Here is a 54,743-nt window from a genome sequence, read left to right as displayed (position 1 = left end):
AGTTGGCCTTCGGAGCTGACCGGGAGCATCCGCGCCTCGTTGTACGACGCGGTCACCTCTCCCTGATAGTGGAATCCGGTCTTGTGTTTGATGCGCAGGCGCTTCACGAGTTCTCACTCACCCAACTCGGTTCGGCGTTCTTCGGAAAGTAGCGTTCGCGGATCGCTTCGGACGCGGCGCTCGTGGCGAGCTGCACGTTGTCCATGTGGGTCGGGAGGTCGTCGAGGATGTCGGCGATCGGCCGGAACTCGAGGTCGCTGCGGATCTGGCCGAGCCGGCGGAGGGCGTGATCGGAGGTGCCGACACGGTCGGTGCGTGGCTCGATGTCGCGCATGCACATCTCCGCGCGGCGCACCGAGAAGAGGATGGAGCGCGGAAACAGCCTGTCGAGCAGGAGGAACTCGGCGGCGTTGCGCGCGCTCGGCATGCCGCGGTAGGTGCGGAGGTAGGGCTCGTATGCCCCGCACGACCTCAGGATGGTCGTCCACGACGGCCCACTCGCCTCGGTGAGCGACCTCGTCGAAAGCAAGCGCGCGGTCATGTCGGCACGCTCGATGCTGCGCCCGAGGGTGAAGAACTGCCACGCCTCGTCGCGGCTCGTCGCCGACTCGATGATGCCCACGGCGAGCGCGGATCGCTCGCGCACCCAGCCGAAGAACTCGTGCACCTTGTCGCCCGCGACCTTGCGCGGCATGCGTGCCCTCGTGGTGTTGAGGCACTCCCACAGCTCGCTCGACACGATCTCGCGAGCCCGGCGGGCGTTCTCGCGCGCGGCGCCGAGGGAGTAGGCGATCGAGGCGGGCTCGGCACGGTCGACCGCGAGGATGTCGAGCACGTCGCTGCGACTGAGCTCGCGGTCTTCGGGGATGGCGCTTCCCATGACGCTCAAGAGCGAGCGGCACGCGATGTCCTCCTCGATCCACGGGTCTTCGAGCAGCAACTGCAGGTGCACGTCGAGGATGCGCGCCGTGCCGTCGCTGCGCTCGATGTAGCGGCCGATCCAGAAGAGCGACTCGGCGATACGGCTCAGCATGCGGGCGCCTCCGTCTCGGTATCGGTATCGGTATCGGTATCGGTCGTCGAGCGTGTCGGAACGGCGTCGCGGCCCTGCTGCTGCTGCTCCTGCTGACCGTGGTCTTGCGGGTGATCGTGGGCGTGCTGGTCGGGGGCGCGACCCTCGGCCTCGGCGAGCATCTCGGGTGTGATGACCGTGATCGACTCGGTCGGTGCGGCCTGGTCGGCGACGAGACCCTGGATGCTGTGCCTCGACACCTGCAGCGGCGTCGTTCCGACCACCCAGGTGTCTTTCGAACCGCCACCCTGGCTGCTGTTGACGACGAGTTGACCCTCGGGAAGCGCAACACGGGTGAGGCCGCCGGGGAGCACCCAGACATCCGTTCCGTCGTTGACGGCGAAGGGGCGCAAGTCGGCGTGACGCGGGCGGAGACCGTCGTCGACGAGGGTGGGGATCGTCGAGAGCTGCACGACGGGCTGCGCGATCCAGCCGCGCGGGTCGGCGAGCAAGCGCGAGCGCAGAGCCTCGAGTTCGCCCTTCGACGCGTCGGGGCCGACGACGAGACCTTTGCCGCCCGAGCCGTCGACGGGCTTGACCACGAGTTCGTCGAGTCGATCGAGCACCTCCTCGAGGGCCCCCGGGTCTTCGAGCCTCCACGTGTCGACGTTCGGAAGGATCGCCTTCTCCGACAGGTAGTACTCGATGAGGTCGGGCAGGTAGGTGTAGACGAGCTTGTCGTCGGCGACGCCGTTGCCGACCGCGTTCGCGATCGTGACGTTGCCGAGCCTCGCGGCGAGCATGAGTCCGGGCGAGCCGAGCATCGAGTCCGCGCGGAACTGCAGAGGATCGAGGAACTCGTCGTCGACCCTGCGGTAGATCACGTCGACGCGGGTCGGGCCCGAGGTCGTGCGCATCCACACCCGGCCACCGGAGCAGAACAGGTCGCGGCCCTCGACGAGCTCGACCCCCATGAGGCGGGCGAGCAGCGTGTGCTCGAAGTACGCCGAGTTGTAGACGCCGGGCGTGAGCACGACGATCGTCGGGTCGTCGATACCGGGAGGCGCGCTCGCCCGCAGCGCGTGCAGGAGCTTGTGCGGGTAATCGCCGACGGGCCTCACGCGCATGCTCACGAAGAGCTCGGGGAGGGTCTGCGCCATGACGCGACGATTGGAGATGACGTAGCTCACGCCCGAGGGCACGCGCACGTTGTCTTCGAGCACGCGCCATCCGCCGGTCTCGTCACGGATGAGGTCGATCCCCGAGACGTGGATGCGCACGCCGTTCGCGGGGTCGATGCCCGCGGCCTGCCGGTGGAAGTGGCTCGACGAACTGATGAGCGCCGCCGGGATGACGCCGTCGCGCACGGCGTTCTGCGGCCCGTAGATGTCGGCGAGAAAAGCCTCGAGCGCCCGCACGCGTTGCTTCACGCCCGCCTCGACATCCAACCACTCGGCCTGGTCGATCACGCGCGGAACGGCGTCGAGGGGGAACGGCCTCTCCTCGCCCGCGAAGTCGAACGTGACCCCCTGGGCGAGATACGAGCTCGCGAGGGCGTCGGTGCGACCCCGCAGCTCGTCTTGAGTCATCTGGCTCAGAGCCGCATGGATCTCGCGATACGGGGCCCGCGTCGAGCTCGGCGTCGCGAACATCTCGTCGAACGGTGCCGCCCCCGCGCGAGGACGGGTGCGTGCGGCAACATCCGTGTAGCCGTCGAAAAGGTCTCCCATTCGGCCACTCTATTCGGGCGGATGTTGCGGCGGTGTTTCCGCGAAACGCCGCGGGGGCGGCATCCGCTCTCGCTCGCGCTCTACGGAACGACGACGATTTTTCCGCGCAGGTGCCCCGTTTCGAGGCGACGATAAGCCTCGGCGGCGTGCTCGAGGTCGAAGCGGGCTTCGATGGGGATGCGCACGGTTCCGTCGGCGACGGCGTGTGCGACGGCGGCGAGCACCTCGATGTCGGCGGCCCCGCCCGAGCCCCCACCCACCGTGCCGACACCGTAGGTCTGCGCGGCGGAGTGGCTCGCGATGCTGTTGATCCGGCCGGCCGGAACCCCGAGCGCGATCGCCGCCTCGACCGTCTCGTCGCCGCTGTTGTCGAGCACGGCCGTGAGCCCCCCGGGAGCGGCGGCACGGATGCGCTCGACCTGCCCCTCCCCGTAGAGCACGGGGATGACGCCGAGCCCCCGCAGGAAGTCGTGGTTCGACTCGCCCGCCGTGCCGATGACGGTCGCCCCCGTCGCGCGCACGAGCTGCGCGGCGATGACACCGACCCCGCCGGCGGCCGCACTCACGAGCACGGTGTCGGCCGGGGTGAGACCGAGAGACGCGACGCTCTTCCACGCCGTGCGGCCCGCGATGTCGAGCGAACCGGCCTCCTCGAACGAGAGCTCGACGGGTTTGCGCGCGATCGCGTCTGCGGCGATCACGACGACGTCGGCGAGAGCCCGGTGCCGGGCGCCGCCGAGCACGTCATCGCCGACAGCCCACTCGGTGACGCCCGCGCCGACCTCGTCGACCGTTCCCGCGAAGTCGTTGCCCGTGCCGCCGGGGAGCGGCGGCCCCCACGGCAACAGCCCCGCGCGGATCTTGCCGTCGACGGGATTGAGACCCGCCGCACGCACGGCGACGCGCACCTCACCGGGGCCCGCATGCGGCTCGGGGACGTCGACGAGCTCCAACACCTCGGGGCCACCGTTGACCGCGTATTGCACGAATCTGGACATCTGAACTCCTTCACACCGTGGGGTCGGCCTGCCGCGGGCCGCCTGGCCGTCTGGCTGTCGGGCCGTCGGGCTGTGCGAAGCCCGCCGATCGCATGCCCTCATTCTGCGGGGAAGCCCTCGGAATCGCCCCACAGACCGCGGCAGCTCTGGTCAGACCGACCACTCGAGTCGTTCGAAGTCGAGCGACGCGACGGTCACCCGCTGTCCGTTGCCTGCCTCGCCCCCCACGGTGATCGTCACGGGCGTCGAGCGAAGGTTCGCGAGCATCAGGACGCGGCGGTCGTCGACGACGGCCCCGAGCGCCCACACCTCCAGAGGCGCCGCGACAGCCTCGAGGAGAGGCAGTCCGGCGATCTCGTGCAGCGCGGCGACGGCGCGCTCGACCGGCACCCCGCGGATGCCGCGAGGGCCGTCGATCTCGAAGTAGGCGAGAGACGCGACTCCCGGGCGGGCGAGCGCGGCGGCACTCGCGACCACCCATGCCGCGAGGGCCGGAGACGCCTGCCGAGGATCCGTGGCCTCGGGCAGCAACGCCGCGCCGTAGCCCGCGGCGCCGTTGTCTTCTGCGCCGTGTTTTTCCGAGCCGTATTCTTCCGAGCCGGGGCCGGTCGTGTCCGGCGCCGACGTCGCAACGGCGTTGAACCGCGGGCGGAGCGTGATCGGACCCACGTGCACCGGGAGCCCCACGGCGATGCGCGTGGCATTCTCGACGACCTCGCGCTGCACGGCGATGGACTCGACGAGCTGCGCCCGCTCGACCGCGTGCATCTGCGGTGTGATGCTGAACGACACCGCCTCGACGCCCTCGACGACGCCCGCCGACCTGTTGAGCTCCGTGAAATGGCCGCGGGTGCCCCCGACGATGTCGGGGCGCCACGACCTCTCGCGCAGATGAGCGGCGAGCGCCGACACGATCTCGGCGTCGGCGACATGCCCGTGTTCGGCGAAGGCCCCGATGCGCACGACCCGCTCGAGCGAGAGCACGGCCACGACGTCATCGAGTATCGGCGCGAGGGTGTGGGTGTCACGCACGCCGACGATGCGCACATCGAGCGGGAGCGCTCCGGCCTCGCGAGACGCGGCCACGAGCGCCTCGCGCCACGGGGTCGCGACATCGAGCTCGACGAGCACAGCGGAGGCGGGAATCACGGGCGCATGCGCAACCGCAGGCGAGTCACGTCGCACGATCGGCGGGCCCGTCGTCGCTCCGAGAACGAGGTGGGGCACGCGTCGAGCCGCCTCAGCGACATCGACGGCGTGAGCGACATCGACGGCGTGAGCGCCACGCTCCTCATGCCGATGCGGTGCGGCATCCTGCTGGATGCCGTCCACCGCGGTGATGCGCGCGGTCAGAGTGACGGTCTGCGCGATGATCTCGCCCCGGGAGACGGTCACCGGGAAGGGCTCGGCGAGGGGTGTTCCGTAGGTCTTGAACGAGGCATCCGTCCAGTTCCTCTGGTCTTCCATCTCGAAGATCTCGCCGTCGAACCGCAGCGAGCACTCGAGGCCCCCGGTGTGCCAGCCGAGCCCGACGATGTCGACCGCCGGCTGGTGCGGGCTGATGCGATCCGGAAAGCTCGAGACGGAGGTCGTCGACGGTGTCGTGACGACGAGCTCGGTGCCCGCGACCGTCGGCGGGTGCAGCACGACGAGCCCGATCCGATTGCGCTCGAACTCGGCCTGCGCCTCGAGAGACAGGGCCACGGTCAGGGTCTGCTCGAGCGTGTCCGTTCGTGCGCCGGTGACGGCGAGCCGTCCGGTGAGCTCGAGTCCGTGGCCGCTCATCCGCACGTCGAGGTCGAGGCCGTCAGTCCGAGCAGACGTCGCGGTCACCGAGGTCGCGACCGTGTTCCAGTCTCGATCGCGCGCGACGGCCCGGATCGAGCGCAGCACCGTCCTCCCGGCGAACCGGATGTCTGCGAACTCGTCTCCCCTCGTCTCGATGGTCCAGTCGCCGAGCCTCAGGGTCTCCGGGCGGGGCTCGGCCGATGCCCACCGTCGTTCGGCGACCCGCCACGCGGCGGTCACGGCGGCGTCGGTATCCGCGTCGGTATCCGCATCGGCGTCGGCCTCGACGTCGGTATCGGGCGAGCCGGGCACCGGAGGTTTCCCGAGAGGCGTCACGGTCAGAGAGTGGTCATGCCGCCGTCGACGGCGACGAGGGTTCCGGTCGCGAACGCGCTCTCGTCGCTCGCGAAGAAGACCACGATGCCCTCGATGTCGCCCGGTGATCCGGCTCGCCCCATGGGGATGCGCGAGATGATCGCGGCGCGCGATTCGGGGTCGGACGTGATGGCGCTCACGAGGGGTGTCTCCGTATAGGCCGGCACGACCGTGTTCACGCGGATACCTTCCTTCACGTAGGCGGCGGCGACGGTGCGACCGAGCCCGTGTATCGCCGCCTTCGACGTGCTGTAGGCCGTGAACTCCGCCCCCTCGCCGCGGATTCCCGTCGGACTCCCCGTGAGGATGATCGAGCCGCCACCGTTCGGCAGCATCGCTCGCACCGCGTGTTTGAGTGTCAGGAATGTGCCGGTGAGGTTGACGTCGATCGTGCGCTGCCAGGAGTCGAGGTCGAGATCGGCCACCTTCGCGTCGCGGCCGAACAGTTGCACGCCCGCGTTCGCCACGACGACGTCGGGAACCCAACCGTCGTCGACGAGCGACGTGAACGCCGCGGTGACGCTCGCCTCGTCGGAGATGTCCATGAGCATTCCGCGGGCCGCAACGATTGCGCCCGCGGAGACGATCTCGTGTGCCGCAGCGACCGCGCCTGCTTCGTCACGATCGGCGAGGATCACGCGCGCCCCTTCGGAGGCGAGCCGCGCCGCGATACCGCGACCGATCCCTGCGGCCGCGCCCGTGACGAGCGCTGTCTTTCCCTCGAGACGTTCTGACATGGGGCTCCTCGTCGAGTGTCGTGTCCGTGCCCGCCAGCTATGAACCGGTTGACCAATCAGACACTAGTGGGGAGATCACCGTGCGCCAAGCCCCGGGAGACCTCAGCCTCGCGCGGGGCGAGTCGAATCCCTCACGACGAGGGAGGGCGTGAGGATGCGGCCCTCTTGCGCGTCACCCGTCTCGAGCCGGCGCACGAGCAGCTCGAGGGCGGTTTCGCCGAGGGTCTCGAACTCCATCCGCATCGTCGTGAGGCGGGGCCAGAAGTACTCCGCTTCGGGCATGTCGTCGATGCCCACGATGGAGAAGTCGGTCGGCGCCACTCGGCCGCGATCGGCCATCACTCGCAGGAACCCGAGCGCGAGCTCATCGTTGGCGGCGACGACCGCGTCGAACGAGTCGATCTCCACCCGGCGGGCGGCGTCGGCGCCCGAGGCGGCCGTCCAGTCGGCGCAGTCGTACCGCGCGGGCGCGGGAAGCGCCGCCGCGGCCATGACGTCGTCGAAACCGTGCAGACGCTCGACAGCCTCGTGATACCGCAGAGGTCCGACGAGATGGATGATGCGTCGATGCCCCTGCTCCACGAGATGACGCGTGGCTCCCGCGGCGGCGGCATACGAATCGATGGTCGCGAACCCCGCCGTCTCGGCGGAACGGGAGAGCGAGATGGCGGGAACCGCCTTCGCCGCACGTTCGAGATGCTTGACGATGCCGATGAACGGCGTCGCGACGATGATGCCGTCGACGCGGAACGAGACGAAGTTGTCGAGAGCCCGCTCGACGTCGAGTCGTCCGTCGACCGACTCCACGTCGACATCCAGTTGCGCGATGATCGTCGACAGTCCCGCTTCTTTCGCCACCCTGCTCAAGCCGGTCATGATCGACGTGTTGCCGAAATTGAACGGCCCCATGGCGAGAACGCCCACGGTGTGCGACCGCTGCGCGCGCATACTCCGCGCGATGCGGTTGTGCCGGTAGCCGAGAGACTCGATCGCCTCTTCGATGCGACCTCTCGTGGCGTTGCCGACGTAGCCACCGGTGAAGTACCGCGAGACGGTTTGAGCGGAGACACCCGCTTCGGCGCCGACGTCGGCCATCGTCGGCCACGAGCGCGCGGGTCGTTCGTGAGCCTCCGACATGGTGTGACCTCCACGGCGAGCGTACTTGAGCGGGCCCGAACGCTCCGATGGAGGCCCGGAAAACTCGACGCGAAAAAAACCGGTTGACTTATTGACCTCCAAATGTGTTATCGATAACGTACTCGCAATCGACCGATCGACAGCCCTCCGGCTCCTCTCGATCGTCGACACCCAGCACCGACGATGACGTCCACCTCTGAGGCGTCCCACCGAAAGGACGCAAAGATGCGTGCACGATCGATACCCCTCGCGATGCTCACCGGCGCCGCACTCGTTGCGACCCTCGGGGCGTGTTCGAGTTCAGGCGACTCCGGCGACGGCTCGACGACCATCACGTGGTTCAAGCTGACCGAGACGGCCGAGAGCGCGAGCGCGGCCCTCGACACGGTCATCGCCGACTTCGAAGAAGCGAACCCCGACATCACCGTCGATGTCGAGGAGCGCGCGACCGACGCCCACAAGGATTCGTTGCGCACGACGCTCGGCACCTCGGGCGCCCCCGACATCTTCTTCTCCTGGGCCGGCCCCGGACTCGGCGGCGAATTCATCGACGCGGGGGCGAGCATGAATCTCGAGGAGTACTACGCCGAATACGGCTGGGAAGATCGCTTCAGCGACGCGGCGATGGAGACCGTGACCCAGTACGGCGGATACGACGGCGTTCCGTACACGCAGCGCGGCGAAGCGGTGTTCTACAACAAGGAGCTCTTCGCCGAAGCGGGAATCGACGAGGCCCCCACGACGTACGACGAACTCGTCGACGCCGCGGCCGCCCTCTCCGACGCCGGCATCACCCCCATCCAGTTCGGGGGAACGGTGAACTGGCACCTCATGCGACTGCTCGACAGCCTGCTCGAGACCGAGTGCGGCGCCGACGGATATCAGGCGCTCGTCACGACCGAAGCGAGTTGGGCAGACGAGCAGTGCGTCACCGACACCTTCACCGAGTTCGCAACCTGGAGCGAGGACTACGTCAACCCGGGATTCGCGTCGATCAACAACGACGAGGCGAGTGCGCTCTTCTTCTCAGGAGAGGCCGCGATGGCTCTCGAGGGCGACTGGTTCAACCAGGTCATCCGCGACGCCGGGATGGACGAAGACACCGTAGGACTGTTCCCCTTCCCCACCGGAACCGGGCGCCTCTACGGCTTCAACGAGAACAACTACATCTCGGCCAACAGCGAGAATGCGGATGCCGCGGCCCGCTTCCTCGACTACCTCACGTCTGAAGACGCCCAAGCGACCATCATCGAGGCGTTCGGCAGCCAGTCCGTCAACGTCGACGTCACCCCGGAGGGCGACTTGAGCGAGCTCGATCAGGCCTGGGGTCCGATCTTCGCCGACGCGACCGGGGTCTACATGAACAACGACCAGAACCTGACCCTGTCTCAGACGACGGAGTACTGGCGCATCCAGAACCTCGTCGCCACGGGCGAACTGGACCCTGCCGACGCGGGCGCGCAGTTCCAGCAGTTCATCGACCAGCAGTGAGACCGAGCGTGCGGGGCGTCGATGGTCGCCCCGCACGCTCCCCCCAACCCTCTCGAAAGAGGTCATCATGACGACCGCCACACGCTCGCGCCGCACAGAAACCCCGACCCCGCGTCCGGGAGCGACCGCGACGCGAGCGCGCCGCATCGGGCGCAGCGGCTTCATCGCCGCACTGCCGTTCCTCGCTCCCGCCCTCGCGGCCTACGTCGTCTTCGTCGTCGGCCCGATGATCGAGTCCGTCCGCCTCAGCTTCTTCGAGTGGTCGGGTTTTCAGGGTGCGCCGCAGGAGTTCGTCGGCCTGCAGAACTACGTCCGCATCTTCACGAGGGACCCGGTCTTCTACACGGCACTGAGCAACTCGATCATCTGGGTCGTACTCTCGCTCATCATCCCCGTGGGCCTCGGCCTCGTGATGGCTCTCGCCCTCAACCGACCGCTGTTCGGCCGCAACGCGTTCCGCTCGCTCTTCTACATCCCCGGCGTGCTCGCCCCCATTGCGATCGCCAACATGTGGCGCTGGATGTACAACCCGAACTACGGCGTCGGAGCGAGCCTCGCCGAGGTCTTCGGTCTTCCGTGGCTCGCCGAGATCCAGTGGCTCGGCGATCAGAACCTCGCGCTCTATTCGATCTTCGCGGCGTTCGTCTGGCAGATCGCGGGCACCAACATGGTGCTCTTCCTCGCCGGACTCCAGTCCGTGTCACCCGAACACGTCGAGGCGGCGAAACTCGACGGCGCGGGGCCCTGGCAGATCCTCGTCAACGTCACGCTGCCCGCTCTCCGCCCCACGACCGTCATCGTGGTCGTGCTGACCATCATCAACTCGATCAAGGTCTTCGATCTCATCGTCGGCATGACGGGTGGTGGGCCTGCCCAGCAGACCCAGGTGCTCGCGCTGTGGTCGTACTCGCAGTCCTTCCTCAACAACGAGTACGGCCCCGGCAACGCCATCGCGACCGTCCTGCTCATCGTGACCCTCATCATCGTCGTCCCGTACATGGTCTGGACGGCCCGCCAGGAGAAGAACTCATGAGCCTCTCGACCGTTCCCCCCGCGACACCCGACACCCTCGCCCTCGCGAAAGCCCGCCGGCGCCGACCCCGACAGACCCGCGACTACGTGCTCGGCGGGCTGTGGATCGCTCTCCTCGTCTCCGTGGTGATCTGGGTCGTGCCGATCGTGTTCATGCTGTTCACGTCGCTCAAGAGCGAGGCCGACATCTTCGGGACTCCCGCGTTCGTGCCACCGTGGTCCCCGGAGTGGGGCAACTACACCGAAGCGCTCGAGCGAGGCAACCTGCTGGTCGCCGGCGGCAACAGCCTCATCATCGCCATCATCAAGGTCCCCGTCGGCCTGTTCATCTCGGCTGCCGCCGCATTCGCTCTCGCCCGGTTGCGCTTCAAACGCCAGCGACTGCTCATGGGTGTCATAGCCATGGGCGCGATGGTTCCCATCCAGGTCGCGATCGCCCCGCTCTTCCAAGTGATCTCGAGCCTCGACCTTCTGAGCACCCACGTCGGCGTGATCCTGCCCTACATCGCGTTCGGGTTGCCGTACCAGACCTTCATCCTCTACGGCTTCTTCCGCGCCATCCCCGAGGAGATCGACGAGAGCGCGAGGCTCGACGGTGCGAGCAACTGGCGACTGTTCTGGCAGATCATCCTGCCACTGTCGAAGCCGGCACTCGCGGCGCTCTTCATCCTCGACTTCGTGAGCACCTGGAACGAGTACTCCATCGCTCTCGCGCTGCTCCAGAGCCAGGACTCCTGGACCATCCCGCTCGCGATCCAGGGATTCCAATCGCAGTTCACGAGCTCCTACGGTCCGCTCAACGCCTTCACGATCATGTCCGTCCTCCCCGTGCTGATCGTCTACCTCATGTTCCAGCGCTATTTCGTCGAGGGCGCCTTCGCGGGCGCCGTGAAAGGCTGATGATGACCATCGCCGCGACCCCGCCCGTCTTCGATCGCTCGACCCCCCTCTTCGAAGTGCTGCGCACCCCCGAGGGTCACGCGGTCGTCAGCCGGTATCTGCCGGAACTCGTCGGCTCCTCGGTGCTTCACACCCTCCACGGGTATCCGATCGGACTCGTGGTCGACACCGAATCGCGGTTCGACGACGACCCCGCCGCTCGAGACGCCCTCCTCTCGGAGATCGCGCGCATCGCGCCGGCAGTGGCCGGCCACTCGCAGGTGAACCCTCCACGATCTCCCTCGCTCGACTACGAGGACGAGTCGGTCCCGACCGGGTCTGCCGCCGTCTCGACCCCGCGGACGACGACCCTCTATCGCCGCTTCGAGCTCGAGCTGAGCGGGCCCCGGCACGGCAACCCCTTCGTCGACGTGTCACTGCACGCCACCGTCGAGGGGCCGGACGGCGCGCACCGCGTTCCGGGCTTCTACGACGGCGACGGCACCTACCGCGTGCGCTACCTCCCCCTCGCCGAAGGCGACCACACGCTCGTGACCGAGAGCAACGCGAGGTCCCTCGACGGCATCGTCGTGCGGTTCTCCGTCGGCGGCGCTCTGCAGAACGACCACGGGCCCGTCAGGGTGGCGAACACGTTCCACTTCGCCCACGCCGACGGCACGAGACACGTCCCCCTGGGAACGACGTCGTACGCGTGGACTCATCAACCCGAGAGCGTGCAGGCGACCACTCTCGCGACCCTCGCCGCAGCTCCGTTCACCAAGATCCGGATGGGGCTGTTTCCGAAGTCGTACCTCTTCAACGAGAACGACCCCGAGATCTACCCGTTCGAGCGGCTCGACGACGGCTCGTTCGATCTCGAACGGCCCGACGTCGAATACTGGGCTCGGCTCGACTCGCGCATCGATGAGCTCGACGACCTCGGAATCCAAGCCGACCTCATCCTGTTCCACGCCTACGACCGCTGGGGGTTCTCGACCATGCCCGCTGCGGCAGACGACCGCTACGTGCGATACGCCGTGGCCAGGCTCGCGGCCCACGCGAACGTCTGGTGGTCGCTCGCCAACGAGTACGACCTCCTCTTCGAGAAGAGCGAGTCGGATTGGGAACGCTTCGCCGGCATCATCGGAGAGGACGATCCGACCGGGCACCTCCTCAGCATCCACAACTGCCGCGCGTTCTACGACTACTCGCGCGACTGGGTGACCCACGCGAGCATCCAGCGACAAGACCTCTACAAGACCTCCGAGATGGTCACCGACTGGCGCGCGGCGTGGGGCAAACCCGTCGTCGTCGACGAGTGCGTCTACGAGGGCAACATCGATCAGGGGTGGGGCAACATCTCCGGTCAGGAACTCACCCGGCGCTTCTGGGAGGGGGCGCTGCGCGGAGGCTACGTCGGGCACGGCGAGACGTACGCGCACCACGACGATCGACTGTGGTGGTCGAAAGGGGGGACTCTGCACGGATCGAGTCCCGAGCGCATCGCCTTCCTCGCCGGCATCATCGCCGAGGGGCCCGCGGCGGGCCTCGAACCCATCCCGCTCGATTGGGATGCGGTGAGGGCCGGTGTCGAGGGGGCGTACTACCTGTACTACTTCGGCTTCGGGCGCCCGACCTACCGCCGATTCCTCCTGGACCCGGCCGCGGAATACACGATCGACGTCATCGACACCTGGAACATGACCGTCGAACGCCTCGACGGCACCTACCGCGGTCGATTCAGGATCGACCTCCCCGGGCGGGAGTTCATCGCCGTTCGACTCATCGCCGTGTGAGGCCGGCGGGCGAGAGCTACGGGTGAGCGCCGCGGGCTGACGGGGCGGACCTCGCGGTCGGCTGCTCGCGAGCACCGAGGCAGAATCGAGGGGTGAGTGCCGCCGCCGACTTCATCGTCTCGAGGCTCGAGGCCGAGAGCGATCCCTACCGCGCCGAGGCAGAGGCGCAACGACTCGGGGGCGGGCTCCTCGTGCTCGGGGCGTCGGTGGGGGCCGTGCGCGGCACGGTGCGCGACGCGCTCCACAAGTTCGCCCCGCTCGGCCGGGACGACATCGCCTCGCTCGCGTCCGAACTGTGGGCCGGGATCGTGTTCGAGCACCGCCTCGCCGCCGTCGTTCTGCTGCAGACCCGCGTGACCGAGCTCGACAACAGCGATCTCACGAGAATCGAGGGTTTCGTGAGATCCGGCCGGCACGCGGCGCTCGTCGAGCCGCTCTGTCGCGACGTCGTGGGGCCCCTCGTGCGAGCACTCGACGGCGGTGGCCGAGCGAAAGCGGAGACGACGATCGAACGCTGGGCGCACGAACCCGATGCGTGGGTGCGCCGAGCCGCGTCGCTCATCGCCGACCACGTCGTCGCAGCCGGGGCGGATGGCGGCGCGACCGGCGGCGTGGAACCCTGGGGGCGGCGGGTGCGTGCGGCGGTCGCCGCGGCATCCGACGGCCGGCGATGATCGCGTCAGGTGAGCGCGACCGGCGGCACGTGGGCCAGGCAGACTGGAGCCATGGAATTCGCTACCTTCGTCGAGCCCCAGCAGGGCGCCACCTACACCGAGCTTCTCGCATTCGCGCGCGCCACGGAGAGCGCCGGTTTCGACGCGTTCTTCCGCTCGGACCACTACCTCAAGATGGGCGACCGTGACGGCCTCCCCGGCCCCACCGACGCCTGGACGACCCTCGCCGGTCTCGCCCGCGAGACCTCCACGATCCGCCTCGGCACTCTCGTGTCGTCGGCGACGTTCCGCCACCCGTCGATCCTCGCCATCCAGGTCGCCCAGGTCGACGAGATGTCGGGCGGGCGAGTGGAGCTCGGGCTCGGCACCGGGTGGTACCGCGAGGAGCACGAGGCCTACGGCATCCCGTTTCCAGAGAAGCGCTTCGGTCCGTTCGAGGAGCAGCTCGAGATCATCACGGGACTGTGGTCGACACCCCTCGGCGAGACCTACTCGTTCGACGGGAAGCACTACACACTCGTCGACTCGCCCGCCCTGCCCAAGCCCGTGCAGTCGCGTGTGCCCGTCATCGTGGGCGGTGGCGGCGCCAAGCGCACTCCCGCGATCGCCGCGAGATTCGCGACCGAGTTCAACATCGGCTTCGTGACCGAGGCCGTCGTCGCCGAGAAGTTCGCCGGAGTGAGGGATGCCGCGGCGAGCGCCGGGCGCACCGAACCGTTGACGCTCTCGGTCGCCCTCCCCACGCTCGTCGGTCGCGACGACGCCGAATTCGCGCGGCGCGCTGCTGCGACGGGCCGCGACGTGACCGAGTTCCGCGGAAGCGGCGAGAACTTCGCGGGCTCCCCCGCCGAAGTCGCCGACAAGGTGGCCCGCCTGCGCGAACTCGGCGCCGACCGCGTCTACTTCCAGCTCAACGACATGCGCGACCTCGACCACATCGAGCTCATCGCGAGCGAGGTGCTGCCGCAGCTGCGCTGAAGGGCGGGGCGCTGCTCGCGAGCGCCCCGGGTCTCTCAGTCGAGCGCGGTCGGGTCGTCCGAACCCTGCAGCAGTGCGCGAGCGGCCATACCGATGATGGCGGCGTAGGTGGGATAGGCGAACTTGACCTTGGCGAGAGTCGCGACATCCACACCCGCCGCCATCGCCGTCGTCACCGACTGGATGACCTCCACGGCCGTCTCGCCGACAGCGTGCGCCCCGAGGATCAGTTCGCGGCGCCGGTCGGCGATGAGCAGCAGGAACCCCGCCTCGCGGTCGTCGATCACCGCACGGTCGAGGTCGGCGTAGTCGATGCGTGAGGTCACGCACTGCTCGTCGCGCTCGCGCGCTTGCTCCTCAGTGAAACCGACGCCCGCGTAGTCGGGGTCGGTGAACCCTCCCGCGGGCAACAAGTGGTGGGGAGTGCGGCGGTTCGACCCGAGCACGGCGTTCTCGGCAGCAGCCTCGCCCTCGAACTGCGCGGCCTGCACGAGCATGTCGCGGCCCGTCGTGTCGCCGACCGCGAAGATGTGCGACACCCCGGTGCGAAAATGCTCGTCGACCGGAATGGACGCGCGCTCCCTCTCGACCCCGGCACTCTCGAGGCCGAGGTCGTCGATGTCGGCCGGCCACCCCGTCGCCATCACGACGACGTCGAAACTGCTCGACTGGGGGGCGTCGTCGTCGCGCCACAGGAGCGTGATCGAGCCGTCGGATGCGCGCGACAACCCGCTCACCGTGTCGATGCCGGTGTGCACACGCACGCCCCGCGCGCGGAACGAGGCGGTGACCGTTTCGGAGATCGCCGCGTCGGACGCCATGAGGATGCGCGGCGCGACATCGAGGAGGGTGACCTCGGAGCCGAACGCGTCGAAGACGGTCACGAGCTGCGCGCCCGTGTTGCCCGCACCGATGATGGCGATGCGCTTCGGCAGCTCCGCGAGACGGAGCACGTCTTCGGGAACCGTCGCGAGCTCGTTCCCGGGCACCGGCAACCGCTTGGAGTGCCCGCCGACACACACGATGATCGACTCGCCGCGCAGAGCGCGACCGCTCTCGAGCTCGAGGGTGTGCGCGCCGGTGAACTTCGCGCGCCCCTCGAGGATGAGGGTCACCCCCGCGTCGTCGAACCTCTCGGCCTCGCGCTTGATGGACCTCACGAGGTCGACGCGTTCCTCGACCCGCGCGACCGTCGTGGGCCAGTCGATCGTCGGAGCACTCACCTCGATGCCGTAGGAGTGCGCCGCGTGCACCTCGCGCATGAGCCGCGCCGCCTTCGCCAACACGCGCGTGGGCACGCATCCGGTGTTGACGCACGTGCCGCCGAGGCGATCGGCCTCGACCACCGCGACGTTCGCTCCGAGCTCGGCCGCCCTCAGCGCCGCCGCGGTTCCGGCCGGACCGGCACCGATCACGATGACGTCGAAGCTGTCGCCCGCCGCCGGCTCGCAGGTCGAGTCGCGGTCGCGGCTCTCGGGGCTTCCGGGGCTTCCGGGGCCGGGCGTCGTGTCGGTGGTGCGGTCATCGGCGGTGCGGTCGGTGTCGGCCATGTCGTGCTCCAAAGTCGAGAAGGTACTCCGACTGTGCCATGCCACCGTGTGATGTCGCCGGGACAACGCGCGTGACCTCCGCCGCGGCGGCGCCCGCATCCGCTACCCAAATCGGCACCCGCCGTGCATATCCGGCCAGCGGCTGCCGAAAGGGCCAGCGGATGCCGCGCGGCACACGCCGCGACCCACCGCGACTCGAGCCACGGCGGCCCTCCTCGACCCCGGGTCCGAACCCGGGTCCGCACGAATCCGCCGCGCAAATCGGCACCCGCCGCGCATATCCGGCCGGCGGATGCCGAAACGGCCCGCGGATGACGCGGGGCAAGCGTCGACGCCGATGCCACCACGCGCACCCACCACGCGAACTCAGCGCGCGGCGAGCCACCCCTTCGCGGCCTCGAGGTCGGCGGCGGCGATACCGTGCCCTCCGCCGCGACGCGCGACCGTGACATCCGCTCCCCGCTCGCGCAACACCTCGACGAGGCGGTCGTTGCTCGCGAGGGGGGCCATCGGGTCGGCCGTGCCGTTGAGCAGCACGATCTCGGTCGAGCCGAGGTCGGTCGTGAGCTCCCGGTCGTCGAGCGGAAACATGCCCGAGAAGGCGACGACCCGATCGAGGGTGTCCGGATGCAGCAGGGCAACCGCGAGGGCGATGTTGGCGCCGTTCGACAGCCCGATCGCGATCACGCGCCGCCCCTCGAGGCCGTAGTGCTCGATCGCGGCGGCGAGGAACCCTCTGAGCTCGCCGCTGCGCTCCACCACATCCTCGACATCGAAGACACCTTCGGAGAGCCGACGGAACCAGCGGTTCATGCCGTTTTCGCTCACGCGTCCGCGCGGCGACAGCACGGCCGCGTGGGGGTCGAGCATGCCCGCGAGCTGCGCGATGTCGTTCTCGTCGCTGCCGGTTCCGTGCAGGGTCAGCAGCACGGGATGATCGGTCGAGCCCTCACGGTAGAGGTGCGGCCACGCGGCGAGAGTCTCTTCGGCGCTCACGACGCGCTCGCAACGGCCGGGTTGTTCTCTTCGGGCACGTGGATCTTCGCGACCGCGTGCTCGATGGCTTCGCGCGAGGGCTCGAGCCACGGCGGGAGCTTGAGGGCGCGCCCGAGTTCGAGCAGCGGCTCGTCGATGTCGAAGCCGGGGGTGTCGGTCGCGATCTCGAAGAGCACGCCTCCGGGCTCCCGGAAGTAGATCGACGTGAAGTACTGCCGGTCGAGGATCGCGGTCACGGCGAAGCCGCGTTCCACGAGCTCGCGGCGCCAGGCATCCTGCGTCTGCTGGTCGGGCACGCGGAAGGCGATGTGGTGCACCGTGCCACCGGCGCCGAGGCCCGTCGGTCCGTTCGGCGAGGCGACCACGTCGACGATGTTGCCCGGCGCGCCGTCGCCGGCTCCGACGCGGATGCGGTCGGGCGTCTCGCTCATGACGTGCATGCCGAGGTCGTCGGTGAGCACCTCGACGGTCTGGGCGGGGTCAGCGACGGTGAGCACCGAGGAGTGCTGCCCGCGCACGGCGTACTGAGCCGGAACGGATGCCGAGTCCCACGGGTTGCGGGGGTCGGTGACCGATGACGCCACGAGGTCGATCTGCAGGCCGTCGGGGTCGCGCAGCGAGAGGCGTTCCTCGTCGGATGTCGTCGACGTGATGCGCGAGTCGACGCCGAGGGCACCGAAGTGCTCGCTCCACCACCCGAGGCTGCCCGCGGGCACGGAGAATGCCGTGGTCGTGGACTGCCCGGTTCCGACGCGCCCGCTCGCGATGCCGCGCCACGGGAAGAAGGTGAGGAGCGAGCCCGGCGTTCCCGCGTCGTCACCGTAGTAGAGGTGATACGTGCCGGGGTCGTCGAAGTTGACGGTCTTCTTGACGAGCCTCAGGCCCAGTCCGGTGATGTAGAAATCGATGTTGCGCTGCGGGTCTCCCGCGATGGCGGTGACGTGGTGCAGTCCGGCTGTCTCGACGGTCATTCTCCGACCCTTCTTCGTGTGGTGTCTCATGCTCGCACTCCGAGCGACATCCATGCAAACGCATGCACTCGCGACGGTATTCCCGGAGGTATTCCGAATGTCACCGGCCTCCGCTACTGTCCGGCCATGGCGTTCATCGAAGCTCAGCAGCTCGTCAAGACCTACACGCCCAAGGGCGCCCCGATCGTGCGCGCCCTCGACGGCCTCGACCTTTCCGTGAAGCAGGGCACGGTGCAGGCCCTCCTCGGCCCGAACGGTGCCGGAAAGACCACGACGGTCAAGGTGCTCACGACCCTCATCACGCCCGACTCGGGCACGGCGACGATCGACGGCATCGATGTCGCGCGCGACGGACACCGCATCCGACCGATCATCGGGGTCTCGGGCCAATACGCGGCCGTCGACGAGAACCTCACGGGCTTCGAGAACCTCGACATGGTCGGCAGGCTCTACCACCTCGGCGCGCGGCAGTCGCGGGCCCGAGCGAAAGAACTCATCGAACTGTTCGACCTCACCGAGGCCCAGAACCGACCCGTCAAAGGCTTCTCCGGCGGGATGCGGCGCAGAATCGACCTCGCGGGCGCCCTCGTCACCCGCCCCCGAGTGCTCTTCCTCGACGAACCCACGACCGGACTCGACCCGCGCAGTCGGCTCGGCATGTGGGACATCATCACGTCGCTCGTCGGCGAGGGCACGACCGTGCTGCTCACGACGCAATACCTCGAAGAGGCCGATCAGCTCGCCGACAACATCTCGGTCATCAACGGGGGCACCGTCATCGCCGAGGGCACGTCCGACCAGCTGAAGGCCTCCATCGGTGGGCAACGCGTCGAGCTCAACCTCGTGTCGAGCGACGACAGAGACGCGACCCGGGAGGTGCTGCGGCGCTTCGGCACATCCGACCCGGCGACGTCGAACGACGATCGCACCCTGACCGTCACGGTCGACGACGGTCCGAGCGCACTGCAGGCGATCCTCGGCGAACTCGGGGCACGAGGAGTGCGCCTCTACGACGCGGGAATGCGGCGCCCCACTCTCGACGACGTCTTCCTCAGGCTCACCGGGCGCTCGGCGAGCGACGACGACGCGACCGACGCCGATACATCGACCGAGAGGCGGGAGGCATCATGACTCGAACCGAAACGACGACCCCGTCGGCGCGGTCGGCCGGCGCGACGAGCGAGACCGGCGCGACCTTCGCCACCTGGCTCAACGACGGCTGGATCACGACGAGGCGCAACCTCATCAAGATCAAGCGCGTTCCCGACATCCTCGTCTTCACGACCCTGCAGCCGATCATGTTCGTGCTCTTGTTCAGCTACGTCTACGCGGGCAGCATCGACATCCCCGGCAGCGACTACAAAGAGTTCATCATGGCGGGCATCTTCGCCCAGACCGTCGTGTTCGGCTCCACCTACTCGGGCTCGGCGATGGCGCAAGACCTCAAAGACGGCATCATCGACAGGTTTCGCACGCTCCCGATGAGCCCGTCGGCGGTTCTCGTCGGCCGCACCAACGGAGACCTGCTCATCAACGGCATCTCGATGATCGTCATGATCGCGACGGGACTCATCGTCGGTTGGCGCGTGCGATCGAGCGTTCTCGAGGCGATCGCGGCCGTCGTGCTCCTGCTTCTCTTCGCCTACGCGCTCTCGTGGGTCATGGCGTTCATCGGCATGAGCGTGCGCAGCCCCGAGATCATCAACAACGTGTCGTTCCTCGTGCTGTTTCCGCTCACCTTCATCTCGAACGCCTTCGTGCCGAGCGACTCCCTGCCGACCCCGCTGCGCATCTTCGCCGAGTACAACCCCGTGTCGGCTCTCGTCGAGGCGGCGAGGCAGCTCTTCGGCAACGTTCCCGCGCAGACCCCCGAACCGTCGTCGTGGACCCTGCAGAACCCCGTGCTCACCGTGCTCATCGGCATCGTCGTGATGCTCGTGGTCTTCGTGCCCCTCGCGACGCGCAAGTTCGGGCAGGTCAGCACGCGCTGAGGTGGCACGCTCACACTGCGCTCACCGGCCGCGCCCGGAACGCCGACGTACAGTGGCAGCATGCCCAGCGACCTCACCATGAAGGCGATGAACGTCGCGCACCGAACCCTCCTCGCCGTCACCGGCGGAAGGGTCGGGTGGAAGGCCATGGGCATGCCCGTCATCGAACTCACGACGATCGGCCGCAAGAGCGGCGAACCGCGTTCGGCGATGCTCACCGCTCCTCTCGTCGAGGGCGACTCCTACGTGATCGTCGCGTCGAAGGGCGGGGAACCCACGCATCCGGCCTGGTATCTCAACCTGCGCGACGAACCGCGAGTCGAGGTGCGCATCGAGGGCCGACCCGTGGAGAAGCGCGTCGCCCGCGTCGCGAGCCAGGAAGAGCGCGACCGGATGTGGCCGCTCATCACCGGGCGTTACCGCAACTACGCGGGCTACCAGAAGCGCACGTCGCGGCAGATCCCGCTCGTCGTGCTCGAACCGCTCGGCTGATCCGAGGGCGCGCTAGGCGCCGGGGTGACGGATCGCGAGCATCCCCAGCTCGACCTCGGCGAAGCTCGTCGAAAGTGGCGAGAGTCCGATGCGCACGCCGTCGGGGGCGCGGAAGTCGGGGATGACCCCCTGACGCCAGAGCTTCGGCACGATGTCGGCGAACCCGCCACCGTCGAGGGTGATGTGTGAACCTCGGCGTGCGGCATCGCGCGGCGTCGCGAGGGTCGCCTCGGGAAGAATCTCGTCGGCGAGCTCGATCGCGAACCCCGTGAGAGCCACCGATTTCGCGCGGATCGCCTCCATGCCCACCTCGGCGATGAGCGCGATCATGTCGCGCATCGCGAGCATGCCGATGATGGGCGGGGTACCGCTCGTGAAGGAGCGGATGCCGTCGGCCGGCGTGAAGCTCGACTCCATGTCGAAGGGCGCCGCGGCGCCGAGCCATCCTCGGATCGGCTGACGCAGTTCGTCGTGCAGGTCGGCCCTCACATAGGCGAACGCCGGAGACCCCGGACCCCCGTTGAGGTATTTGTAGCTGCAGCCGGTGGCGAGGTCGGCCCCGCACGCGTCGAGCTCGACGGGCACCGACCCCACGGAGTGGCTGAGATCCCACACGACGAGTGCGCCGGCATCGTGGGCGACAGCGGTGAGCGCGGTCATGTCGGCGAGATACCCCGAGCGGTAGCCCACGTGACTCAGCACGACCGCGGCCGTCGCGTCGCTGACGACCTCGGCGAGCGCGGTGGGCGTGACCCCGAGCTCGTCGCCGAGTTCGATCCACCGCACGGTGAGCCCCCGCTCGGCGGCGATGCCCTCGACGATGTAGCGATCGGTCGGGAAGTCGTCTCGAGACACCACGATCTCGGTGCGGTCGGGGCGCGCGGCGAGGGCGGCACGCACGAGCTTGTAGAGGATGACGGTCGTCGAGTCGGCGACGACCACTTGCCCCGCCGCGGCACCGAGCGCCGCGGCGCCGAGCTCGTCACCGACGAGCGTCGGTAGTTCGAGCCATCCTTCGTCCCACCCGCGGATGAGCCGCGAGGCCCACTGCTCGGTGACGAAGCTGTTGATGCGCTCGGCACTCGCGCGCAGCGGTCGACCGAGCGAGTTGCCGTCGAGGTAGGCGACGACGTCGTCGTCGCGCACGAAGAGGGAGCGGTGCGCCGCGAGCGGGTCAGCGGCGTCGAGTTCGGTGGAGCTGTTCACTCGAGAACCCTACGCGAGGAGATACCACCGCCGACTGTATGCACTTTCCGCACAGGTACGCCGGATCCGGCGTACCTGTGCGGAATTTGCGTACTTTCGGGGGGGGTTAGGGGCGGGGGGCGAGGTCGGCGAGCACGGCCTCGAGCTGGTCGATCGCCCAGTCGAGGTCGGCCTCCTCCACGACGATCGGGGGCGCGAGACGGATGGTGGACCCGTGCGTGTCCTTCGCGAGCACGCCCCTCTCGAGCAACCGTTCGCACACGTGCCGCCCGGTCGCGAGCGCGGGGTCGATGTCGATGCCCGCCCACAGTCCGGCGGTGCGCACCGCGAGCACCCCACGCCCGACGAGGGCCCGCAGCCGCTCGTCGAGTCGCGCGCCGAGCATCGCGGCTCGCCGCTGCGGCTCCCCCGTCGCGAGGAGCGCGACGACGGCCGAACCGACGGCGGCCGCGAGCGGGTTTCCGCCGAACGTCGAGCCGTGCTCGCCGGGGTTGAGCACCCCGATGATGTCGCGATCGCCGACGACCGCCGACACCGGAACGATGCCGCCGCCGAGCGCTTTGCCGAGGAGGTAGAGGTCTGGAACCACCCCGACGTTGTCGCACTGGAAGGTCGCCCCGGTGCGCCCGAGCCCCGACTGGATCTCGTCGGCGATGAAGAGCACGCGGTGCCGCGACGTGATCTCCCGCACGGCGGGCAGGTAGTCGGCGGGAGGGATGATGATGCCGGCCTCACCCTGGATGGGTTCGATGAGCACCGCGACGGTGTTCTCGTCGATCGCCGCCTCGAGCGCCGCCGGATCGCCGTAGGGCACCGACACGAAACCCGGGGTGAATGGGCCGAAATCGGTCGTCGCGACGGGGTCGTTGGAGAACCCGATGATGGTCGTCGTGCGCCCGTGGAAGTTGCCGTCGGCGACGACGATGTTCGCCCGCCCCGGCACGACGCCCTTCACGCGATACCCCCAGGCACGCGCGACCTTGATGCCCGTCTCCACGGCCTCGGCCCCCGTGTTCATGGGGATCACGAGGTCTTTGCCTGCGAGCTCGGCGAGCGCCGTGACGAACGGCCCGAGCTGGTCGTTGTGGAACGCGCGACTCGTGAGCGTCACGCGCTCGAGTTGCGCGCGGGCCGCCTCGAGGAGCGTCGGATGCCCGTGACCGAAGTTGACGGCCGAGTACGCGGCGAGGCAGTCGAGGTACCTGCGGCCGTCGACATCCGTGACCCACGCGCCCTCGCCGCGCTCGACGACGACCGCGAGCGGCGTGTAGGTGCGTGCGAGGTGGTCGTCTTCACCCCGGATGAACGCCGCCGCGGTGCTCATCGGCGCAGCTCGAGGGTGCAGCACTTGACACCGCCGCCGCCGAGCAGGAGCTCGGAGAGGTCGACGCCGATGGGGTTGTATCCGCGCTCGCGCAGTTGGCGCTCGAAGTCTTTCGCGCGCGACGCGATGACGATGTTGTAGCCGTCGCTGTAGGAGTTGAGGCCGAGAACTGCGGCGTCGTCTTCGGTCGCGATGATCGCGTCGGGGAAGAGCTCGTTGAGTCGCGCGCGACCCTCGGCGCTGAACGCGCTCGGCAGGTAGGCGATGTTGGTGTCGTCGAGAACCGAGATGGCGGTGTCGAGGTGGTAGAAGCTCGGGTTGACGAGTTCGAGTGTCACGACCTCGCGGCCGTAGATCGCGGCGATCTCCTCGTGGCTGTTCGAGGCGCTGCGGAAACCCGTGCCGGCGAGGATGACGCCACCCACGAGGAGGAAGTCGCCTTCACCCTCGTTGATGTTCGCGGGAACGCGCACGTCGAAGTCGTTGGCGCGGAACCAGTCCATGTAGGCGGGGCCTTCGGGCTGGCGCTGCGGGTAGGTGAACGACGCCCCGTAGGCGATGTTGTCGATGACGAACCCGCCGTTGGCCGCGTAGACCATGTCGGGCAGACCCTCGACGGGGTCGATGAGGTGCACGTCGAAACCGAGGTCGAGGTAGGTCTGGTAGAGCACCTCCCACTGGCGCACGGCGAGGCTCGTGTCGGTGGGCTCCTCGGGGTGCATCCACGGGTTGATGCGGTAGCTCACGGTGAAGTGTTCGGGGCGGCACATGAGCACGGTGCGCTTCGTGGCGACGCGTGTCGCGGCGGGTTCGACGGCGTCGACGATGCTCGTCGTGCTCATCGAGTCGGGGGTGGTGCTGCTCGGATTCTGGGCGCTCGTGGTCGACACGGATGCTCCTTCGAGGTCGTGGCGGGCACCGAGGGTGCCGGCGGAGTAGCGGCCGAATGCGGCGCTCGTTCTCCCGTGCTCAGTCTCGCACGCACGCCCGCGGTCGTTTCGGCAGTTTCGCGCACCGATTCTGCGCCTGAGGTAGCTCCCACACACGATTTCACCGTATGTTCGACCGCATGGACGCTCTCGACCACGGCATCATCGACGTGCTCCGCGAGAACGGGCGCGCGGGCTACGGCGACATCGGCGAGATCGTGGGGTTGTCGGCCTCGGCGGTCAAACGGCGCGTCGACCGCCTCGTCGCCGACCGGGTCATCCGCGGTTTCACGATCCAGGTCGATCCCGCCGTCGACGGGCTCGCGACCGAGGCCTACGTCGAGCTGTTCTGCCGCGGCACCGTCGCGCCCGACGAGCTGCGGCGCATCCTCTCCGATGTTCCCGAAGTGGTGGATGCGGGCACCGTCACGGGTTCGGCCGACGCGATCGTGCACATGCGCTCGCGCGACATTCCGTCTCTCGAGCTCGCTCTCGAGCGCGTGCGCATCGCCCCCAACGTCGACCACACGCGCAGCGCGATCGTGCTCTCGCGACTCATCCATCGCCAGCACGACTGACGTCGACACGGGCGATCGAGCGCGCGCCGATGTCGGGCCCGCGCGTCAGCTCAGGATGTCTTTCGTGAGAAAGCGGCCGTAGGCGAGCGCCCCGAACACGGCGACGTACCCGGCTTGCAGCAGCGCGTTGTCTCCGAACGACTGCCACGAGATCGGGTCGCGCAGGATGTCGGCGAACCCGAGCCAGTGCTCGGTGAAGAGCCACGGGTGCAGCCACGACAGCTGCGGCAGTTGGCCGAGGATCTGCGCGGCGACCGACACCGTGACGGTCGCCGCCATCGCTCCGACGGGGACGTCGGTGAGGGTCGAGATGAACAGTCCGACAGCCGAGAGACCGAGCAACGAGATGGCGACGTAGGCCCCGATGGCGAGAAAGCGCCCGACGGTTTCGCTCACGGGGATGGTGCCTCCCGAGAGCAGGGTGATCGGACCGATCGGAAAGAGCAGCGCGCCGATGGCGATGCCGACGACGATGACCGTGAGGGCCGCGACGGCACAGAAGGTCGCGGCGCCGAGGAACTTGACGAGAAGGAGCTTCGCCCGTCCGGCGGGGGCGATGAGGAGGTAGCGCAGGGTTCCGTGCCCCGCCTCCCCCGCGATCGTGTCGCCCGCGACCACACCGATCGTGAGGGGGAGGAAGAGCGGCGTTGCGACGACCATGGCCGTGACGACGACGAAGAGACCGTTGTCGGTGATCTGACCGAGGAACGCCGGCCCGCCACCACCCCCGCTCGACGACAGTCGGATCGCGACGGCGATGAGGATCGGGATGAGTGCGACGGCCGCGAGCATCGCCAGGGTGCGGCGACGGCGGAAGAGCACGGTGATCTCCGACCACACGAGCGGGGCGAGCCTCGGGCGCCGCGCCTGCACCACGCCGGTCTCCACCCGCGCACCGCGCCGGTCACCGCGCGGATCGTCACCGGGCGGACCGCGGCGATCGTCACTGGACGACATCGAAACCCTCCCCCGTGAGCGCGACGAACCGCTCCTCGAGACTCGGTCGCGCCACCGTGAATCCCCGCACTCGCACGCCCGCGGCGACGAGGGCGTCGACGATGCGGTCGGGGTCGTCGAGGTCGATCGTCGAGCTCCCGACGACGGTCGGCGACGAGTCTGCACCTCCGACCTCGGGCACGACGAGACCGAACGACTCGAGAACCCGGCGAGCATCGCCGATGTCAGGGGTCTGCACGCGCACGAGGGTGTCGCCGGCGCCCCGCACCTCGTCGATGCTCCCTTGCGCCACGAGGCTGCCCGCGCTCATGACGGCCGCGTGGGTGCACATCTGGTCGATCTCGGCGAGGAGGTGGCTCGACACGAAGACCGTGGTGCCGTCGGCCGCGAACGACCGGATGAGTGACCGCACTTCCCGGGTCCCCTGGGGGTCGAGCCCGTTGGTCGGCTCGTCGAGCACGAGGAGGTCGCGCGGGGAGAGCAGGGCGTTCGCGAGCCCGAGGCGCTGCTTCATGCCGAGGGAGTACGCGTGCACCCTCTTCGACGCGGCGTGACTCAGCCCGACCCGGTCGAGGGCGTCGGCGACCCGGCTCCGGCGTGTTCGCGACGATGCGCGGCCGTCGGCCGTGTCCAGGCGGTGGAGGTTCGCGGCTCCCGACAGGAACGGGTAGAACGCCGGCCCCTCGACGAGCGCCCCGACGCGCGGCAGCACCGTCGCGAGTCGCTCGGGCATGCTTTCGCCGAGCACCGTGACCGCACCGGATGTCGGCGCCACGAGCCCGAGCATCATGCGGATGCTCGTGGTCTTGCCCGAGCCGTTGGGTCCGAGAAAACCGAACACCGTCCCCCGGGGCACGGCGAGGTCGATGCCGCTCACGGCCATTTGCGTGCCGAAACGTTTGGTGAGCGCATCCGTCTCGATCGCGAGGGAGTCGGCGCGACTCGGGGTCACCCTGCGGCCGCCGCCTGGAGCACGCTCACGGGCACGGCGCCCGCGAGCACCCGCCCGTCGTCGGTCAGCAACACAGACACGAGGGCGGTCGAGAACGCCCGGCCGCCGTCGACCGCGGTCGTCGCGGTGTCGAAGAGCGGGGATTCCGCGAGTTCGGCGGGAACCTCGACGTCGCCCAATTCGACGACGGTCGACCATCCCGAACCGATCACGGTGGGGGCGCCACTCTCGTCGCCACCCGTCTCGGGCACCGCCCGGTCGCCGGATGGCCCGGTCGGCAGAGCCTTCTCGGTCACGGTCGCACCCTCCGGTGGAGTGAACTCGAAGACGGAGGCGTCGGGGGTCTCGAGGGTGATCTCGGTGAATGCCGAGCGGAACACGGGATCGGCGGCACCGACCGCCCGAACCTCGACGGCGAGCGCGAGGCCCGTCTCGGCGTCGATCGAGACCGACACGGAGTCGACGAGAGTGTCGGCGTCGTCGGGGTCGAGTCGCAGCTCGTACGCCGCGCGCCCAGCGACCTCGGACTCGCTACCGACCGAGATCTCGGTCGACTCGTCCACTGCCGCGTAGAGCTCGTCGGCGAGTTCGGCGGGAGAGCGATCGAGGCTCTCGATGTACCGCTCCTTCTCGGCCCGGGCGTCTGCCGCGACCCCCTCGGGCACGTCGGGGAGGGTCACGTGTGTGGCGGTCTGATCGGTCGAGCTGTAGAACCACACGTCGTCACCGGAGCGGATGAGGTTGCGCTCGGCGAGAGGATCGAGCACCTGGAGTCGCGCGCGCTCGGCGCCGTCGACCCACACGCGAGCCGTGTGGCTTCCCGTCGCGAGGTCGAGCATCGAGGCGAGGTCGCTATCGGACCCCGTCGCGTCGGGAGAGTCGGTCGATCCGAGAGCGGAGAGGTCGGGCAAGCCGAGCTCCGAGGTCTGCTCGACGGTTCCCGCGAACGCGTCGACGTCGGCCGCCGCCGCGAAGTCGAGGAGTTCCCGAGGAGACTTCTCCGGCAGATCGCCCGCTGCCGTCGCACCGAGAGGGGCGACGATCACGCCGGCCGCGATGATTGCGGGCACGGCGGCTGCCGGCACCCATTTGGTCCATTTTCTTGTCATGACTGCGCACTCCTGAGCGACCCTGCCGAGCGGGGGATGGTGTCGTCACGATACGCCCGCAAACTGCGAATTCCGCGGGCCCGAAGCGGACTGTCAGCGTTCGCCGTCGCCGCGTTCGCGCTCGCGCTCCTCGCGGATCTCCTCGATCGTGATCACGGCGTTGATGAGCGCGATGTGGCTGAGCCCCTGGGGCAGGTTGCCGAGGAACTCGCCGGTCTCGGCGTCGATCATCTCGGAGTAGAGACCCACGTCGTTCGCGAGACCGATGAGGTCGTCCATGCGGGCGACAGCCTCGTCGAGGCGACCGACGCACGCGAGCGCGGAGGCGAGCCAGAACGCGCACGCGACGAAGGTCCCCTCCTCGTGCTGCATCCCCGAGTAGCGGTAGACGAGCGACCCGCGCCCGAGTTCTCTCGCGATCGTGTCGATCGTCTTCGACATGCGCTCCCCGCGGTCGAAACCGCTCGGCGCGTGCAGGAGCACGGAGGCGTCGAGCTCGTCACTACCCGGATACATCGTGTAGGCCTGGCGTGATTCCGACCATCCGTGCTCGTGGATCCACGCGGCGATGCGGTCGCGCTCGGCGACCCAGCGCTCCGAGCCTCCGGGAATCTGGCCGAGCTCGCACAGGTGCACCGCCGCGTCGAGGGCTTGCCAGCATCCCATCTTCGACGACGTGTAGTGCCGCTCCTCGGGGAGCTCCCAGATGCCCGCGTCGCTCTGCTGCCACGTGTCGCACGTGCGGTCGGCGACGGAGGCGAGCAACCGGCCGGTCTCGGCGTCGAGCACGTTGCCGTCGTCGACGTACAACCTCATGAGGTCGAAGAGGTCGCCGTAGATTCCGAGCTGGAGCTGCCCCTGAGCGTCGTTCCCGACGGTGACGGGACCGTGGTCGCGCCATCCCGGAACCTCCGGATACGACGACCCCTCGGGAACCCCGCCGTCGAGGGAGTAGAAGACGTAGAGTTCGGGGCCGTGCCGGCGGATGGTCGTGAGCATCCACGACACCGCGGCGTGGGTCTCCTCCCGCAGACCGAAGCGGATGAGCGCGTGCGCCGTGTAGGCGAGGTCGCGAACCCACGCGTACCGGTAGTCCCAGTTCTTCTCCGCGGTGTGGGACTCCGGGAGCGATGTCGTGCCCGCTGCCGCGATCGACCCCGTGGGGCTGTGGATGAGGAGCTTGAGCGCGAGGGCGCTGCGGTGCACGGCGTCGGGCCATGCCCCCTCGTAGGAGAACTCTCTCGACCAGAACGTCCAGTTGTCGACGGTGCGGTCGATGCCCTCGTCGACGATCTCGGGCGTGAGCATGCGGAGCGGCTCGTCTTTCGTCGCGGCGAGAACGACGAGGTGGCGCGATTGCGGGGAGGTCGTGAAGGCTCCGCTCACGCTCTGCGGCTCGGGCTCGAACGGGCCATGGTCGAGACCGCGCACGCCGAGCATGACGCCGTCGACGCGGATGATCGGACCGTGCACCGTGGTCTGCACCCAGGGGGAAGCCGCCTTGAAGGCGGTGCCGGGGGCCACGGTCCAGCGCATCGCGACCTCGCCGTCGACGCCCTCGATCCGTCGCGCGAGTTCGGACCACGGCAACCGCCCCGCCACTCCCGTGACGAGAGCGTCGGTCACGCGCACGGTTCCGGAGTCGGTCGCGAACGTCGTCTCGAGCACGTTGGTTCCGGGCAGGTAGCGCCTCTCGACGCGGAAATCGTCGACGGGGCGCAACTCGATGCGTCCGCCGTGCGGCGCATCGAGGATCGCCGCGAACACGGGAGGGTCGGTGAGGTTGGGGGTGGGAAACCAGTCGACCGCCCCGTCGGTCGCGATGAGCGCGACCGTGCGCCCGTCACCGATGGCCGCGTATGACCGCAGGTCGGCGTAGCCGTCGACCCGGTCGGCCGACCCCGCGCGATCGGATGACGCGGCGGCGGGGGTTGTCTCTGATATCACTCGTGCTCCTCGACCGGCGGGGCCGGTTGCAACGGCGGATGGGGGAGGGCGAAAGTAGAAGGCCCCGCCCGCGCCGGGATCCACCGGAACGGACGGGGCCTGTCTGGTGTGTCTAGTGGGAGACGTCGCCGCGCCACTCGCCGGTGGGGGCGGGGGCATCCTCGATGAACTTCTTGAAGTTCTTGAGGTCGGACTTGATGACGTGGTCGTCGACACCGAAGACGGCGCCGACCTTCTCGAGGAAACCCTCGGCCTCCCAATCGAGCTGCACGGTCACGCGCGAGGTCGTGTCGCTGAGGCGGTGGAACGTGACCACGCCGGCGTGGTTCTCTTCGCCGCCGACACTGTTCCACGCGACGCGCTCGTCGGGGTGCTGCTCGGTGATCGTCGCGTCGAACTCGCGCTCGGCGCCCGCGATCTTGATCTTCCAGTGCGTGTGGGTGTCGTCGATCTGGGTGATCGAGTCGACGTAGCTGAGGAAGTGCGGGAAGGTCTCGAACTGGGTCCACTGGTTGTAAGCGACGCTCACGGGAACGTTGACGTCGACGGTCTCGATGACTTGAGCCATGGTGTTCTCTTTTCTTCTCTTGTTGTCGGTCGGGGAGGGAGTCGGGGAGTCAGAGGGCGAACCGTGCACGCGCTTCATTCAGCGAGCGCAGTGCCCGCTCACGAGATCTGCTCAGCAACCACTCAACCAAACGAATGTGGGTGTCTGCCGTGTGTTCCGGTATCGATCGCGAAGACCCCGCCCGAGAGCGGATGCTCGCGCAACTGCTCTTCGGTGAGGTTCTCCCGGGCGCTCGCCACGAAGAGGGTCGAGAGGTCGGCGCCCCCGAAGGCGACGGACGTGATGTTCGGCACCGGGAGTGCGACGACGAGATCCTCGACGCCGTCGGGGGTGTAGCGCACGACTCGCCCCTCCCCGTAGAGGCCGCTCCAGACATATCCCTCGACATCGAGGGTCAACCCGTCGTGCGGCTCCCCCTGATGGAAGGGCTCGACATCGCCGATCTCCCCCGCGACCGAGTAGTCGCCCACGTAGATCGTGCTCACCGCGGTGTCGGTGAAGAAGATGCGTGAACCGTCGTCGCTGAAGTCGATGCCGTTCGCGGTGCCGAAGCCGCCGCGCAGCACCCGCACGTCACCCCCGACCCCGACCGAGTAGAACGCGCCGTCGGGGGTTCCGGCGAAGTCCATCGACCCGGTGATCCAGCGACCGGAGGGGTCGGCCTTGCCCTCGTTGAGCCGCATCCCGCCGTGGGCGTGCTCGATGCGCGCAACCTCTCGCACGACGACCCCCGCGTCGTCGAGCAGCACCACTCGGTCGCCGAGTGACGCGACCAAGCCCCCGCCCGCGGCGGGGTGGAACGACGCGAGCGGTGGGGGCACCCTCACGACCTCGTCGGCGCTGCCGTCGACGGGGCCGTCGATCGGGCTGCGATGGAGCGTGCCCGCCGTGATGTCGCACCACAGCACGGCGTTCGCGGCGGCATCCCACACGATGCTCTCGCCGAGGATGGCGGCGCTGTCACGGAACAGTCGGGGAACGCTCACGGGGTTTGTCATCGGGGAAGCCTACGGTGAGCACATCCCCCCAACTAAGGAGCACGAGATGGATCTCGGAATCAGTGGACGCACCGCCCTCGTGAGCGGCGCAGACTCGGGCATCGGCTGGCACACGGCCCGCTTGCTCCTCGAGGAGGGCGCGACCGTCGTCGTGACCGACCTCGACCAGTCGAGCCTCGACGACGCCGCCGCGAAGCTCGACTCCGCGGAGGGGAAGCTCTTCGCCTTCGCGGCCGATGTCACGAGCGTCGACTCGATCGCGTCACTGCGGTCGAGCGTCGAGGGCGCCGTGGGAGAGATCGACATCCTCGTGCAGTCTGCGGGCATCACGGGCGCCCAGGGGCTCTTCCACGAGATCGACGACGAAGGCTGGACGAAGACCATCGAGGTCGACCTCATGGGTCCGGTCCGTCTCATCAGCGCTTTCCTGCCCGCCCTGCGCACGGGCGGATGGGGGCGCATCGTGCTGCTCGCGTCAGAGGACGCCGTGCAGCCCTACGACGACGAGATCCCCTACTGCTCGGCGAAAGCGGGAGTGCTCGCCCTCATGAAGGGGCTCTCCCGCAGCTACGCGTCGGAGGGTCTGCTCGTGAACGCGGTCTCGCCCGCCTTCATCCGCACACCCATGACCGACGCGATGATGGAGAAGCGCTCGAAGGAGCTCGGCACCTCGGTCGACGAGGCGATCGAGTCGTTCTTGAGCGACGAGCGCCCCTACATGGAGCTCGGGCGCCGCGGCGAGGCCGAAGAGGTCGCGAGCGTCATCGCGTTCCTGTGCTCCGATCGCGCGAGCTTCGTGAACGGGTCGAACTACCGCGTCGACTCGGGCTCGGTCGCCACGATCTAGCGTTCGGGCACGCTGTCAAGGCCGTTTCCCGAGGGCGCGGTCACGCGTACGGTGGGCGCTATGACTGACAACGCGAGCGACCCCACCGACACCACCGCGACCGACAGCACCGGCGGCTCGACCGGCTCAGACGCCCTCGACCCGTCGAAGCACGACGACAGCTCGACAGACACCGGCAAGAACGAGGATGTCGTCGACGGCTCCGGCCACGGCGAGGCGGAGTCGGGCGAAGACACCGTCTCGGGCGGACCCGCGTAGACACCCGATCAGTTCGACGGCCCCCGCTCCCGAGCGGGGGCCGTCTGTCGTTTCGCCCCGAGCGTGAGGCATTCGGTCGACACGCGGTCGATCGTCAGGCTTCGGACGGCAATCGGCCGAGGCGCACCGCGTCGACGAGAGCGGAGTGGTCCCGCTCGGTCTGGTCGGCGTAGAGCTTCGCGAATCGGGCGAAAGCGACATCCGCCTTGGCGCTCCCGCCGAGGTATCCGGCGATCATCGACGCTCCGCTCGTGCGCGCGTGACCCTTGGCGAGCAGCCGCCCGCACACCGCGACGTAGTCGGTCATGCCCGCGGCCCCGATGCTGTCGATCGGCACGGTGCCCTTCATGTTGCGGAACTGGCGCACGTAATACTGGCGTCCGGCGACCGTCGTCCACCCGAGCAGGGGGTCACTCACCGTCTGCAGCGCCTGCTGGTATTCGACGACGCGCTGACCCTGGTGGGCGTGCCATGCCGAATCGCCGTGCACGTGGGGCGCGACGACCGAGCGGCGCGCTTGCTTGAGCTGCAGGAAGATCACGTCGTCGGGACTGCTGCCCTCGCACAGCGCGACGTAGGCCCGCAGCCCGACGCTTCCGACGCCGACGACCTTGTGGGCGAAATCGACGAGCGTGTATCCCCCGACGACGCGCCGCCAGTGCGGGGTGAGCGTCTCGAGGTATTCGTCGAGTCCCGCCGCGAGCACGTCGGCGTCGTCGTCGTCGAGGTGGGTGATGAGCGGGGGCTCCTCGACGATCCGGCGACGGCCGCCCTCCTCGGTCGCGAATCGCGGCAGGGCGCGGTCGCTCGTGCGCTTGCGCGCGCGCGTCGCCGCCTTATCGACACCGCGGTGAAGCGAGGCGTCGGTGATGACGGATTGCAGGGCGTCGACATCCACTCGCTCGAACGATCGCGAGAGCAACGGCTTCGTCGAGAGGTCGGCGATCTGATGGCGGTAGCTCCCCACGCACGACAGCACGGCCGCTTCGCACTGGTCCTCGCTGAAGCCGTTCTGCCGACCGGCGACCCAGATGCTCGCGGCGAGGCGCCGGAGATCCCACTCCCACGATCCCGGGTGCGCTTCGTCGAAGTCGTTGAGGTCGATCACGAGGTCTCGCTCGGGCGACGCGTAGAACCCGAAGTTGCCCACGTGGGCGTCGCCGCAGATGACGGGCGTGATGCCGGTCGCGGGGAGCGCCGCGAGGTCTTCGGCCATCACGACGGCGCTTCCGCGCAGAAAACCGTATGGGGATGCGAGCATCCGCCCCACTCGCAGCGGAACGAGTCGATCGAGCCTGCCCTCGTGCGAGCGGATGATCGACTCGATGGGGTCGACGCGATCGTGCGGCGCCGTCCAGTCGCCGAGCGTCGACCGCGGCACGTCTTTGCGCATCGCCTTGCCGAGCGCGACCCTCTCGGTGCGCGGGGTCGGCCGGTGTCGCAGCGAGGCGTAGGCGTCACCGCTCACCGCGCGATGCACGACGTGTCCCGTCGGGGCTATCGAGTCGTCGGGAAGCGTCGCCATGTGTCTACTGTGTCAGGTCGACCGCGGGTCGCCGCGCGAGTCACGCGCCGGGGCGCACCGCGTCGAACGCCGTGCGCACGAGCGCGACGGCGTCGTCGACCTCGACGTCGAGGTGCAGCATGCGGCGGGCGAATTCGAGGGATGCCTCGTGCGCGAGACGAGCGCTCCCCTCGCCGGGCGCGGCCACGAACGAGCCGCTCCGCCCCCGCGTCACGATGACGCCGTCGCTCTCGAGCGCACGGTAGCTCTTGGCGACCGTGTTGACCGCGACACCGAGCTCGGCCGCGAGCTGCCGCACCGTGGGGAGTTTCGACCCCGCGAGCATCCGCCCGTCGCGCACGGCGTCGACGACGCACAGGCGCACCTGTTCGAACGGCGGCACTGACGACTTCGGGTCGATCGAGATGGGCACGGTCATGCGTCGAGTTAACCCGGGGTGGCCGCTGAGCGCACACGCGACGGCCCGCTCGTCGCAAAACGATCATTCCCTGTGAGCGGCTGATCTAGAATAATTCCAAGTAACGTCACGGCCTGTCGTCCGCGGTTGTGAGGAGAGGCATGAACATGGGCAAGCTCATCTACGGTCCCCAGGGGTCCGAGATCACGATCGACGACAACACCCTCTCTCACGTGAAGGCCGTGGTGATCGCGAAGCTGCGACGCCGGGAGAACTTCGCGTTCTCGTGGCACGGAGACGACTCGAGCGAGTACGGCCGCACCACGATCTGGATCAGCCACTCGATTCCCCTGCAGTTTCTCTTCGATGACGCCGCGCAGCCGGAACTGAACCGCCGCTGGGTCGAACTGCTCGTCAAGTCTGCGGACTCCCCGGCCGGGCTCCATCTGCTGCCCGAGCCCGCAGCCGCCGAGCCCGCGACGGTCTGATCGCGGCCTGACCCGGCCTGGCTCGGAGTCACTACCCACTCGAAAAGAAGCGGCCGCGAGCACGACTTTCGGGTTCGTGCCCGCGACCGAATCTTGTATCCAGCGGATCGGGCATCCGGTGGAGGGGGCGGAACCGGGGGAAGTTCCGCCGGATCAAGCTTGGGGGACAAGCCGTGTCCGCACAATGCCCCACATGGCACCAGTTCGGGGGGTGCCCGAATGATGCGGCCCGTGGGTGCGTAATATTCGCGGATGCCCGACACCGGTCGCTGAGAATGGAGCCATGACGACAGCCTCCGACACCTCCGTTCTCACCCTCCCGGTTCTCGACCTCAGCCGACTCGACGACGGCGAGGCCGAAGCCGACGCCTTCCGCGCCGAACTACGACAGGCGACCCACGACTACGGGTTCTTCTATCTCACGGGTCACGGGGTGCCCGACGATCTCGTCGAGAGCGTCATGAGCACCGCGCGCTCGTTCTTCGCCCTTCCCGAAGCCGACAAGCTCGCGATCGAGAACCTCCAGAGCCCGCACTTCCGCGGCTACACGCGGGTGGGTGGCGAGCTGACCCAGGGCAAGGTCGACTGGCGCGAGCAGATCGACATCGGCCCCGAGCGTGCCGCGGTGCCGAAGGCGCCGGGAACCCCCGACTACTTCGTGCTCCAGGGGCCCAACCAGTGGCCGACCGCCCTGCCCGAACTCGAGCAGAACATCACCCGGTGGCACGACGAGCTCAGCGCCGTGGCCCTCAAACTCATGCGCGCGTGGGCCGTCTCCCTCGGCGCCGACGAGCACGTCTTCGACGACGCCTTCGCGACCGACTCGTCGACGCTCATCAAGATCGTGCGCTACCCGGGCAAGTCCGACCCCGAGCCGAAGCAGGGAGTGGGCGCACACAAGGACTCGGGCGTGCTCACCCTGCTCTACGTCGAGGAGGGCAAGGCCGGTCTGCAGGTCGAGAAGGACGGGGAGTGGATCGACGCGCCGCCCCTCGACGGCGCGTTCGTCGTCAACATCGGCGAGCTCCTCGAGGTCGCGACCAACGGCTACCTCAAGGCGACCGTGCACCGCGTGATCTCGCCGAGCATCGGAGACGACCGCATCTCGATCCCGTTCTTCTACAGCCCCGCCCTCGACGGAACCATCCCCGTGCTCCCGCTCCCCGACGGGCTCGAGGCTCCGGGAATCTCGGTCGACCCGCAGAACCCGATCTTCTCGACCTACGGGGAGAACGCCCTCAAGAGCCGCTTGCGCGCGCACCCCGATGTCGCCGCCATCCACCACCCGGAGTTGCTCGCCCCCTGAACGAGCGGATGTCGTCGACCGCGTCGTGATCGCGGTCGGCGACCTCTAGGGCTGCAGCCTCTCGAGGTGCCACCCGCCGGCCTCCGCGGTGAACCGGAGTCGATCGTGCAGGCGTGACGTGCGGCCGTGCCAGAACTCGATCTCGCTCGGCGTCACGCGGAACGCGCCCCACCCCTCGGGCCTCGGCACGGGCCGCTCGCCGGCGAATCGGGTCTCGAGTTCGCGCACTCGTGCTTCGAGTTCGTCTCGGCTCGTGATCGGTTGCGACTGCTCGCTCGCGAGCGCCGCGATCTGGGATCCTCGGGGTCGAGCGGCGAAGTAGGCGTCACTGACGTCCGCCGATGCGGGTGTCGCGTGCCCGACGACGACCACTTGTCGCTGCATCGAGAACCACGGGAAGACGATCGAGACCGCGGGGTTCGCGAGCAGCGCGCGGCCCTTGCGCGAGGAGTAGTTGGTCACGAACTCGAAGCCGGTGGCGTCGAGCCCCTTGAGCAGCACCGTGCGACTGCTCACCGTTCCCCCGGCATCGACCGTGCTCACGATCATCGCGTTGGGCTCGTAGAGGCCGTGGGCCTCGGCATCCTCGAGCCAGCGCCGGAATGTGGCCATCGGGTCGGTGCCGACATCGGCCTCGTCGAGAGGCTCCGACCCGTAGTCGGTGTGGCGGTCGAGCGAGTCCATGGGGTCCCCGTCAGGCGTCGTGTTCTGGTCGGTCTTCGGTGCTCGGTGGTCTGCGACCGGGGCGTCAGTCGCTCGTGGCGAAGTCGCCGGGCAAGACCTCGTGGGCTCCCGCGAAGGGGTTGCCGAACCGGTGCGCGGTGATGCTCACCGATTGCTCCCGCAGGAACGGCAGCAGTTCGATGCGCCCCTCGGTCGTCACGGGGCCGGCGTAGATCGCGACGTCGGGCGAACCGCCGACGGCCGCGGCGAGGTCGGAGGCCGATCCGCCGATGAGGCGGATGCGCTCGGGCAGCTCCCCCGCGTGCAAGCGCGCGGCGAAGGCGGCGTCGGTCTCGACGACGAGGTCGTCGATCTCGAGCGGGGTGTCGTCGGCACGGAAGAGCGACACGAGCCCCGCGGCCACGGGTGTCGCCGAACTCACCGTGACCGTCGCGCGCGCGCGGGTCGCCGCCGCGAGGATGCGCACGAGGTCGGCGGGAGCAGAGCCGTCGGCGAGGCGCACCGTCACGCGCGCACGGCGGTAGCGGAACACGTTTCGCTCCGACGGGATCGCCGAGACGTCCCGCTCGACGTCGAACTCGGTCGCCCACGCCTTCTCGTCGCTGCGCGCGGCCGCACGCACGCGATCGAACTCGACGAAGTCCATCGCCGGTTGCGCCGCCTCGATCACGCGGGCGACGCGACCGCTCACTCCCGAGAGCACGACGGAGCTCGACGGCTCTGCGGTCACGGGCGCCACGCCTCCGAGGGTGAACAGGTAGTTGGGGCCACCCGCCTTCGCGCTCGTGCCGACGGTCGACCTCTTCCAGCCTCCGAAGGGCTGACGGCGCACGATCGCCCCGGTGATCCCCCGGTTGACATAGAGATTTCCCGCTTCGACGGCGTCGGCCCACTGCGCGACCTCGTCGCTGTCGAGAGAGTGGATGCCCGCGGTGAGGCCGTAGTCGGAGGCGTTCTGCAACTCGATCGCCTCATCGAGGCTCGCGGCGCTCATGATGCCGAGCACGGGACCGAAGTACTCGGTGCGGTGGAACTCGCTCCCCGGTGCGACGCCGTCGCGCACCCCCGGCGACCACAGGCGACCAGACGTGTCGAGCTTGCGCGGCTCGACGAGCCAGGTCTCCCCCTCTCCGAGTCGGGTCAGGGCGCCCAGGAGTTTGCCCGACGGCTCCTCGATGACGGGACCCATGACGGTCGTCGCGTCGTGCGGCCACCCGACCCTCAGGGTGCGCACCGAGTCGACGAGCTGGCGGCGGAACCGCTCCGATCGCGCGACCGATCCGACGAGGATCACGAGAGACGCGGCCGAGCACTTCTGCCCCGCGTGACCGAAGGCGCTGCGCACGACATCGGCGACAGCGAGGTCGAGGTCGGCGCTCGGAGTCACGACGATCGCGTTCTTGCCACTCGTCTCGGCGAGCACGGGGAGGTCGGGGCGCCAACTGCGGAAGAGGGCGGCGGTCTCCCAACCGCCCGTGAGGATCACGCGGTCGACGTGCGGGTGAGCCACGAGTTCGCGCCCGAGGTCGCCCTCCTCGATGTCGACGAACGAGAGGATGTCGCGCGGAACCCCGCTCGCCCACAGGGCGGAGACCATGACCGCAGCGCTGCGGCGGGCTTGCGGCGCCGGCTTGATGATGACGCCCGAGCCCGAGGCGAGGGCCGCGAGAACGCTCCCGGCGGGGATCGCGACGGGGAAGTTCCAGGGCGGCGTCACGACGATGAGCTTCGACGGCACGAACGTCGCCGACTCGAGCCTGTCGAGGTCTTCGGCGCGATCGGCGTAGTAGCGCGCGAAGTCGATCGCTTCGCTCACTTCGACGTCGCCCTCGGCGATGGTCTTGCCGGTCTCGGCCGCCATGACCTCGATGAGGTCGGCGCGAGCGTCTTCGAGCCCGTCGGCTGCGGCGCGGAGAACCCTCGCGCGCGTCTCGCCGCGACGCTCCCCCCACGCGGACCCTGCCGCCGCAGTGCTTCGGATGATGGTCTCGAGACTCGTCGAGTCGTCGATGCGCGCGGACTCGACGACATCCGCTCCGAGGCGGGAGCCCGGCACCCTCGAGAGGATGCGCGCGGCCCAGGCCCGGTTGGCGGCGACGGCCGGGTCGGTGTCCGCCGTGTTCGCGAACGACTCCGGAGCCGGGGCCGCGGGGTGGGCCCGGTTCTGCACGCGGTGGGATGCGGGCACGCTCGGCTCGAGGCGCGTCAGGGATTCGAGGAACCTCTCGGCCTCCCGATCGAAGATCTCGGGCGACGTGCGCAGTTCGAAGACTCCCGACATGAAGTTCTCGGTGCTCGCGTTCTCTTCGAGCCTCCGCACGAGATACGAGATCGCGGAGTCGAACTCCGTCGGGCGCACGACGGGCGTGTAGAGCAGGAGCCCGCCGACATCGCGGCGCACGGCATCCGCTTGACCCGTGGCCATGCCGAGAAGCATCTCGAAGTCGATGCGTGATTCGACTCCGCGGTGTTTCGCGAGCAGCCACGCGAACGCGACATCGAAGAGGTTGTGGCCCGCGACCCCGATGCGCACGGCATCGGTGCGCTCGCGCGTGAAAGCCCAGTCGAGCACGCGCTTGTAGTTGGTGTCGGTCTCGACCTTCGACGAGTAGGTCGCGAGCGGCCAGTGGTGCATCTCGGAGTCGACGTGCTCCATCGCGAGATTCGCGCCCTTCACGACCCTGACCTTGATTCCCGCCCCGCCGCGAGCGCGCCGCGCGGTCGCCCACTCGGTGAGCCCCTGGAGTGCCGAGAGGGCGTCGGGCAGGTAGGCCTGCAAGACGATGCCCGCCTCGAGACCGACGAGCCGCGGGTTGTCGAGGATGCGTTCGAAGACCGCGATCGTGAGGTCGAGGTCGCGGAACTCCTCCATGTCGAGGTTGATGAACTTCGGGGTCGGAGACGACGCCGCGAACTCGTAGAGCGGCGTGAGCCGCTCGACCACGCGAGTCACGGTCTCGTCGAACGCCCACATCGACAGTTGGCTCGCGACAGACGACACCTTGATCGACACGTAGTCGACGTCGTCTCGTTCGAGGAGCTCGCGCGTGCCCGCGAGTCGGCGATCGGCCTCGTCGTCGCCGAGCACGGCTTCGCCGAGGAGGTTGAGGTTGAGCCGCACGTCGTCGGTGCGCAGCTTCTCGATCGCCGGCCCGAGCTTGGTCGGTGTCGCGTCGATGATGAGGTGCCCCACCATGCGACGAAGCACGGCACGCGCGATCGGAACGATCGGCCACGGGATGAGGGGCGCGAATCCGCCGCCGAGCTGGATCGCGAAGCGCATGTACCACGGCAGGAACCTCGGGATCGCGCGCGAGAGCTCCTCGAGATTCTTTCCCGCCACCCGCAGATCTTCGGGCCGCACGACGCGGTCGACGAAGCCGAGAGTGAAGTCGAGCCCGCGGGGATCCTTGAGCACACCCGCAAGCCGTTCGGCCGACGCGTCGGTCGCGACATCCGCGCTCTCGTCGAGCCAGCGGCGCACGGTCGCGATCGTCTGAGACGAGATATCGGGGGGTCGTACTGTCGCTCCAGCGAGCTCATTCGGCATGATCTCGACCCTAAACCTCCCGGCCACGGGTTCGCTGTCGCCCACCCCGCCGTCCCGGGTTTGCGGGCCACCGTTCGCCAGTCAGACTGGCCCCATGAGACTCACGACCCTGCGCATCGACGGCTCCACCCGAGCGGCGATCGTCGACGGCGACTCGACCGTGCTGCTCGACCACGCCGATGTCGGAGACCTCCTCCGGTCGGGGGTCGACCTCGGAGCGCTCGCATCGACGGGTGAGCGCGGCCCCGATTTCGCCGGCGCCGACCTCGCGCCGCTCATCGTCACCCCGGGCAAGATCGTGTGTGTCGGGCAGAACTATCGCGGGCACATCGCGGAGCTCGGAAACACGGTGCCCGACCACCCGACCCTGTTCGCGAAGTACACGACGGCTCTCGTCGGAGCGCGCGACGACATCCGCTTGCCCACCGTTTCGGAGCAGGCCGATTGGGAGGCCGAACTCACGATCGTGATCGGCACGGCCGTGTCGAACGCGGATGCAGCGACTGCGCGCGCCGCTATCGCCGGCTACACGGTGTCGAACGACGTATCGGTGCGCGACTGGCAGCGGCGCACCTCGCAGTTTCTGCAGGGCAAGACCTTCGACGCCACGACTCCACTCGGACCCGTGCTCGTGACTGTCGACGAGATCGGCACCGAGCCGGACCTGCGAATCGAAACGCGAGTGGACGGCGTGGTGAAACAGTCGTCGTCGACATCGGACATGCTCTTCGGTGTCGTCGAGATCGTCGAGTACGTCTCGCAGTGCATGAGCCTCGCCCCCGGCGACGTCATCCTCACGGGAACGCCGGCGGGCGTCGGTGCCGGCCGCGACCCGCAGGAGTTCCTCGCGCCGGGGATGGTCGTCGAGTGCTCGATCGAGCGCATCGGGTCGACGCGGAACACGTGCGTGCGCGCCGGAAGCGCCGCCTGACGCGGCGCTTCCGGACGCGCCAGGCTCAGCTCGCGCGCAGCGGGGCGAGCGCGCCCGACCAGGCCTCGAGCTGGTCGAGCATCGGGGTGAGGGTGCTCGCCTGGAAGTCGCGCGGGGTGAACTCCGAGTAGTTGACGAAGTCGTCGGCGAGGGTCAGGGCCACTTGCGAGCGCACCGAGGCGAGCTGCAGTTCTGCGGCGATGAGACGCAGGTTCTCGACCGCGCGCACGCCGCCGACACTGCCGTAGCCGACGAAACCGACGGCCTTGTTGTTCCACTCGCCGTAGATGAAATCGAGGGCGTTCTTGAGTGCGCCGGATGTCGCGTGGTTGTACTCGGGCGTCACGAAGACGTAGCCGTCGAACTCCGCGATCTTGGCCGCCCACGCCTGGGTGTGCGCGTTCGCGTACTGGCCCATCGAAGCGGGAACGGGCTCGTCGAGCATCGGGAGCGCGAACGTCTCGAGGTCGACGAGTTCGTACTCCGCGGTGCCGCGCGTGGCGGCGTTCTCGAGCACCCAGTCGGCGACGGCGGCGCCGTTGCGTCCGGGGCGGGTGGTTCCGACGATGATCGCGATGCGAAGGGCCATGGAGATTCTCCTTGTGTGATGGTTCGACGTGGGCGGCGCGCGTCAGCGAGTGACGATCGGCCGCTGTTCCACTCTGTCGGTGGGGACCTGTGTCGGCGCCGAGAATATCGAGCCGAACGCGATCGACTATATATGCGTATGCATGGGAAGCGGTCGTGTCTCGAGGCGTCGGAGCGATCTCCCCAGCGAGTCAGGGAGTCAGGGAGTCAGGGAGTCAGGGAGTCAGCAGGATGCTCGCGGCGAGAGTCGCGGCGAGGGCGACACCCACGATCGCGAGCGCGCACACGAGCGTGACGATCGTCACGAGCGCGGTCCACGCCGAATTGCGGGGGGCGCCGCCGCGGGCTCGCTCATCGACGTCGGGCCTCGACCGTGCGGCGCCCGTCGGAAACCGGCGCACGGCGACGACGAGGATCGTGCACGTGACCGCGAGCGCGAGCAGCGCCACGGGCGCGGCATCCGCCCGCAGAGCGGCGAGTGCGAGCACGACGCTGACCGCCGCGGCGGCGAGCCCCGTGCGCTGCCACGCGAGGGCCGTGCGCTCCGGTTGGAGCCCGGGGTCGCGCGTCATCCGGTCACCCGCCGCACGGCGTCACCGCGCGAGGGCGTCGATGAGCGCGTATGCCGCGAGCGCGACGGCCACGATCAGAACACCGCCGATGAGCCACGGGAGGGCGATCGGCGGGGGCAGCGGCAGGTCGAGCCGCAGCGCGCGCTCGGTCCGGCGCCAGGAGAAGAGCGCAGACACGGCGAGAGCGCCGCCCGAGAGGCACGCGAGCATCGCGACGATGTCGATGAACACCGAGAGGTCGGCGAACGCGGCGAGAGTCGAGAGCGCGACACCTCCCGCGACGAGGGCGAGACCCGTGCGCACCCACGCGAGGGCGGTGCGCTCGTTGGCGAGCGAGAAGCGCGCGTCGGGTTCGCTCCCGACCCCGTAGACGCTCGCCGGGCGGCGGCGGTCGGGTGGACGCGCACCGGAGTCGTGGGGGGAGGAGGAGTCATCCATCAGCTCGAGCCTAGGGGCGTCCCCGCCGTCTTTGCCTCCCCCGAGCGCGCTCGGTAGGCTCGCCGGTGACGAGCACGGCCACCACGAGGAGAAGAAGATGGGTCAATTCGACCAGTTCGCGAACCAGGGTGGCGCAGCGGCGTGGGACCCCGACGAGGCCGCCGAAGCCAAGAGGGTCGCCGAAGAGCAACTGCAGAACGCCGACTACGCCGGCGACCTCCCCGAGCCCCTCGGCTCGGCAGACGAGCCCGCTTCGACCGACGCACCGGAGGCACCGGCCGACCCCGCTTCGACCGACCCCGCCTCCGCCGAGCGCGCACAGGACTAGTCACCCCGTGCCCCTCGGCTACGACCCCGACTTTCTCGGCGTCGCCGTCGAGCTGCCCGAGACGGGCGTGCGCCCCGACGACCTCGCGACGCTCGACTACACGCACTTCACGGTCGTGCTCGATCGCGAGCGCCGGCTCGCTCGACTCACGGCCGTCAACATCGACGGTGCGCTCCTGCGCGATGTGAGCCGCGGTGACGACTGGTTTCTCGACGACAGGGTCGCGGCGATCGAGCAGGCCGGGCCGGACGTCTATTCGTCGAACGACTTCGACCGCGGCCACCTCGTGCGGCGCCGGGACCCCGTGTGGGGTCCGGACGCCGAGCGGGCCAATCGCGACACCTTCAGTTACGCCAACGCCGCCCCGCAGGTCAACACGTTCAACCAGTCGAAGGACCTGTGGCTCGGACTCGAGGACTACCTGCTCGGCACGGCGGCGGCATCCGAAGGCCGACTGACGGTCATGACCGCACCGGTCTTCGACGAGGCCGACCGGGAGTACCGCGGTGTGCGCATCCCGCAGCTGTTCTGGAAGATCGCCGTGTGGCTTGCAGACGGCGAACTCGCGAGCACGGCCTACCTCCTCGACCAGAGCGACCTCATCGACGACGTCATCCGGCGGGGGGCGGATGCCGGCGCCGAACCGGGAGCCTTCCGCACGTTCCAGGTCGCCGTCGCGCAGATCGCCGAGCTCACCGGCTTCGAGTTCTCTGCGCTCGAGAGCGTCGATCGTCTCGCCCGGCGCGGCATCGCGGATTCGAGTGGAGAGCTGCCCGCGCCCCTCGAGCTGGCTTCGTTCGACGACATCCTGCTCCGCTGATCGCGGCTCCGGGTCTGGGTCTGGGTCTGGGTCTGGGTCTGGGGCGAGTTCACGCCGAGAGGTTCGTCGGGAGCGTGAGGATCTCCGCTCCCCGGTCCGTGATCGCGATCGTGTGCTCGCTGTGGGCGGTTCGGCTTCCGGTCGCACTGCGAAGGGTCCACCCGTCGGCGTCGGTCACGAGTTCGGCGGTGTCTGCCATGATCCAGGGTTCGAGTGCGAGCATCAGGCCGGGGCGGAGTCGGTATCCGCGACCCGCGCGCCCGTCGTTCGAGACGTGGGGGTCCTGATGCATCGTCGAGCCGATGCCGTGTCCGCCGTACTCGAGATTGATGGCGTAGCCCGCGCCGGAGAGCACATCTCCGATCGCCGCCGAGATGTCGCCGATGCGCGCACCGGGCTCCGCCGCTGCGATTCCCGCCGCCAGCGCCCGCTCGGTGACCTCGATGAGGTCGAGACTCTCGCGCGCAACCGAGGCACCCACGACGAAGCTGATCGCGGAGTCGGCCGCCATCCCGTTCTTCGTCACCGCGAGGTCGAGAGTGAGCAGGTCGCCATCGGCGAGGGAGTAGTCGTGGGGCATGCCGTGGAGCACCGCGTCATTGAACGCGGTGCATATGTAGTGACCGAAGGGTCCGTTGCCGAACGACGGTGCGTAATCGACGTAACAGGATTGCGCGCCCGCCTCTCCGATGAGCGCTTTCGCCCAGCTGTCGATGTCGAGGAGGTTGGTGCCGACACCGATGCGGTTCTTCAGCGCCTGCAGGATGTCGCCCACCACGCCGCCGGCGACGCGGGCACGATCCAGCTCGGCCCGGGTGAAGATCTCGATCATGAGCAGCCCTCCGCCGACCTATAACAATACCGGCCCAACTATACCGTCATGATCATGCCACGGGTGCGCCGCCGCGGGCTAGGATCGCCCCATGGTCAGGCTCCCACTCTCCCCCGCCGAACTCGAGAGAGGTCGCAGGCTCGGAGCGCTGCTCCGCCAGGCGAGGGGTGACCGGTCGATACTCGACGTCGCTCTCGATGCGGGGGTCTCGCCCGAGACTCTGCGCAAGATCGAGACGGGGCGCATCGCCACCCCCGCCTTTCCGACCATCGCGGCGATCGCTGTCGCTCTCGACATCTCACTCGACGCGGTGTGGGCAGACATCCGCGATCCTGCCGACCGCACCCGGGTGGCTTCCTGACTCGCTAGTGCGCGCGGTGGTCTTGGATCGTCATGCGCGGCCCGAACTTCGGCTTCGCGAAACCGCTCGACTCGATGAGTCTCATGACACGCTGACGGTGACCGCGCCACGGCTCGAGGAGCTCGAGCATGCCGTCGTCGTCGACGGGCTCGCCGACAAGAGCCCAGCCCACGAGGGCGGGCAAGTGGTAGTCGCCGACGCTCACCGCGTCTGGGTCGCCGTGTGAACGCTGGGTCGTCTCGGCGGCCGTCCAGACGCCGACCCCCGGAACCGAACGGATCTTTCGAGCGATCTCCTCCCCTCCCCGGCCGAGCGCGAGGGTGCGCTCGAGACCGGGGGCGACGGATGCCGCGGCGAGCACGGTTCTCGACCGCCGCGGGTCGACCCCCGCGCGGTGCCAGTCCCACGACGGGATGAGCGACCACGCGCGCGGGGACGGCGCGACACGCATTTCCTCCGGCGCGGGGCCCGGGGCGGCCTCCCCGTGCTGGGCCACGAGGGTGCGCCACGCGCGCCGCGCCTCCACCGTCGTGACCTTCTGCTCGAGGATCGCGGGCACGAGCATCTCGAACACGAGCCCCACGCGCACGAGCCGCAGACCGGGGCTGCGGCGCCGAGCATCATGGAGGAAGGGGTGGGCGCTCACGTCGAAGCCGTCGTCGTCGTCGCCTTCGCCGACCATCCCCGGAACGAGGTCGAGCGCCGCGTCGCACCCGGCCCCCCACGCGCTCGCGCGCACGGCCCCCGCGCCGCGATCGACCTCGAGGTGCAGAGTCGCGGTGCCGTCGACCGTGCGCAGGGTGCGCCACACTCCCGACCCCACCCACCGCATGGTCGGGTCGAATCGCCCGCGACTGAGCGGCCGCAGGGTGAGCGCGAGATCGACCGGCCGGGGTGTCGCCCACGTGCGTGAGGCCGACCTCGGCACCGCTGCGGGATCGTGCGCCGCGCCGCCGGAGGAGGTCATGCTGCCATTGTGTCGCGGGAGCCCGACATCCGTCCGAGTGCGCGGGTGGTCGCAGGCAGAGGTGCCCGGCTCCCGCGACGTAGTGTGGTGCGGTGGCCGTGCCGAAGATCATCCTGTTCTACGCCTTCGCCCCGCTCGCCGACCCCGATGCCGTGCGCCTCTGGCAGCGCGATCTGTGCGCGTCGCTCGGGTTGCGCGGCCGCATCCTCATCTCGAAGCACGGCATCAACGCGACCGTCGGCGGCGAACTCCGCGACGTCAAGCGCTACGTGCGCACGACCCGCGAGTACGCCCCGTTCCGCGACATCGACGTCAAGTGGAGCGAGGGCATCGGCGACGACTTCCCCCGGCTGAGCGTGCGCGTGCGCGACGAGCTCGTGAGCTTCGGCGCCCCGCACGAGGTCGCGGTCGACGAGAGCGGCGTCGTCGGTGGAGGCACACGCGTGAGCCCCGAGCAGCTGCACGAGCTCGTCGCCGAGAAAGACGTCACCTTCTTCGACGGCCGCAACCGCATCGAGGCCGAGATCGGTCACTTCGAGAACGCCGTGATCCCGGATGTCTCGACCACGCGCGAATTCGTCGCCGAACTCGACAGCGGGCGCTACGACCATCTCAAGAACGCGCCCATCGTGACCTACTGCACGGGCGGCATCCGCTGCGAAGTGCTCAGCTCGCTCATGATCGCGCGCGGCTTCTCGGAGGTCTACCAACTCGATGGCGGCATCGTGCGCTACGGCGAGCGCTACGGCGACTCGGGCCTCTGGAAGGGGTCGCTCTACGTCTTCGACGAGCGGCTCTCGATGGACTTCACGGATGACGCGGCCGTCGTCGGCCGCTGCTTCGTGTGCGAGGCACCCTCGAAGACCACCGTCAACTGCCGCGACCTGTCGTGTCGCGTGCAGATGGTCGCGTGCGGCGAGCATGCGAGCGTCGCCGCGTGCCCCGAACACCGCGAGGCGCTCGAGATCGTGCGCGGCGCCTCAGGCGAGAGCGGCGAGCACAGCAGCACACGCTGACTCGCACCGGCGGCACGCTTCGGCGCAGACGGCGCAGTGCTCGTGCATGTCGGCGTGTTGCTCGCAATCGTCGGCGCACTTCGCGCACGCGACCCGGCATGCCTCCACGAGCGCGCGCACGATGTCCGCGTCGAACCCGGTCGAGCGCGAGAGGACCCGCGCGGTCGTCGCACAGATGTCGGCGCACTGCAGGTCTGTGCTGATGCACTCGACGAGGTCGGCGACCATGTCTTCGGCGAGGCAGGCATCCGCACACGCCGCACAGACTGCCGAACAGTCGAGACACGCCTGGATGCACTCGGCGAGAAGGGCTCCGTCGATGGCGGGGCGGTCTTTCGGGTAGGTGTCGAGCATGCGGGAGATGAGCGTCATCGGTAACTCCTCAGAGGTCGGGCCGGTGTCGGCACACGGTCGGTGCTTCGACGATACGCACCGGATGCCGGCGAGATAACCCCCTGGTGCGTCTGCCGTCGCGAACTACTCTGACGTCATGACGCACACGCGACGGCGGGCGAGGCGAGCGACGGCGACGGCCGCGGCAGCCACGACCGCGGCCGCAGCGGTCGTGGCGGCGGCGGCGTGGGCGGCGCTCCACGCCACCTCTCCGAGGGTGCGACTGTGGCGGCGCGGAGCGGGACGAGTCGTCGCCATCCACGGCACGGCCCACTCCACGGGTCACGGCACTGCCCTCGGCTCGAGGGTGTTCGGATCCGGTGACACCGTGGTCGTCCTGCTCCCCGGGATCGCCGCGAGCGAGCGGTTCTTCGGTGAGGCGTGGAACACCCTCGCCGACGTCGCGACCGTCGTCGCTCTCGACCCCCTCGGTTTCGGAACGTCACGCGACCACCCGCTGAGCGATAGCTTCGACGGGTCACGGGAGCACCACCTCGCCGCCATCTCGGCGACACTCGACGCCCTCGGATTCGACGATCGCCCCGTGATCGTCGCGGGCCACTCGATGGGGGCCTCGCTCGCCATCCAGTGGGCGGCGGTCGACCCCCGCGCTCGCGCGGTCGTCGCTTTCGACGCTCCGCTCTACGAGACACGCGACGAGGCACGGGAGAGAGTCGGGTCCATGGGGTGGTTCGAGCGGCTTCTCTCGAACGGCCCGCTGGCCGAGAGGGTGTGTGCCTGGATGTGTGCCCATCGACGAGCGGCCGCCGCCATCGCGGTGGTCGGCAACCCCACCCTTCCCATCCCGGTCGCGGCCGCCGGCGTGCAGCACACGTGGCCCGCCTACATCTCGGCGTTCGACGAGCTCGTCGCCGGTCGCACCTGGATCGAGGCGCTCGACGCGCTCGCCGCCGGCGGAGTACCCGTGCACCTTGTGAACGGCACCGACGACCCGGTTCCGGTGCCCGGTCGAGCCTCGGCCCTCGCGGCGCGCCATGCGACCGTGACGGCGCGAACGCACCCCGGTGGTCACGACCTCCCCCTCGTCGCCGCCGGGTGGTGCAGCATTCTCGTGCGCGGTGTGGTCACCGACGGCGTGTCGACCCCGGGCACCCCCTAGCCCGCACGCAGGGTCGGCGCGTACCGTCGGCCCATGACAGCTACGACAGAGCAATTCGAGACCATCGCCAAGATCGTCGACGCGGCGAAGACGGCCATCCTCACCACCCGCAACTCCGAGGGTCAACTCGTGAGCCGCCCTCTCGCCGTGCAGGGGGAGGGCTTCGACGGCGACCTGTGGTTCTTCACCCACTACCCCTCAGACAAGACCGACGAGATCGAAGCCGACGACCAGGTCAACGCCGCCTTCGAGTCGGGTAAGGGCTATTTGTCCATCGCCGGCACCGCGTCGATCGTGCGCGACGAGGCGAAGATCGACGCCCTGTGGACCACCCAGGCCGAAGCGTGGTTTCCCGAGGGCCGCGACGACTCCGTGGCGCTCCTGCGCGTGCACGCCGACACCGCGGAGTACTGGGCGACGAACGACCCCAAACCCGTCGTGCTCTTCAAGGTCGCGAAGGCCGCGGTCACGGGAGGCCAGCCCGACATCGGCGACAACGACACCGTGACGCTCTAGGCCTTCAACGACGAAACGCCCCGAGCCGCTGAGGCTCGGGGCGTTCGACGTGGTGCAGAGAACTGCGGGCGCAGAACTACGGGCAGGTGACTTCCTGGCCGTCGACCGTCTCGTACTGGCCGGCGGGGAGACCCTCGCACGCCTCGGCGAGCGCGTCGAAGGCGAAGAACCCGGCCGTGAGGGCGAGCACGAAGAAGATCACGCCGAGCACGAGGAAGACGATCGAGAGGATGATTCCGACCTTCGCGGGGGTGTTCTTGAAGCCCGCGGCCTTCGACTTGCGCGCGGCGATGATGCTCACGATGAGGCCGGCGAGAGTGAAGACGAACGCCAGAACGAGACCGACGATGCCGAGGGTCTTGCCGGGGTCTTCGCCGGTCGCGGGGGCGTTCGAGTACTGGTTGGGCGCTGCGGGCGCCGCGGCGGGGTCGCCTGCGGGCGGCACAGGGGTTCCGTTGTGGTCAGTCATGTGGCTCTCCTTGAATAGAGGCCGACGGCCCCGAATCGATCGTGAGATTTAACCCTAGTGGCCCAGCGCTTTCCCAGGTAAAAATTCCTCGCCGGGGCGCACCCCCTATCCGGGGAGGAGGAAGACCGCCGTGATTCGCCCGCGCCCCCCGCCAAACACCATGATGGTGTCATGAGCATCGGAATCCTCACCAGCGGCGGCGACTGCCCAGGACTCAACGCGGTCATCCGCGGAGCCGTCCTCAAAGGAACCCAGATCTACAACAAGGAGTTCGTGGGCTTCCGCGACGGATGGCGCGGAGTCGTCCAGGGCGACGTCATGCCCCTCGAACGCCGAGACATCCAGGGCATCTCGAAGCAGGGCGGCACGATCCTCGGCACCTCGCGCACCAACCCCTTCGAGGGCGACGGCGGCGCCGAGCGCATCAAAGAGAACATGGAGCGCCTCGGCATCGACTCGATGATCGCGATCGGCGGCGAGGGCACCCTCGCGGCAGCGAAGCGCCTCACCGACGCGGGAATCAAAATCGTCGGGGTGCCGAAGACGGTCGACAACGACCTCTCGGCCACCGACTACACCTTCGGATTCGACACCGCGGTGTCGATCGCGACCGACGCGATGGACCGCTTGCGCACGACGGGCGATTCGCACGGACGCTGCATGGTCGCCGAGGTCATGGGTCGTCACGTCGGCTGGATCGCCTTGCACTCGGGCATGGCCGCGGGCGCGCACCTCATCCTCATCCCGGAGCAGAAGACCTCCATCGACCAGATCTGCGAGTGGGTGCAATCGGTCAAAGACCGCGGGCGCGCGCCGCTCGTCGTCGTCGCAGAGGGCTTCCACCTCGACTCGATGGACGACCCGCACTCCGAGCGCGGCCTCGACGCCTTCGGGCGTCCGCGCCTCGGCGGTGTCGGCGAGCTGCTCGCCCCCATCATCGAAGAGCGCGTCGGCATCGAGACGCGCGCGACGACCCTCGGCCACATTCAGCGCGGCGGAACCCCCACGGCATACGACAGGGTTCTCGCGACGCGCTACGGCATGGCCGCGGTCGACTCCGTCATCCACGGGCGGTGGGGCCGCATGGTGTCGCTCAGCGGAACCTCGATCACCCACGTGGCGTTCGAAGACGCCCTCGGCAAGCTCAACACCGTGCCTCAGGACCGCTACGACGAGGCCGCGATCCTCTTCGGCTAGGCGATCGCGAGCGTCGCCGCGACCACGGTGAGCGGCGCGACGACGAGACCGAGAGCGGCGTAGCGCCACCACGAGACCTCCACGCCGAGGGCGCGCACGCGGTCGTGCCACAAGAGCGTCGCGAGTGACGCCCACGGGGTCAGCAGCGGTCCGGCTCCCACCCCCACGAGCACCGCGACGAGCCGGTCGGCAGACCCGGCGAACGGTTCGAGCGCGAGGTACGCGGGGAGGTTGTTGACGAGGTTGGCGCTCACGGCGCTCACCCCGGCGAGACGCAGGAGGTCGTCGGTCGCCTCGCCTGTTCCCGCGAGCACGCCGAGCACATCCGTGATCGCGAGGGAGTGCGCCGCTTCGACGACCACGAAGAGACCCGAGGCGAAGACCACGAGTCGCCACGGCACGAGTGCGAAGCGGAGCGCGCGCCGACGCCGCACCGCGAAGACGATCGTGAGGATCGCCGCGGCGACGGATGCCGACGCCCACACCGGCACGGGAGTGACGAGCATGGGCACGAGGGCGCCCGTCACGACCGACGCCCACACGAAGAGCACGCGGTCGGCGACCGGCCGAGGCCCGTCGAGGGTGTAGCGCTGCACGAGGCGTCGGCGATACACGACGGCGATCACGAGCACGGGGACCACGATCGCGCACAGGGCGGGCGCCCACGTGAGCGCGGCGAACTCGAGGGGGCCGCTCGCGACACCGAGAGCGGAGAGCTCGTGCTCGGCGAGCAGGTTCGTGAGGTTCGAGACCGGAAGGAGGAGCGATCCGGTGTTGGCGAGCCACACCGTCGTGAGCGCGAACGGGATCGGGTCGAGGCCCGCGCGCTGCGCGAGCAGCACGACGATCGGCGTGAGGAGCACCGCCGTCGTGTCGAGCGAGAGGAACACCGTGCTGAGGGTCGCGAAGGCGACGACGAGCAGCCACAGCAGCACACCCCTGCCCGCGCCCCAGCGGGCGAGCCTGCCCGCCACGACGTCGAAGACTCCGGCTTCGTTCGCGAGCTCGGCCGTGATCGTGATGGCGACGACGAACAGGAGGATCGGCCACGTGCGCCCGGCGAGCACGCCGAGCTCGTCGATGCCGAGAGCGCCCGTGGCGACGGCGACGGCGCCGACGAGCAGGAGGGCCGCACCCACGATCGCAATCCGCACCGTGCCTCCCCTCTCGCCTCGCGTCGCGCGGATCGCCTCGCTCACCCCGGCGGGTAGCGTGAACCCATGTTCCGCGCACTCAGAGTAGAGACATCCGGCACCGCTCCCGTCACGCGACTCGTCGAACTGACCGACGACGACCTCATGCCGGGCGACGTCACGGTCGACGTCGAGTTCTCGAGCGTCAACTTCAAAGACGGCCTCGCGCTCGCGGGCAAGCCCGGCGTGATCAAGGACTACCCGCTCATCCCCGGCATCGACCTCGTCGGCACTGTCGCGGCATCCGCCTCACCCGAGTGGAGCGCGGGCGACCGGGTGATCGTCACGGGGTGGGGCATCGGCGAGACCCATGACGGCGGCCTGAGCGAGCGCGCCAGAGTGCGCTCGGAGTGGCTCGTGCGTCTGCCGGAACACCTGACCGCTTCCCGTGCTGCCGCGATCGGCACGGCGGGTTTCACGGCCATGCTCGCCGTGCTCGCGCTCGAGAACGGCGGCGTGGATGCGCGCTCCGACGGCGATGTCGTCGTCACCGGTGCAGCGGGGGGCGTCGGTTCGATCGCGATAGCGCTGCTCGCGCGCTCGGGCCACACCGTCGTCGCCGCGACAGGGCGAGGGAGCGAGCACAGCGACTACTTGCGCGCGCTCGGTGCGAGCGACATCCTCGACCGCGACGAACTGGCGGCCTCGGGCAAACCCCTGCAGTCGCAGCGATGGGCGGGCGCGGTCGACTCGGTGGGGTCGACGACTCTCGCGAGCGTGCTCGCGCAGACGCGCCACGGCGGGGTCGTCGCGGCGTGCGGGCTCGCGGGCGGAGCAGACCTGCCCACGACGGTCATGCCGTTCATCCTGCGCGGGGTGACCCTCGCGGGCATCAACTCGGTGTTCGCCCCGACCTCCGCGCGCACCGAGGCGTGGGAGCGCCTCGCGAGCGACCTCGACGCCGCGACGCTCGACGAGATGACGACCACGATTCCGCTCGCCGACGCGCCCCAGCTCGCCGAGCAGATTCTCGCGGGGCGCGTGCGGGGCCGCACGGTCGTCGACGTGCGCGCCTGAGTCTGCTTGAGTGTGCCTCCGGCGCTATGCGGGGGGAGTCGCCGCTCCCGCGGCCTTCGCGGCCGCGGGAACGGCCTCGAGGATGCGAGACACGATCTCGTCGTCGTGCGCCGCGCTCACGAACCAGGCCTCGAACACCGACGGCGGAAGCGACACCCCCGCCGAGAGCATGGCGTGGAAGAACGGCGGGTAGCGAAAGCCCTCTTGCGCTTTGACCGCGGCGTAATCGCGCGGAGCGTCGGCCGCGAACGCGAAGGAGAAGAGGTTTCCGGCGCGCTGAACGGAGTGCTCGACGCCCTCCGCCGATAGCGCGGACGAGACCTCGGTCGAGAGGGTGTCGGCGACCGCGTCGAGTCGCGCGTACACGGCGGCATCGGCCGCCCGCAGCGTCGCGATACCGGCCGCGACCGCCACGGGGTTTCCGCTCAGGGTGCCCGCCTGATAGACCGGACCGAGCGGCGCGAGGAAGTCCATGACGTCGGCACGACCACCGAGACCCGCGAGCGGCATGCCGCCGCCGATGACCTTGCCGAACGCGACGAGGTCGGGGGTCCAGCCGCCACCGTCTGGCACGATGCTCGCCGCCTCGAGCCCCCACCATCCGGCCGAGCCCACGCGGAACCCGGTGAGCACCTCGTCGACGATGAGCAGCGCGCCGTGCTCGTGGGCGATCTGCGAGAGCGCCCGATTGAAACCGCGACTCGGGGGAACGACCCCCATGTTCGCGGGCGCAGCCTCGACGATGATGCCCGCGATGTTCGGCCCGTGCTCGGCGAACACCGCGCGCACGGCGTCGAGATCGTTGTAGGGGAGCACGAGGGTCTGCGCGGCGGTGGCCGCGGTGACCCCGGCCGATCCCGGCAGAGCGAGCGTCGCGACACCGGAACCTGCTTCGGCGAGGAGCGCGTCGGAGTGCCCGTGGTAGTGGCCGGCGAACTTCACGAGGAGATCGCGGCCCGTGAACCCCCGAGCCAGACGGATGGCGGTCATCGTCGCCTCGGTGCCCGTCGACACGAGGCGGATCTTCTCGACGGGGGCTGCGGCAGCGTGCCGGTGCGGACCGTCGACCGACTCGGGCACCGAGACGCGTTCGCGCACGAGTTCGGCGAGCTCCGTCTCGGCGGGCGTCGACGCTCCGAACGACAGCCCGCGTGACGCCGCCGCCTGCACCGCTTCGATGACACGAGGGTGGGCGTGACCGAGGATCGCGGGACCCCACGAGTTGACGAGGTCGATGTAGTCGCGGCCCTCGGCATCCGTGATGTACGGACCGCGCGCCGAGACCATGAACCGCGGGGTTCCGCCGACCGAGCCGAACGCGCGCACGGGCGAGTTGACCCCGCCCGGAATCGAGTGCTTCGCGCGGGTGAAATAGTGCTCGTTGGTCGCGGTCATGGTCGCATCCTCTTTCGTCACGGATTCGGGCGTCACAGCGTGTGTCGACTCCGCGGTCACGCGGTCTCGCGCAACCAGTGCGCGAGTTCGACGGCCCAGTAGGTCAGTACGGCGTCGGCACCGGCCCGACGGATGCTCACGACCGACTCGGTGATCGCTCGGCGGCGGTCGATCCACCCGTTGGCCGCGGCGGCCTCGATCATGGCGTACTCGCCCGACACCTGGTAGGCCCACACCGGGACCTCGCTGCGTGCCGCCGTCTCGGCGAGAACGTCGAGGTAGCTCATGGCGGGCTTGACCATGACGACGTCGGCGCCCTCGTCGATGTCGAGCATCGCCT

At 69.1% G+C, this 54,743-nt stretch carries 56 protein-coding genes (2 of these 56 cut by a window edge); 23 read left to right on the top strand and 33 right to left on the bottom strand.

All coding sequences use genetic code 11. The features are described 5' to 3' along the window. The 7 genes from ACLHG5_RS11880 to ACLHG5_RS11850 all read right to left on the bottom strand — a co-directional run. Positions 1 to 107, bottom strand: the start of a protein-coding gene (locus ACLHG5_RS11880; protein WP_411316529.1) for a transglutaminase family protein. The gene continues 739 nt to the left of window position 1, outside the view; the window shows 107 of its 846 coding nt (coding positions 1–107); the start codon lies at positions 105 to 107; its stop codon lies beyond the left edge, outside the window. Continuing rightward, positions 104 to 1,033, bottom strand: coding sequence for an alpha-E domain-containing protein (locus ACLHG5_RS11875; protein ID WP_411316530.1), 930 nt, complete (start codon positions 1,031 to 1,033; stop codon positions 104 to 106). The genes ACLHG5_RS11880 and ACLHG5_RS11875 overlap by 4 nt, the downstream gene beginning before the upstream one ends. Then, positions 1,027 to 2,742 carry a circularly permuted type 2 ATP-grasp protein gene (locus tag ACLHG5_RS11870; RefSeq protein ID WP_411318959.1) on the bottom strand — a complete coding sequence of 572 codons (1,716 nt, stop codon included), beginning with the start codon at positions 2,740 to 2,742 and terminating at the stop codon, positions 1,027 to 1,029. The genes ACLHG5_RS11875 and ACLHG5_RS11870 overlap by 7 nt, the downstream gene beginning before the upstream one ends. An 80-nt stretch (positions 2,743 to 2,822) precedes the next feature. Beyond that, on the bottom strand, positions 2,823 to 3,740 hold the full coding sequence (locus ACLHG5_RS11865) for an NADP-dependent oxidoreductase (RefSeq protein ID WP_411318958.1): 918 nt from the start codon (positions 3,738 to 3,740) through the stop codon (positions 2,823 to 2,825). Between the two features lie 150 nt (positions 3,741 to 3,890). Beyond that, on the bottom strand, positions 3,891 to 5,864 hold the full coding sequence (locus tag ACLHG5_RS11860) for a hypothetical protein (protein ID WP_411318957.1): 1,974 nt from the start codon (positions 5,862 to 5,864) through the stop codon (positions 3,891 to 3,893). 2 nt (positions 5,865 to 5,866) lie between these two features. After that, positions 5,867 to 6,640, bottom strand: coding sequence for an SDR family NAD(P)-dependent oxidoreductase (locus tag ACLHG5_RS11855; protein WP_411318956.1), 774 nt, complete (start codon positions 6,638 to 6,640; stop codon positions 5,867 to 5,869). A 102-nt stretch (positions 6,641 to 6,742) separates the two neighbouring features. Further along, entirely contained in the window at positions 6,743 to 7,777 is a 1,035-nt protein-coding gene (locus ACLHG5_RS11850; RefSeq protein WP_411318955.1) for a LacI family DNA-binding transcriptional regulator, read from the bottom strand. Between the two features lie 225 nt (positions 7,778 to 8,002). Here ACLHG5_RS11850 and ACLHG5_RS11845 point away from each other — a divergent pair, with 225 nt between their 5' ends. The 6 genes from ACLHG5_RS11845 to ACLHG5_RS11820 all read left to right on the top strand — a co-directional run bounded on the left by ACLHG5_RS11845 (position 8,003) and on the right by ACLHG5_RS11820 (position 14,627). Then, the gene (locus ACLHG5_RS11845; protein WP_411316536.1) at positions 8,003 to 9,268 is read left to right on the top strand and encodes an ABC transporter substrate-binding protein; all 1,266 of its coding nucleotides are present in this window, start codon (positions 8,003 to 8,005) and stop codon (positions 9,266 to 9,268) included. Positions 9,269 to 9,335: 67 nt separating this feature from the next. Continuing rightward, the gene (locus tag ACLHG5_RS11840) at positions 9,336 to 10,301 is read left to right on the top strand and encodes a carbohydrate ABC transporter permease (RefSeq protein WP_411318954.1); all 966 of its coding nucleotides are present in this window, start codon (positions 9,336 to 9,338) and stop codon (positions 10,299 to 10,301) included. Continuing rightward, entirely contained in the window at positions 10,298 to 11,200 is a 903-nt protein-coding gene (locus ACLHG5_RS11835) for a carbohydrate ABC transporter permease (protein WP_411316539.1), read from the top strand. Before ACLHG5_RS11840 ends, ACLHG5_RS11835 begins: the two co-directional genes overlap by 4 nt. 2 nt (positions 11,201 to 11,202) lie before the next feature. Next, positions 11,203 to 12,975 (top strand): DUF5605 domain-containing protein, encoded by a 1,773-nt coding sequence (locus tag ACLHG5_RS11830; protein WP_411316540.1) that lies wholly within the window; start codon positions 11,203 to 11,205, stop codon positions 12,973 to 12,975. 92 nt (positions 12,976 to 13,067) lie between these two features. After that, entirely contained in the window at positions 13,068 to 13,649 is a 582-nt protein-coding gene (locus ACLHG5_RS11825) for a DNA alkylation repair protein (RefSeq protein ID WP_411318953.1), read from the top strand. Between the two features lie 51 nt (positions 13,650 to 13,700). After that, positions 13,701 to 14,627 carry an LLM class F420-dependent oxidoreductase gene (locus tag ACLHG5_RS11820; RefSeq protein WP_411316542.1) on the top strand — a complete coding sequence of 309 codons (927 nt, stop codon included), beginning with the start codon at positions 13,701 to 13,703 and terminating at the stop codon, positions 14,625 to 14,627. Positions 14,628 to 14,662: 35 nt separating this feature from the next. Here ACLHG5_RS11820 and ACLHG5_RS11815 read toward each other — a convergent pair whose 3' ends face one another. From ACLHG5_RS11815 to ACLHG5_RS11805, 3 genes are all read right to left on the bottom strand, one after another. Continuing rightward, a complete protein-coding gene (locus tag ACLHG5_RS11815; protein WP_411318952.1) occupies positions 14,663 to 16,177 on the bottom strand; it encodes a dihydrolipoyl dehydrogenase family protein in 1,515 nt (504 codons plus the stop codon). Between the two features lie 366 nt (positions 16,178 to 16,543). Then, positions 16,544 to 17,173, bottom strand: coding sequence for an alpha/beta hydrolase (locus ACLHG5_RS11810; RefSeq protein ID WP_411316545.1), 630 nt, complete (start codon positions 17,171 to 17,173; stop codon positions 16,544 to 16,546). Further along, positions 17,170 to 18,144: a ring-cleaving dioxygenase gene (locus ACLHG5_RS11805; protein WP_411318951.1), complete on the bottom strand. Its 975-nt coding sequence runs from the start codon at positions 18,142 to 18,144 to the stop codon at positions 17,170 to 17,172. Before ACLHG5_RS11805 ends, ACLHG5_RS11810 begins: the two co-directional genes overlap by 4 nt. A gap of 126 nt (positions 18,145 to 18,270) precedes the next feature. Between ACLHG5_RS11805 and ACLHG5_RS11800 the strand changes: the two genes are divergently transcribed. The 3 genes from ACLHG5_RS11800 to ACLHG5_RS11790 are packed head-to-tail and all read left to right on the top strand — an operon-like array spanning position 18,271 to position 20,627. Then, positions 18,271 to 19,275 carry an ATP-binding cassette domain-containing protein gene (locus ACLHG5_RS11800; protein ID WP_411318950.1) on the top strand — a complete coding sequence of 335 codons (1,005 nt, stop codon included), beginning with the start codon at positions 18,271 to 18,273 and terminating at the stop codon, positions 19,273 to 19,275. Next, positions 19,272 to 20,135 (top strand): ABC transporter permease, encoded by an 864-nt coding sequence (locus ACLHG5_RS11795; RefSeq protein ID WP_411318949.1) that lies wholly within the window; start codon positions 19,272 to 19,274, stop codon positions 20,133 to 20,135. The genes ACLHG5_RS11800 and ACLHG5_RS11795 overlap by 4 nt, the downstream gene beginning before the upstream one ends. 60 nt (positions 20,136 to 20,195) lie before the next feature. Beyond that, positions 20,196 to 20,627: a nitroreductase family deazaflavin-dependent oxidoreductase gene (locus ACLHG5_RS11790; protein WP_411316549.1), complete on the top strand. Its 432-nt coding sequence runs from the start codon at positions 20,196 to 20,198 to the stop codon at positions 20,625 to 20,627. 12 nt (positions 20,628 to 20,639) lie between these two features. Here the strand turns inward: ACLHG5_RS11790 and ACLHG5_RS11785 are convergent, their stop codons facing one another. The 3 genes from ACLHG5_RS11785 to ddaH all read right to left on the bottom strand — a co-directional run bounded on the left by ACLHG5_RS11785 (position 20,640) and on the right by ddaH (position 23,999). Next, positions 20,640 to 21,833, bottom strand: a complete 1,194-nt coding sequence (locus ACLHG5_RS11785; RefSeq protein ID WP_411318948.1) for a kynureninase — start codon at positions 21,831 to 21,833, stop codon at positions 20,640 to 20,642. Between the two features lie 106 nt (positions 21,834 to 21,939). Continuing rightward, positions 21,940 to 23,157 (bottom strand): ornithine--oxo-acid transaminase, encoded by a 1,218-nt coding sequence (gene rocD / locus ACLHG5_RS11780; RefSeq protein ID WP_411318947.1) that lies wholly within the window; start codon positions 23,155 to 23,157, stop codon positions 21,940 to 21,942. After that, complete coding sequence (gene ddaH, locus ACLHG5_RS11775) at positions 23,154 to 23,999, bottom strand: dimethylargininase (protein ID WP_411319003.1); 846 nt, start codon at positions 23,997 to 23,999, stop codon at positions 23,154 to 23,156. The genes rocD and ddaH overlap by 4 nt, the downstream gene beginning before the upstream one ends. A 227-nt stretch (positions 24,000 to 24,226) precedes the next feature. Between ddaH and ACLHG5_RS11770 the strand changes: the two genes are divergently transcribed. Then, positions 24,227 to 24,664 (top strand): Lrp/AsnC family transcriptional regulator, encoded by a 438-nt coding sequence (locus ACLHG5_RS11770; RefSeq protein ID WP_411319002.1) that lies wholly within the window; start codon positions 24,227 to 24,229, stop codon positions 24,662 to 24,664. A 45-nt stretch (positions 24,665 to 24,709) separates the two neighbouring features. On the opposite strand, the gene ACLHG5_RS11765 is transcribed toward ACLHG5_RS11770, so the two are convergent. From ACLHG5_RS11765 to ACLHG5_RS11740, 6 genes are all read right to left on the bottom strand, one after another. Further along, entirely contained in the window at positions 24,710 to 25,621 is a 912-nt protein-coding gene (locus ACLHG5_RS11765) for an ABC transporter permease (RefSeq protein ID WP_411318946.1), read from the bottom strand. Next, positions 25,608 to 26,504, bottom strand: a complete 897-nt coding sequence (locus tag ACLHG5_RS11760; RefSeq protein ID WP_411319001.1) for an ATP-binding cassette domain-containing protein — start codon at positions 26,502 to 26,504, stop codon at positions 25,608 to 25,610. The genes ACLHG5_RS11765 and ACLHG5_RS11760 overlap by 14 nt, the downstream gene beginning before the upstream one ends. A 65-nt stretch (positions 26,505 to 26,569) precedes the next feature. Next, positions 26,570 to 27,682, bottom strand: coding sequence for a LolA family protein (locus ACLHG5_RS11755; RefSeq protein ID WP_411318945.1), 1,113 nt, complete (start codon positions 27,680 to 27,682; stop codon positions 26,570 to 26,572). Between the two features lie 93 nt (positions 27,683 to 27,775). Further along, positions 27,776 to 29,629, bottom strand: a complete 1,854-nt coding sequence (locus ACLHG5_RS11750) for a glycoside hydrolase family 15 protein (protein WP_411318944.1) — start codon at positions 29,627 to 29,629, stop codon at positions 27,776 to 27,778. A 112-nt stretch (positions 29,630 to 29,741) separates the two neighbouring features. After that, positions 29,742 to 30,197, bottom strand: coding sequence for an SRPBCC family protein (locus ACLHG5_RS11745; RefSeq protein ID WP_411316556.1), 456 nt, complete (start codon positions 30,195 to 30,197; stop codon positions 29,742 to 29,744). A gap of 122 nt (positions 30,198 to 30,319) precedes the next feature. Next, entirely contained in the window at positions 30,320 to 31,195 is an 876-nt protein-coding gene (locus tag ACLHG5_RS11740; protein WP_411316557.1) for an SMP-30/gluconolactonase/LRE family protein, read from the bottom strand. A gap of 46 nt (positions 31,196 to 31,241) precedes the next feature. On the opposite strand from ACLHG5_RS11740, the gene ACLHG5_RS11735 reads away from it, so the two are divergent. Continuing rightward, the gene (locus tag ACLHG5_RS11735; RefSeq protein ID WP_411318943.1) at positions 31,242 to 32,042 is read left to right on the top strand and encodes an SDR family NAD(P)-dependent oxidoreductase; all 801 of its coding nucleotides are present in this window, start codon (positions 31,242 to 31,244) and stop codon (positions 32,040 to 32,042) included. Between the two features lie 60 nt (positions 32,043 to 32,102). Beyond that, positions 32,103 to 32,300 carry a hypothetical protein gene (locus tag ACLHG5_RS11730; RefSeq protein WP_411316559.1) on the top strand — a complete coding sequence of 66 codons (198 nt, stop codon included), beginning with the start codon at positions 32,103 to 32,105 and terminating at the stop codon, positions 32,298 to 32,300. 94 nt (positions 32,301 to 32,394) lie between these two features. Here ACLHG5_RS11730 and ACLHG5_RS11725 read toward each other — a convergent pair whose 3' ends face one another. Together ACLHG5_RS11725 and ACLHG5_RS11720 are read right to left on the bottom strand one after the other, a co-directional pair. Next, positions 32,395 to 33,825, bottom strand: a complete 1,431-nt coding sequence (locus ACLHG5_RS11725; RefSeq protein WP_411316560.1) for a DUF2252 domain-containing protein — start codon at positions 33,823 to 33,825, stop codon at positions 32,395 to 32,397. A gap of 40 nt (positions 33,826 to 33,865) precedes the next feature. Further along, positions 33,866 to 34,243 (bottom strand): GntR family transcriptional regulator, encoded by a 378-nt coding sequence (locus ACLHG5_RS11720; protein WP_411316561.1) that lies wholly within the window; start codon positions 34,241 to 34,243, stop codon positions 33,866 to 33,868. Positions 34,244 to 34,383: 140 nt separating this feature from the next. Here ACLHG5_RS11720 and ACLHG5_RS11715 point away from each other — a divergent pair, with 140 nt between their 5' ends. Continuing rightward, positions 34,384 to 34,710 (top strand): hypothetical protein, encoded by a 327-nt coding sequence (locus ACLHG5_RS11715; RefSeq protein ID WP_411316562.1) that lies wholly within the window; start codon positions 34,384 to 34,386, stop codon positions 34,708 to 34,710. A gap of 283 nt (positions 34,711 to 34,993) precedes the next feature. Next, entirely contained in the window at positions 34,994 to 36,016 is a 1,023-nt protein-coding gene (locus ACLHG5_RS11710; RefSeq protein WP_411316563.1) for an isopenicillin N synthase family dioxygenase, read from the top strand. A gap of 45 nt (positions 36,017 to 36,061) precedes the next feature. On the opposite strand, the gene pdxH is transcribed toward ACLHG5_RS11710, so the two are convergent. Beyond that, positions 36,062 to 36,700: a pyridoxamine 5'-phosphate oxidase gene (pdxH, locus tag ACLHG5_RS11705; protein WP_411316564.1), complete on the bottom strand. Its 639-nt coding sequence runs from the start codon at positions 36,698 to 36,700 to the stop codon at positions 36,062 to 36,064. Positions 36,701 to 36,764: 64 nt separating this feature from the next. Continuing rightward, positions 36,765 to 40,250, bottom strand: a complete 3,486-nt coding sequence (locus ACLHG5_RS11700) for a bifunctional proline dehydrogenase/L-glutamate gamma-semialdehyde dehydrogenase (RefSeq protein ID WP_411318942.1) — start codon at positions 40,248 to 40,250, stop codon at positions 36,765 to 36,767. Positions 40,251 to 40,344: 94 nt separating this feature from the next. Here ACLHG5_RS11700 and ACLHG5_RS11695 point away from each other — a divergent pair, with 94 nt between their 5' ends. After that, a complete protein-coding gene (locus ACLHG5_RS11695) occupies positions 40,345 to 41,181 on the top strand; it encodes a fumarylacetoacetate hydrolase family protein (RefSeq protein ID WP_411318941.1) in 837 nt (278 codons plus the stop codon). Between the two features lie 25 nt (positions 41,182 to 41,206). Here ACLHG5_RS11695 and ACLHG5_RS11690 read toward each other — a convergent pair whose 3' ends face one another. The 3 genes from ACLHG5_RS11690 to ACLHG5_RS11680 form a co-directional block, all read right to left on the bottom strand. Beyond that, entirely contained in the window at positions 41,207 to 41,770 is a 564-nt protein-coding gene (locus tag ACLHG5_RS11690) for an NADPH-dependent FMN reductase (protein ID WP_411316567.1), read from the bottom strand. Between the two features lie 214 nt (positions 41,771 to 41,984). Next, positions 41,985 to 42,341, bottom strand: a complete 357-nt coding sequence (locus tag ACLHG5_RS11685; protein ID WP_411316568.1) for a DUF202 domain-containing protein — start codon at positions 42,339 to 42,341, stop codon at positions 41,985 to 41,987. Between the two features lie 21 nt (positions 42,342 to 42,362). Further along, positions 42,363 to 42,779, bottom strand: a complete 417-nt coding sequence (locus tag ACLHG5_RS11680) for a YidH family protein (protein WP_411318940.1) — start codon at positions 42,777 to 42,779, stop codon at positions 42,363 to 42,365. A 97-nt stretch (positions 42,780 to 42,876) separates the two neighbouring features. Here ACLHG5_RS11680 and ACLHG5_RS11675 point away from each other — a divergent pair, with 97 nt between their 5' ends. Both ACLHG5_RS11675 and ACLHG5_RS11670 read left to right on the top strand, forming a co-directional pair. Beyond that, positions 42,877 to 43,107, top strand: a complete 231-nt coding sequence (locus ACLHG5_RS11675) for a hypothetical protein (RefSeq protein WP_411318939.1) — start codon at positions 42,877 to 42,879, stop codon at positions 43,105 to 43,107. A gap of 7 nt (positions 43,108 to 43,114) precedes the next feature. Then, positions 43,115 to 43,927: a DNA/RNA non-specific endonuclease gene (locus ACLHG5_RS11670; RefSeq protein ID WP_411318938.1), complete on the top strand. Its 813-nt coding sequence runs from the start codon at positions 43,115 to 43,117 to the stop codon at positions 43,925 to 43,927. A 49-nt stretch (positions 43,928 to 43,976) separates the two neighbouring features. On the opposite strand, the gene map is transcribed toward ACLHG5_RS11670, so the two are convergent. Then, entirely contained in the window at positions 43,977 to 44,759 is a 783-nt protein-coding gene (map, locus tag ACLHG5_RS11665; protein ID WP_411318937.1) for a type I methionyl aminopeptidase, read from the bottom strand. A gap of 91 nt (positions 44,760 to 44,850) precedes the next feature. Between map and ACLHG5_RS11660 the strand changes: the two genes are divergently transcribed. Next, entirely contained in the window at positions 44,851 to 45,120 is a 270-nt protein-coding gene (locus tag ACLHG5_RS11660; RefSeq protein ID WP_411316573.1) for a helix-turn-helix domain-containing protein, read from the top strand. A 4-nt stretch (positions 45,121 to 45,124) separates the two neighbouring features. Here the strand turns inward: ACLHG5_RS11660 and ACLHG5_RS11655 are convergent, their stop codons facing one another. Beyond that, on the bottom strand, positions 45,125 to 46,087 hold the full coding sequence (locus tag ACLHG5_RS11655; protein ID WP_411318936.1) for a DNA-3-methyladenine glycosylase family protein: 963 nt from the start codon (positions 46,085 to 46,087) through the stop codon (positions 45,125 to 45,127). A gap of 92 nt (positions 46,088 to 46,179) precedes the next feature. Between ACLHG5_RS11655 and ACLHG5_RS11650 the strand changes: the two genes are divergently transcribed. Continuing rightward, positions 46,180 to 47,103 (top strand): rhodanese-related sulfurtransferase, encoded by a 924-nt coding sequence (locus ACLHG5_RS11650; protein WP_411318935.1) that lies wholly within the window; start codon positions 46,180 to 46,182, stop codon positions 47,101 to 47,103. Here the strand turns inward: ACLHG5_RS11650 and ACLHG5_RS11645 are convergent. Further along, complete coding sequence (locus ACLHG5_RS11645; RefSeq protein ID WP_411316576.1) at positions 47,068 to 47,475, bottom strand: four-helix bundle copper-binding protein; 408 nt, start codon at positions 47,473 to 47,475, stop codon at positions 47,068 to 47,070. The two genes, ACLHG5_RS11650 and ACLHG5_RS11645, sit on opposite strands and share 36 nt — an antisense overlap. Positions 47,476 to 47,593: 118 nt before the next feature. Here ACLHG5_RS11645 and ACLHG5_RS11640 point away from each other — a divergent pair, with 118 nt between their 5' ends. Both ACLHG5_RS11640 and ACLHG5_RS11635 read left to right on the top strand, forming a co-directional pair. Then, positions 47,594 to 48,616, top strand: a complete 1,023-nt coding sequence (locus ACLHG5_RS11640; RefSeq protein ID WP_411318934.1) for an alpha/beta fold hydrolase — start codon at positions 47,594 to 47,596, stop codon at positions 48,614 to 48,616. 33 nt (positions 48,617 to 48,649) lie between these two features. Then, on the top strand, positions 48,650 to 49,132 hold the full coding sequence (locus ACLHG5_RS11635; RefSeq protein ID WP_411316578.1) for a pyridoxamine 5'-phosphate oxidase family protein: 483 nt from the start codon (positions 48,650 to 48,652) through the stop codon (positions 49,130 to 49,132). Between the two features lie 76 nt (positions 49,133 to 49,208). Here the strand turns inward: ACLHG5_RS11635 and ACLHG5_RS11630 are convergent, their stop codons facing one another. Then, positions 49,209 to 49,601, bottom strand: coding sequence for a DUF4190 domain-containing protein (locus ACLHG5_RS11630; RefSeq protein WP_411316579.1), 393 nt, complete (start codon positions 49,599 to 49,601; stop codon positions 49,209 to 49,211). A 171-nt stretch (positions 49,602 to 49,772) separates the two neighbouring features. On the opposite strand from ACLHG5_RS11630, the gene ACLHG5_RS11625 reads away from it, so the two are divergent. After that, positions 49,773 to 50,798 (top strand): 6-phosphofructokinase, encoded by a 1,026-nt coding sequence (locus ACLHG5_RS11625; RefSeq protein ID WP_411316580.1) that lies wholly within the window; start codon positions 49,773 to 49,775, stop codon positions 50,796 to 50,798. Here ACLHG5_RS11625 and ACLHG5_RS11620 read toward each other — a convergent pair. Then, entirely contained in the window at positions 50,795 to 51,952 is a 1,158-nt protein-coding gene (locus tag ACLHG5_RS11620) for an SLC13 family permease (RefSeq protein ID WP_411319000.1), read from the bottom strand. The two genes, ACLHG5_RS11625 and ACLHG5_RS11620, sit on opposite strands and share 4 nt — an antisense overlap. Positions 51,953 to 52,018: 66 nt before the next feature. Here ACLHG5_RS11620 and ACLHG5_RS11615 point away from each other — a divergent pair, with 66 nt between their 5' ends. Next, entirely contained in the window at positions 52,019 to 53,008 is a 990-nt protein-coding gene (locus ACLHG5_RS11615; RefSeq protein ID WP_411318933.1) for an MDR family oxidoreductase, read from the top strand. A 24-nt stretch (positions 53,009 to 53,032) separates the two neighbouring features. Here ACLHG5_RS11615 and hemL read toward each other — a convergent pair whose 3' ends face one another. Together hemL and hemB are read right to left on the bottom strand one after the other, a co-directional pair. After that, positions 53,033 to 54,403, bottom strand: coding sequence for a glutamate-1-semialdehyde 2,1-aminomutase (hemL, locus tag ACLHG5_RS11610; RefSeq protein ID WP_411318932.1), 1,371 nt, complete (start codon positions 54,401 to 54,403; stop codon positions 53,033 to 53,035). A 56-nt stretch (positions 54,404 to 54,459) separates the two neighbouring features. Next, positions 54,460 to 54,743 carry the 3' portion of a porphobilinogen synthase gene (gene hemB / locus ACLHG5_RS11605; protein WP_411318999.1) on the bottom strand. 652 nt of this gene lie beyond the right edge of the window, so 284 of the gene's 936 nt are visible here — the last part of the coding sequence; the start codon falls outside the window, past its right edge; its stop codon occupies positions 54,460 to 54,462.

The organism is Marisediminicola sp. LYQ85, assembly GCF_046600695.1.
Classification (GTDB): Bacteria; Actinomycetota; Actinomycetes; order Actinomycetales; family Microbacteriaceae; genus Marisediminicola.
This window is presented reverse-complemented; position numbering and strand designations above follow the sequence as displayed.

Excerpts from the sequence above, each read along its gene's own strand:
- ACLHG5_RS11875 (WP_411316530.1), bottom strand. The coding sequence starts at position 1,033 with ATGCTGAGCCGTATCGCCGAGTCGCTCTTCTGGATCGGCCGCTACATC.
- ACLHG5_RS11870 (WP_411318959.1), bottom strand. The coding sequence starts at position 2,742 with ATGGGAGACCTTTTCGACGGCTACACGGATGTTGCCGCACGCACCCGT.
- ACLHG5_RS11865 (WP_411318958.1), bottom strand. The coding sequence starts at position 3,740 with ATGTCCAGATTCGTGCAATACGCGGTCAACGGTGGCCCCGAGGTGTTG.
- ACLHG5_RS11855 (WP_411318956.1), bottom strand. The coding sequence starts at position 6,640 with ATGTCAGAACGTCTCGAGGGAAAGACAGCGCTCGTCACGGGCGCGGCC.
- ACLHG5_RS11850 (WP_411318955.1), bottom strand. The coding sequence starts at position 7,777 with ATGTCGGAGGCTCACGAACGACCCGCGCGCTCGTGGCCGACGATGGCC.
- ACLHG5_RS11845 (WP_411316536.1), top strand. The coding sequence starts at position 8,003 with ATGCGTGCACGATCGATACCCCTCGCGATGCTCACCGGCGCCGCACTC.
- ACLHG5_RS11840 (WP_411318954.1), top strand. The coding sequence starts at position 9,336 with ATGACGACCGCCACACGCTCGCGCCGCACAGAAACCCCGACCCCGCGT.
- ACLHG5_RS11835 (WP_411316539.1), top strand. The coding sequence starts at position 10,298 with ATGAGCCTCTCGACCGTTCCCCCCGCGACACCCGACACCCTCGCCCTC.
- ACLHG5_RS11830 (WP_411316540.1), top strand. The coding sequence starts at position 11,203 with ATGACCATCGCCGCGACCCCGCCCGTCTTCGATCGCTCGACCCCCCTC.
- ACLHG5_RS11820 (WP_411316542.1), top strand. The coding sequence starts at position 13,701 with ATGGAATTCGCTACCTTCGTCGAGCCCCAGCAGGGCGCCACCTACACC.
- ACLHG5_RS11815 (WP_411318952.1), bottom strand. The coding sequence starts at position 16,177 with ATGGCCGACACCGACCGCACCGCCGATGACCGCACCACCGACACGACG.
- ACLHG5_RS11805 (WP_411318951.1), bottom strand. The coding sequence starts at position 18,144 with ATGACCGTCGAGACAGCCGGACTGCACCACGTCACCGCCATCGCGGGA.
- ACLHG5_RS11800 (WP_411318950.1), top strand. The coding sequence starts at position 18,271 with ATGGCGTTCATCGAAGCTCAGCAGCTCGTCAAGACCTACACGCCCAAG.
- ACLHG5_RS11795 (WP_411318949.1), top strand. The coding sequence starts at position 19,272 with ATGACTCGAACCGAAACGACGACCCCGTCGGCGCGGTCGGCCGGCGCG.
- ACLHG5_RS11790 (WP_411316549.1), top strand. The coding sequence starts at position 20,196 with ATGCCCAGCGACCTCACCATGAAGGCGATGAACGTCGCGCACCGAACC.
- rocD (WP_411318947.1), bottom strand. The coding sequence starts at position 23,157 with ATGAGCACCGCGGCGGCGTTCATCCGGGGTGAAGACGACCACCTCGCA.
- ddaH (WP_411319003.1), bottom strand. The coding sequence starts at position 23,999 with ATGAGCACGACGAGCATCGTCGACGCCGTCGAACCCGCCGCGACACGC.
- ACLHG5_RS11770 (WP_411319002.1), top strand. The coding sequence starts at position 24,227 with ATGGACGCTCTCGACCACGGCATCATCGACGTGCTCCGCGAGAACGGG.
- ACLHG5_RS11765 (WP_411318946.1), bottom strand. The coding sequence starts at position 25,621 with ATGTCGTCCAGTGACGATCGCCGCGGTCCGCCCGGTGACGATCCGCGC.
- ACLHG5_RS11760 (WP_411319001.1), bottom strand. The coding sequence starts at position 26,504 with ATGGCCGTGAGCGGCATCGACCTCGCCGTGCCCCGGGGGACGGTGTTC.
- ACLHG5_RS11755 (WP_411318945.1), bottom strand. The coding sequence starts at position 27,682 with ATGACAAGAAAATGGACCAAATGGGTGCCGGCAGCCGCCGTGCCCGCA.
- ACLHG5_RS11745 (WP_411316556.1), bottom strand. The coding sequence starts at position 30,197 with ATGGCTCAAGTCATCGAGACCGTCGACGTCAACGTTCCCGTGAGCGTC.
- ACLHG5_RS11740 (WP_411316557.1), bottom strand. The coding sequence starts at position 31,195 with ATGACAAACCCCGTGAGCGTTCCCCGACTGTTCCGTGACAGCGCCGCC.
- ACLHG5_RS11735 (WP_411318943.1), top strand. The coding sequence starts at position 31,242 with ATGGATCTCGGAATCAGTGGACGCACCGCCCTCGTGAGCGGCGCAGAC.
- ACLHG5_RS11730 (WP_411316559.1), top strand. The coding sequence starts at position 32,103 with ATGACTGACAACGCGAGCGACCCCACCGACACCACCGCGACCGACAGC.
- ACLHG5_RS11725 (WP_411316560.1), bottom strand. The coding sequence starts at position 33,825 with ATGGCGACGCTTCCCGACGACTCGATAGCCCCGACGGGACACGTCGTG.
- ACLHG5_RS11720 (WP_411316561.1), bottom strand. The coding sequence starts at position 34,243 with ATGACCGTGCCCATCTCGATCGACCCGAAGTCGTCAGTGCCGCCGTTC.
- ACLHG5_RS11715 (WP_411316562.1), top strand. The coding sequence starts at position 34,384 with ATGAACATGGGCAAGCTCATCTACGGTCCCCAGGGGTCCGAGATCACG.
- ACLHG5_RS11710 (WP_411316563.1), top strand. The coding sequence starts at position 34,994 with ATGACGACAGCCTCCGACACCTCCGTTCTCACCCTCCCGGTTCTCGAC.
- pdxH (WP_411316564.1), bottom strand. The coding sequence starts at position 36,700 with ATGGACTCGCTCGACCGCCACACCGACTACGGGTCGGAGCCTCTCGAC.
- ACLHG5_RS11700 (WP_411318942.1), bottom strand. The coding sequence starts at position 40,250 with ATGCCGAATGAGCTCGCTGGAGCGACAGTACGACCCCCCGATATCTCG.
- ACLHG5_RS11695 (WP_411318941.1), top strand. The coding sequence starts at position 40,345 with ATGAGACTCACGACCCTGCGCATCGACGGCTCCACCCGAGCGGCGATC.
- ACLHG5_RS11690 (WP_411316567.1), bottom strand. The coding sequence starts at position 41,770 with ATGGCCCTTCGCATCGCGATCATCGTCGGAACCACCCGCCCCGGACGC.
- ACLHG5_RS11685 (WP_411316568.1), bottom strand. The coding sequence starts at position 42,341 with ATGACGCGCGACCCCGGGCTCCAACCGGAGCGCACGGCCCTCGCGTGG.
- ACLHG5_RS11680 (WP_411318940.1), bottom strand. The coding sequence starts at position 42,779 with ATGGATGACTCCTCCTCCCCCCACGACTCCGGTGCGCGTCCACCCGAC.
- ACLHG5_RS11675 (WP_411318939.1), top strand. The coding sequence starts at position 42,877 with ATGGGTCAATTCGACCAGTTCGCGAACCAGGGTGGCGCAGCGGCGTGG.
- map (WP_411318937.1), bottom strand. The coding sequence starts at position 44,759 with ATGATCGAGATCTTCACCCGGGCCGAGCTGGATCGTGCCCGCGTCGCC.
- ACLHG5_RS11660 (WP_411316573.1), top strand. The coding sequence starts at position 44,851 with ATGGTCAGGCTCCCACTCTCCCCCGCCGAACTCGAGAGAGGTCGCAGG.
- ACLHG5_RS11655 (WP_411318936.1), bottom strand. The coding sequence starts at position 46,087 with ATGACCTCCTCCGGCGGCGCGGCGCACGATCCCGCAGCGGTGCCGAGG.
- ACLHG5_RS11645 (WP_411316576.1), bottom strand. The coding sequence starts at position 47,475 with ATGACGCTCATCTCCCGCATGCTCGACACCTACCCGAAAGACCGCCCC.
- ACLHG5_RS11640 (WP_411318934.1), top strand. The coding sequence starts at position 47,594 with ATGACGCACACGCGACGGCGGGCGAGGCGAGCGACGGCGACGGCCGCG.
- ACLHG5_RS11635 (WP_411316578.1), top strand. The coding sequence starts at position 48,650 with ATGACAGCTACGACAGAGCAATTCGAGACCATCGCCAAGATCGTCGAC.
- ACLHG5_RS11630 (WP_411316579.1), bottom strand. The coding sequence starts at position 49,601 with ATGACTGACCACAACGGAACCCCTGTGCCGCCCGCAGGCGACCCCGCC.
- ACLHG5_RS11625 (WP_411316580.1), top strand. The coding sequence starts at position 49,773 with ATGAGCATCGGAATCCTCACCAGCGGCGGCGACTGCCCAGGACTCAAC.
- ACLHG5_RS11615 (WP_411318933.1), top strand. The coding sequence starts at position 52,019 with ATGTTCCGCGCACTCAGAGTAGAGACATCCGGCACCGCTCCCGTCACG.
- hemL (WP_411318932.1), bottom strand. The coding sequence starts at position 54,403 with ATGACCGCGACCAACGAGCACTATTTCACCCGCGCGAAGCACTCGATT.